Origin of the sequence: Micromonospora sp. C97 (assembly GCF_018070385.1) — a bacterium.
GTDB classification, from domain to species: domain Bacteria; phylum Actinomycetota; class Actinomycetes; order Mycobacteriales; family Micromonosporaceae; genus Micromonospora; species Micromonospora parva.
This window is the reverse complement of sequence record NZ_JAGPXU010000002.1, coordinates 114,695-170,871: the sequence shown is the minus strand read 5'-3', so window position 1 is coordinate 170,871 and position 56,177 is coordinate 114,695. Positions and strand designations below refer to the sequence as shown.

Here is a 56,177-nt window from a genome sequence, read left to right as displayed (position 1 = left end):
GCGGTCACCGAGTGGGCCGGTTCGCCGGACGCGGTGGTGGAGTACGGCGTGCGGTTCACCCGGCCGGTGGTGGTCCCGGACGACGACCAGGGGACCGAGATCGAGGTCACCGCGCGGGTCCGTGAGGTGACCGAGGATGGTCTCACCCGCCTGGAGGTGACCGCCACCTGCCTGGGGGAGAAGGTGCTGTCACAGGCGCGGGCAACCATCCGGTCGGCGCGCTGAACAGAGCCCGCCACGCGTGGCGGAGAGACCGGTTGGGAAAGTCGGGCGGCTACCCGTACACTGGTCCGCCGTGGGGCAAGTGACCCCTGCTCGGTCGTCTGTGGCCGCGTGGGGCGAGTGTTGCCGCATAGGGGTGTAGCTCAATTGGCAGAGCAGCGGTCTCCAAAACCGCAGGCTGCAGGTTCAAGTCCTGTCACCCCTGCGCCTCAGGCCTGACCGTTCCCGTGGGTCGCGCCGCCAGCTCGGCGGCGTCCGGCCCGTGGTGGTGGCATCGGCGGGGTGGTTCCGAGGCAATCGGGCCCTCCGGCTGATCCACCGGCCGCGGCCCGTCGCGGGACGGTTGGGTCCGGCCGGCGTGACCAGCGCCGCGTACGCCACTCGGCGTGCGACCCAAGATTCCGCGACGGAGGGCGAAGTGGCCGACAACAAGCGGCGCGACGACGACGGCGACGATCGTCTGGACGACGAGATCGTCGACGACGTGGCCGACGACGACGCCTCCGGCGCGGACGAGCCGGTTTCCCGGGGTGGCACCGCCACGCGGTCCCGCGCCCGGGCGGAGTCGGCGGACAGCCGGCCGACCACCCGGTCGGAAACGGGTCGGGTGGGCGTCTTCGGGCGCATCGCCCGGTTTTTCCGCGAGGTTGTAGCCGAACTGCGTAAGGTCATCTGGCCGACCCGCAAGGAGTTGCTGACCTACACCGCCGTGGTGGTGGCGTTCGTCGCGGTGATGCTGACGATCGTGGGTGTGCTGGACTTCGGCTTCGCCAAGGTCGTGTTGTTTGTCTTTGGCAACTCGGACTGACCGGCTGCCTCCAGCCATAGTGACGGAAGTGAGCGAGCGTGCCTGAGTACGACGAGACCGCCGGAGAAGTGGACGAGCAGTCCACGGTCGCGACGGCGGCTGGTGACGAGTCGGTTGAGGCCGCCAGCGAGCCGGAGTTCCCAACGACCGAGCCCGCACCGGACGAGGACTACGACCCGGTCGCGGAGCTGAGGCAGAAGCTGCGTTACGCGCCGGGTGACTGGTACGTGGTGCACTCTTACGCCGGCTACGAGAACAAGGTCAAGACCAACCTCGAGACCCGGATCACGAGCCTCGACATGGAGGACTTCATCTACCAGGTCGAGGTGCCGACCCGGGAAGAGGTCGAGGTCAAGAACGGTAAGCGTTCGCAGATCCAGGCGAAGGTCTTCCCGGGTTACATCCTGGTCCGGATGGAGCTGACCGCCGAGTCCTACTCGTGTGTCCGCAACACCCCGGGGGTGACCGGCTTCGTCGGCGCTACCGACCGGGCTGACCGGCCCGCTCCGCTCTCGCTCGACGAGGTGCTGAAGTGGCTGGCGCCGGCCGTCGAGACCGAGCAGAAGAAGGCGAAGCCGGAGATCAAGGTCCTCGACTTCGAGGTGGGCGACTCCGTCACCGTCACCGACGGCGCGTTCGCGTCGCTGCCGGCCACGATCAGCGAGATCAACGCCGACCAGCAGAAGCTCAAGGTGCTGGTGTCGATCTTCGGTCGGGAGACTCCGGTGGAGCTCAACTTCAACCAGGTCGCCAAGATCTGACTGGTCGTCGGCGGCGGGTCCGGCCCGCCGCCGACGTCGGCGTACGCGCTCTCGCTCGACCTCGGCGGACGAGTGGGCTGCGGCCTGCGCTACTCTTGAATGTCGCCGCTGTCGCACCGCGCTGACCGTGCGCGCCCGAGGGCGGCGACAGCCGCTTTTTCCCAGCTCCAAGCCCCAGGAAGTGACATGCCTCCGAAGAAGAAGCTCGTCAAGACGTTCACGCTTCAGTTGCCGGCGGGCCAGGCCACGCCGGCGCCGCCGGTCGGCCCCGCGCTCGGCCAGCACGGCGTGAACATCATGGAGTTCTGCAAGTCCTACAACGCGCAGACCGAGTCCCAGCGGGGCGACATCGTCCCCGCCGAGATCAGCGTGTTCGAGGACCGGTCCTTCACGTTCGTGCTGAAGACCCCGCCCGCCGCCCGGCTGCTGCTCAAGGCCGCCGGTGTGCAGAAGGGGTCTGGCGTTCCGCAGTCCGACAAGGTCGGCGCGGTCAGCCGCGGCCAGCTCCGTGAGATCGCCGAGAAGAAGATGGCCGACCTCAACGCCAACAGCATCGAGCAGGCCGAGAAGATCATCGCCGGCACCGCCCGGTCGATGGGCATCACCGTCAACGACTGACGTCGGCCCAGGCCGTCGACCCAACCGTGGGAGGGCTCGCGCCGAGCGGCCCGCCAGAGACCACAGGAGTAATCAGCAATGCAGCGCAGCAAGAGCTACCGCAAGGCCGCCGATGTCATCGACCGGTCGAAGCTCTACACCCCCACCGAGGCCGTGAAGCTGGCCAAGGAGACCACCAACGTCAAGTTCGACGCCACGGTCGAGGTCGCCATGCGCCTCGGCGTCGACCCCCGCAAGGCGGACCAGATGGTCCGCGGCACGGTCAACCTGCCGCACGGCACCGGTAAGACCGCCCGCGTGATCGTGTTCGCCAGCGGCGCGAAGGCCGAAGAGGCCGCCGCCGCGGGTGCGGACGAGGTGGGCACCGACGAGTTGGTCGCCCGGATCCAGGGTGGTTGGCTCGACTTCGACGCGGCGATCGCCACGCCGGACCAGATGGCCAAGATCGGCCGGATCGCGCGGATCCTGGGCCCGCGCGGTCTCATGCCGAACCCGAAGACCGGCACGGTGACCATGGACGTCACCAAGGCGGTGCAGGACATCAAGGGCGGCAAGATCACCTTCCGGGTGGACAAGCACTCCAACCTGCACCTGATCATCGGCAAGGCCTCCTTCACCGAGGGCCAGCTGGTGGACAACTACGCGGCGGTGCTCGACGAGGTGCTGCGCGCCAAGCCGTCCGCGGCCAAGGGCAAGTACCTCCGCAAGGTCATCCTGACCACCACGATGGGCCCGGGTGTCCCGGTCGACCCGAACCTGGTGAAGAACCTTCGGGAGGACCAGGCCGAGGCCTGAGTCGACAGTTCGCTCCACCGGGGCGCCGCCACGACCGTGGCGGCGCCCCGGCGCGTTCGAGGTGTGGCAGGCTCGGGCCCATGCGGCTGGAGAACGTCTGGTTGCGGTACCACCGGCGGGGGCCGTGGGTGCTGCAGGGCATCGATGTGCGGATCGGCCCCGGCGAGGTGGCGATCGTCCTGGGCCGCAACGGGGTGGGCAAGTCGACACTGCTCCAGGTGGCCGCGGGGGTCCTCCGTCCGGGCCGGGGCCGGGTCTCCGGCCGGCCGGCGCGGGTGGGCTGGGTGCCGGAGCGGTTTCCCGCCGACCAACCGTTCACGGTGGCCCGCTATCTGACCGGGATGGCCCGGGTGGCGGGGCTGGGCAGGGCCGCGGCCGACGAGGCGGTGACCTCCTGGATCGACCGGCTCGGGCTGTCCGCCTTCCGCTCGGTCCGACTGCCGGAGCTGTCCAAGGGCACCGCGCAGAAGGTCGGCCTCGCCCAGGCGATGCTGCGCCCACCGGGCCTGCTGGTCCTCGACGAGCCGTGGGAGGGGCTGGATGCCACCACCCGTGAGCTGGTCCCCGAGCTGATCGCCGAGGTGCTCGCCGCCGACGGGTCCGTCCTGGTGAGCGACCACCGCGGCGAGACGGTCCGGCTGCCGGCCGCGCGTCGCTGGTTGGTGGCCGACGGCTCGCTGGCCGAGGAGACGTCGTCGACGGACGAGACGATCGCCGTGGTCGAGGTCGCGGTGCCGGCCGCGCGGGTCGCCGGCACCGTCGCCCGGTTGCGCGCCGAGGGCCATCAGGTGCTGCGGGTACGCTCCGACGCCGCCACCGCCGTGCCCCAGGGCGGACCCGCCGAGCCGCTCCCGGCAGCGGGCGCCGCCCCACCCGCCGAGCCGCCGATCAGCGTGACCGGGCAGCCGGAGGCCGCCGACGCGGCGGTCGAGCCGGCGGCGGGGGAGGCCCGGTGAGCGCCCTGATCCGGATGCGGTTGACCGGTTTCCTGCGTACCGGCCGGGCGGTGGCACCGCTGCTCGCCGGCCTGATCACGCTCGGCATCCTGTACGGCGGTGGCCGTGCCCAGCCGGCGGAGGCGTACGGCGTCTCCGCTGTCGTGCTCTTCCCGGTGCTCGCCTGGCAGACCAAGATCCTGTTGGACGTCGAGCCGGACGTGCAGCGTCGGCTGGCGCAGGTGACGGTCGGGGTGGCGCGGGAGCGGCTGGCCGGGCTGCTCGCCGCAGCGGCGGCGGCGCTGGTGACGGTGGCCGTCGCGTTGCTCTTCCCGTGGCTGGTGGGCGGGGTGTCCGGCCCGGTTGATCCGGGGGACCGGTCGATTCCGGTCGGGCTCGCGCTGGGGCTGTGGGCGCACCTGCTGGTCGTACCCGCTGCTGTTGCTCTTGGTGCGCTGGCCAGCCGGGCATCGGTGGGCGGCGCCGGGTACGGCGTCGCGGTGTTGGCCCTCGGCGGGGTCGGCGCCGTGGTGCTCGGCCTGACCGGTTCGGTGGCCCCCTGGCTGGCTCCGCCGATCATGGCGGCGGCGCGCACCACCGGCGGCGAGGCCGCCGCGCTGACACTGCTGGGGCTGAGCGGGTGGGCGTTGGCCTGGAGTGGTGCTGTCGTCGGCGGCTACCTGTGGCGGCGGCGGGCCCAGGGCTGACCGCCACCGGCGTCGGTGGCGCGGCTCACAGGGGGCGATTTGGTGCTGCTGGCCCGGGCGCGTAGTCTTCAACAGTCATCCGTGTTCTCATGGATGAGGAACCACCCAGAGACCGCTGGTCACCGTGCTCCGGCACGGTCGAAGGTCCCGCGACAACGGGCGACCCGCGTAGGGCGGCAAGCGTAACTCGGCAGTGCACATGGTCCGCCGACCATGATGATCTGCCGGCCCTCGCCCCGTGCGCCCTGCGCCGGGGCTTTTTCGTTGTCGTGCTGCCTCCGCCCCCGTTCCGGCTTCGGCCGAGACGGGGACCAGCCTCGAGTAACGAGAGAGGAGGGACATGGCGGACAAGCCGATCCGGGCCGACAAGGCCACGGCCGTCGCTGAGCTGACCGAGAGCTTCCGCAGCTCGGGCGCCACCGTGCTGACCGAGTACCGCGGTCTGACGGTTTCCCAGCTCACCCAGCTTCGGCGCTCGCTCGGCGCCGACACCAGCTACACGGTCGCGAAGAACACGCTGGCCAAGCGTGCTGCGACGGACGCGGGCATCACCGGCCTCGACGAGCTGTTCACCGGTCCTACCGCGCTGACTTTCGTTTCGGGCGACGTCGTCGAGGCGGCGAAGGGGCTTCGCGACTTCGCGAAGGCCAACCCGAAGCTCGTCATCAAGGGCGGTGTCTTCGAGGGCAAGGCCATTTCCGCGGCCGAGGTCACGAAGCTTGCCGACCTGGAGTCCCGCGAGGTGCTGCTGGCCAAGCTGGCCGGCGCGATGAAGGGCAACCTGAGCAAGGCCGCGGCCCTGTTCCAGGCCCCGCTGTCGAAGACCGCCCGTCTGGCGGCTGCACTGCAGGACAAGCGCGAGAAGGAGGGCGCCGAGGCGGCCTGAGGCCCCCACGGCGCACCAGTTCTTACTTAACAGAAACAGGAAAGGACGCCAGACATGGCGAAGCTCAGCACCGACGAGCTGCTCGACGCGTTCAAGGAGATGACGCTGATCGAGCTCTCTGAGTTCGTGAAGCAGTTCGAGGAGACCTTCGAGGTCACCGCCGCTGCTCCGGTCGCGGTTGCCGCTGCCGGCGGTGGCGCCGGTGGCGCTGCTGCCCCGGCCGAGGAGGAGAAGGACGAGTTCGACGTCATCCTCGAGGCTGACGGTGGCAAGAAGATCCAGGTCATCAAGGTCGTGCGTGAGCTGACCGGCCTGGGCCTCAAGGAGGCCAAGGACGCGGTCGAGTCCGCGCCGAAGGCCATCCTGGAGAAGGTCAACAAGGAGACCGCCGACAAGGCGAAGGCCAAGCTCGAGGGCGAGGGCGCCAAGGTCACCCTCAAGTGACCTGACGTTCCACCTACGCGTACCCGGCTCGTGAGCTGGGACACGATTCGCGTGGCGGCGGGCGGTGATCCGACACGGATCACCGCCCGCCGTATTGGTGGTGTTGGCTCCGATCGGCCCTGAGCTGGGCTCCGACCTGCGGATCCGGCGACCGGAACGAGGGCGGCCGGTCGCTCTCCAGGGGGAAACACGGGGCGAGGGCAATACCGGCCCTTGACGCGGCCCGGGGCTGCCAGGCACGCTGACACCAGCAAGACACCGCGCTTGCGACGGCCACGACGTGGGTATGACAGCGGCGGCACCATCGGCCGCGGTAACCCGAGCGGCCCAGTGGGGAGTTGCGTTCTGAGCGGCCCGGCTGACCCCGGTAACGGGGGCCGAGGAGCGCTCCGCAAACAACCTGCGGGGTGGGCTGGACAGCGGTTAGCCTCTCGGCTACACTGCTAGTTTGCGCTGCCTTCCGACTTGACCCCTGCTCGGAAATGTCCGTTTACGGATATTTCTGGTGGGGTCATTGGAGTGCACGCGTACCAGCCGTTCTGCAGCACCGGTCCTCGGAAGGACGCATCTTGGCAGCTTCCCGCCCTGCGAAGACCAGTCGTACGTCGAGCGCATTCGCTCCCCGCCGAGTTTCATTCGGCAGGATCACCGAACACCTCGAGGTCCCCAACCTCCTTGCCATTCAGAACGAGTCCTTCGACTGGCTCGTCGGCAACGAGGCTTGGCAGGGCCGGTCGGCGGACGACCCGCACGCACGCTCGGGTCTCGCGGAGATCCTTGAAGAGATCAGTCCCATTGAGGACTTTTCCGGCACCATGTCGCTCTCCTTCTCAGCGCCGCGCTTCGACGAGGTCAAGGCCTCGATCGAGGAGTGCAAGGAGAAGGACCTGACCTACTGCGCTCCGCTCTTCGTGACCGCGGAGTTCACCAACAACACCACTGGCGAGATCAAGAGCCAGACGGTGTTCATGGGTGACTTCCCGATGATGACGCCCAAGGGCACCTTCGTCATCAACGGCACCGAGCGCGTCGTGGTCAGCCAGCTCGTCCGGTCTCCGGGCGTCTACTTCGACAAGCAGCCGGACAAGACCTCCGACCGCGACCTCTCCAGCGTCAAGGTCATCCCGAGTCGGGGTGCCTGGCTGGAGTTCGACATCGATAAGCGCGACACGGTCGGCGTACGTATCGACCGTAAGCGTCGCCAGGCCGTCACCGTCCTGCTCAAGGCCATCGGATGGTCGGCCGAGCGGATCCGTGAGCGGTTCGGGTGGTCCGAGCTGATGATGACGACGCTCGAGAAGGACCACATCGCCGGCGCCGATGAGGCGCTGCTCGACATCTACCGCAAGCTGCGCCCTGGCGAGCCGCCGACGCGCGAGAACGCCCAGACCCTGCTCGACAACCTCTTCTTCAACCCGAAGAGGTACGACGTCGCCAAGGTCGGGCGCTACAAGTTCAACAAGAAGCTCGAAGTCGACGTGCCGATCACCACCGGCACGCTGACCGAGGACGACATCGTCGCCACCGTGGAGTACCTGTGCCGGCTGCACGCCGGTGAGGAGGGCTACGAGGCCGACGACATCGACCACTTCGGCAACCGGCGGCTCCGTACCGTGGGCGAGCTGATCCAGAACCAGGTTCGGGTCGGCCTGTCCCGGATGGAGCGGGTCGTCCGTGAGCGGATGACCACGCAGGACGTCGAGGCGATCACCCCGCAGACCCTGATCAACATCCGCCCGGTGGTGGCGGCGATCAAGGAGTTCTTCGGGACGTCCCAGCTGTCCCAGTTCATGGACCAGACCAACCCGCTGGCGGGCCTGACCCACCGGCGCCGGCTGAGCGCGCTCGGCCCGGGTGGTCTGTCCCGGGAGCGGGCCGGCTTCGAGGTCCGCGACGTGCACCCGTCCCACTACGGCCGGATGTGCCCGATCGAGACGCCGGAAGGCCCGAACATCGGCCTGATCGGCGCGCTGTCCACCTTCGCCCGGGTCAACCCGTTCGGCTTCATCGAGACGCCGTACCGGAAGGTCGTCGACGGTCGGGTCACCGACCAGATCGACTACCTGACCGCGGACGAGGAGGACCGGTTCGTCAAGGCCCAGGCCAACGCGCGCCTGAAGGCTGACGGCACGTTCGCCGAGGACCGGGTGCTCTGCCGTCGTAAGGGCGGCGAGACCGAGGACGTGGTCCCCGCCGCCGTCGACTACATGGACGTCTCGCCTCGGCAGATGACCTCGGTCGCGACCGCCATGATCCCGTTCCTCGAGCACGACGACGCCAACCGGGCACTGATGGGCGCGAACATGCAGCGCCAGGCGGTGCCGCTGGTCAAGGCCGAGGCGCCGCTCGTGGGTACGGGCATGGAGTACCGGGCCGCTGTCGACGCTGGCGACGTGGTGGTCGCCGAGGTCGGCGGTGTGATCGAGGATCTCTGCGCCGACTACGTCACCATCCACCAGGATGACGGCCACCGCCGGACGTACCTGCTGCACAAGTTCCGCCGCTCCAACGCCGGCTCCTGCGTCAACCAGAAGCCGGTGGTCTTCGAGGGCGACCGCGTCGAGGCCGGTCAGGTCATCGCCGACGGTCCCTGCACCGACGAGGGCGAGATGGCGCTCGGACGCAACCTGCTGGTGGCGTTCATGTGCTGGGAGGGCCACAACTACGAGGACGCGATCATCCTGTCGCAGCGCCTCGTGCAGCAGGACGTGCTCACCTCGATCCACATCGAGGAGCACGAGGTCGACGCCCGGGACACCAAGCTCGGTCCGGAGGAGATCACCCGCGACATCCCGAACGTCAGCGAGGAAATGCTCGCTGACCTCGACGAGCGCGGCATCATCCGGATCGGTGCCGAGGTCGTCCCCGGCGACATCCTGGTCGGCAAGGTCACGCCCAAGGGTGAGACCGAGCTGACCCCGGAGGAGCGGCTGCTCCGCGCGATCTTCGGTGAGAAGGCGCGTGAGGTTCGGGACACCTCGCTGAAGGTGCCGCACGGCGAGACCGGCACGGTCATCGGTGTGCGTACGTTCTCCCGCGAGGACGGCGACGAGTTGCCGCCGGGTGTCAACGAGCTGGTCCGGGTCTACGTCGCCCAGAAGCGCAAGATCCAGGACGGCGACAAGCTCGCCGGCCGGCACGGCAACAAGGGTGTCATCTCGAAGATCCTGCCGATCGAGGACATGCCGTTCCTGGAGGACGGCACCCCGGTCGACATCGTGCTCAACCCGCTCGGTGTGCCGAGCCGGATGAACATCGGCCAGGTGCTGGAGACCCACCTCGGTTGGGTCGCCAAGACCGGTTGGAAGGTCGAGGGTGACGACGCCGACTGGAAGCGCCAGCTGCGCTCGATCGACGCGCACGAGTCCGAGGGGGACACCAACGTGGCCACCCCGGTCTTCGACGGTGCCCGCGAGGAGGAGATCTCCGGCCTGCTCGAGTCGACCCTGCCCAACCGGGACGGCAAGCAGCTGATCGGGCGTACCGGCAAGGCGCAGCTGTTCGACGGTCGTTCCGGTGAGCCACTGCCGGACCCGATCGCCGTCGGCTACGTCTACATCCTGAAGCTCAACCACCTGGTCGACGACAAGATCCACGCTCGGTCGACCGGACCGTACTCGATGATCACGCAGCAGCCGCTGGGTGGTAAGGCGCAGTTCGGTGGTCAGCGTTTCGGTGAGATGGAGTGCTGGGCGATGCAGGCGTACGGCGCTGCCTACGCCCTGCAGGAGCTGCTCACGATCAAGTCCGACGACGTGCTCGGCCGCGTGAAGGTCTACGAGGCCATCGTCAAGGGCGAGAACATCCCGGAGCCGGGCATCCCGGAGTCGTTCAAGGTGCTGCTCAAGGAGCTGCAGTCGCTGTGCCTCAACGTTGAGGTGCTCTCCAGCGACGGTGTGGCCCTGGAAATGCGCGAGACCGACGACGAGGTGTTCCGGGCCGCTGAGGAGCTGGGCATCGACCTGTCCCGGCGCGAGCCGAGCTCGGTCGAAGAGGTCTGAGGTGTGCGGTCGGGGGCCGGCTCGCCGGCTCCCGACCCCGCCCGAGAATTAGCAGTACAGACGACGACATAGGGGACATAGTGCTCGACGTCAACTTCTTCGACGAGCTGCGCATTGGTCTCGCCACCGCTGACGACATCCGTCAGTGGTCGCACGGCGAGGTCAAGAAGCCTGAGACGATCAACTACCGCACCCTGAAGCCGGAAAAGGACGGACTCTTCTGCGAGAAGATCTTCGGTCCGCAGCGGGACTGGGAGTGCTACTGCGGTAAGTACAAGCGGGTCCGGTTCAAGGGCATCATCTGTGAGCGCTGCGGCGTCGAGGTGACTCGCTCCAAGGTCCGTCGTGAGCGGATGGGGCACATCGAGCTCGCCGCTCCGGTGACCCACATCTGGTACTTCAAGGGCGTTCCGAGCCGGCTGGGCTACCTGCTGGACCTCGCCCCCAAGGACCTCGAGAAGATCATCTACTTCGCCTCGTACGTCGTGACGAGCGTGGACGCGGAGTCGCGTCACCGCGACCTCTCGACGATCGAGAACGAGATCCTGGCCGAGAAGCGGCAGTCCGAGAACAGCCGCGACTCGGAGATCGAGAAGCGGGCCGCCAAGCTCGAGGCCGACCTGGCCGAGCTGGAGGCCGAGGGTGCCAAGGCGGACGTCCGGCGCAAGGTCAAGGAGGGCGGAGAGCGCGAGATGCGCCAGATCCGCGACCGGGCCCAGCGCGAGATCGACCGCCTGGACGAGGTGCTGGACACCTTCCGCAAGCTGGAGCCGAAGCAGCTGGTCACCGACGAGCTGCTCTACCGCGAGCTGCGCGACCGGTTCGGTGAGTACTTCACCGGTTCCATGGGCGCCGAGGCGATCAAGGCGCTGGTCCAGAACATGGACCTCGACGCCGAGGCCGAGAGCCTGCGGGAGACCATCCGGTCCGGCAAGGGCCAGCGGAAGATCCGGGCGCTCAAGCGACTCAAGGTCGTCGCGGCGTTCCTGAACACCCGCAACTCGCCGCTCGGCATGGTGCTGGACTGCGTCCCGGTCATCCCGCCGGACCTGCGCCCGATGGTGCAGCTCGACGGTGGCCGCTTCGCGACCTCGGACCTGAACGACCTGTACCGCCGCGTGATCAACCGGAACAACCGCCTCAAGCGGCTGATCGACCTCGGCGCGCCCGAGATCATCGTCAACAACGAGAAGCGGATGCTCCAGGAGGCCGTCGACGCGCTGTTCGACAACGGCCGTCGCGGCCGGCCGGTCACCGGCCCGGGTAACCGCCCGCTCAAGTCGCTGTCCGACATGCTCAAGGGCAAGCAGGGCCGGTTCCGCCAGAACCTGCTGGGCAAGCGCGTCGACTACTCCGGCCGTTCGGTCATCGTGGTCGGCCCGAAGCTCAAGCTGCACCAGTGCGGTCTGCCCAAGCAGATGGCACTGGAGCTGTTCAAGCCGTTCGTGATGAAGCGGCTGGTCGACCTCAACCACGCCCAGAACATCAAGTCCGCCAAGCGGATGGTCGAGCGTCAGCGCCCGGTCGTGTGGGACGTGCTGGAAGAGGTCATCGGCGAGCACCCGGTGCTGCTCAACCGGGCGCCGACCCTGCACCGCCTGGGCATCCAGGCCTTCGAGCCGCAGCTGGTCGAGGGCAAGGCCATCCAGATCCACCCGCTGGTCTGCACCGCGTTCAACGCCGACTTCGACGGTGACCAGATGGCGGTGCACGTGCCGCTGTCCGCCGAGGCTCAGGCCGAGGCGCGGATCCTGATGCTGTCGTCGAACAACATCCTCAAGCCGGCCGACGGTAAGCCGGTCACCATGCCCACCCAGGACATGGTCATCGGTCTGTACCACCTCACCCACCGCACCGCTGGTGAGAAGGGCGAGGGCCGGGCGTTCAGCTCGGACGCCGAGGCGCGGATGGCCTTCGACAACGGCGAGCTGCACCTGCAGGCGCCGGTGAAGATCCGCCTGCGTGACGTGGTCGGGGTCGACAACGGTGCTGGCGCCGAGGCGTGGACCGCCCCGGAGGGCTGGGTCGAGGGTGACCCGCTGACCGTGGAGACCACCCTGGGCCGGGTGCTGTTCAACGAGACGTTGCCGCAGGGCTACCGCTTCGTGAACTACGAGATCCGCAAGGGTCAGCTCTCCGCGATCGTCAACGACCTCGCCGAGCGCTTCCCCAAGGTGGCGCTGGCCGCCACCCTGGACGGGCTCAAGGAGGCCGGTTTCCACTGGGCCACCTGGTCCGGCGTGACGATCGGTATGGAGGACGTCATCGCGCCGCCGCGTAAGGCGGAGATCCTGGCCCGGTACGAGAAGGACGCCGACCAGATCGACAAGCAGTACCAGCGTGGTCTGATGACCGCCGAGGAGCGTCGCGGCGAGCTCATCGAGATCTGGACCAAGGCGACCAACGAGGTCGCCAAGGAGATGGACACCGCGCTGCCGCAGGAGAACCCGCTGTGGAAGATGATCAACTCGGGTGCTCGCGGTAACCTGCTCCAGCTCCGGCAGATCGCGGCGATCCGTGGTCTGGTGGCCAACCCCAAGGGCGAGATCATCCCGCGGCCGATCAAGGCCAGCTACCGGGAGGGTCTGTCCGTGCTGGAGTACTTCATCTCCACGCACGGTGCCCGCAAGGGTCTGGCCGACACCGCGCTGCGTACCGCCGACTCGGGTTACCTGACCCGTCGTCTGGTGGACGTCTCGCAGGACGTCATCATCCGTGAAGAGGACTGCGGCACCGACCGGGCGATCCCGATGCAGATCGGCGAGAAGCTGGACGGCAAGCTCGTCGTCCACACCCACGCCGAGACCAGCGTGCACGCCCGGACCCTCGCCGACGACATCAAGGGGCCGGACGGCACCGTGGTCGCCGAGCGCGGGCAGGACATCAACTCCATCGGGGTCGACAAGATCGTCGCCGCTGGTGTGGAGACCGTCCGGGTGCGCAGCGTGCTCACCTGCGAGTCGAAGCTCGGCGTCTGCGCGGCCTGCTACGGCCGGTCGTTGCCGACCGGTAAGTCGGTCGACATCGGCGAGGCGGTCGGCATCATCGCCGCCCAGTCCATCGGTGAGCCCGGTACGCAGCTGACAATGCGTACCTTCCACACCGGTGGTGTCGCGGGTGAGGACATCACCCAGGGTCTGCCGCGTGTTCAGGAAATCTTCGAGGCTCGGGTCCCGAAGGGTAAGGCGCCCATCGCCGACACCCCGGGCCGGATCCGGATCGAGGACGGCGAGCGCTCGCGCAAGATCATCGTGGTGCCGGACGACGGCAGCGACGAGATCGTCTACGACAAGATCTCGAAGCGCGTCAAGCTCCGGACCCACGACGGCGGTCACGTCGCGGTCGGCGAGAAGCTGACCGAGGGCACCATCGACCCGCACGAGCTGCTGCGGATCATGGGTCCGCGGGCGGTCCAGGTCCACCTGACCAGTGAGGTCCAGGAGGTCTACCGCTCGCAGGGTGTGCTCATCCACGACAAGCACATCGAGATCATCATCCGCCAGATGCTCAAGCGGGTGACGGTCATCGACTCCGGCTCGACCGAGTTCCTGCCGGGTGTGCTCGTCGACCGGGCGCTGTTCGAGTCGGAGAACCGCCGACTCGTCTCGGAGGGCGGCGAGCCCGCCGCCGGTCGTCCGGTGCTGATGGGTATCACCAAGGCCTCGCTGGCCACCGACTCCTGGCTCTCGGCGGCCTCCTTCCAGGAGACCACCCGGGTGCTGACCGACGCCGCGATCAACTCGCGCAGCGACTCGCTGGTCGGCCTCAAGGAGAACGTGATCATCGGAAAGCTCATCCCGGCCGGTACCGGCATCAGCAAGTACCGCAACGTCCGGGTCGAGCCGACCGAGGAGGCGAAGGCCAAGGTCTACTCGATGACCGGTTACCCGGAGACCGACTACGGGTTCGGGCCGGCCAGCGGGCAGGCCGTGCCGCTGGACGACTTCGACTTCGGGTCGTACCGCTAAGCACCAGTAACACGACGAGGCCCCCGGTGAAAGCCGGGGGCCTCGTCGTGTCCGTGCCCACCCACCCCGCGACCGGGTTCGGCATGATGGGGGTATGACGACAGCACCCGGGCAGGTGTCCGTCGCCCAGCCGGACCTGCGTCACCCGCTGGACCCGGACCCGGCCCGCGCCACGAAGGCACGGGCGGTCTTCGCGCTCGGCCTGCTCGGCATGCTGACCGGGTTGTTCATCGGAGGCGTGGTGCCGGCCACCGTGGCCCTGCAACTGGCCCGGCAGGCGCGCCGCGAGGCGTACGCGTCGGGGGGTTTCCTGACCGGCAGCGTGTGGCTGCGGCGGGGGGAGCGGATGGCCTGGACCGGTCTGGTGCTGGTCGCGGTCAGCGTGGTGGCCGCTGTGGTCATCGGGGTGGTCCGGCTGGCCGGTGCCCCGTTCGGCCACGACTACCCGGCGAACATGGACTGAGGCCGCCGGTGGCCGCGCCCGGCGCGGGTGGCGGCGCTCGCGGCGGTAGCCTGGCCGGTGTCCGCCGCGTGGCGGTGGCGGCCTTTCGACAGGAGGACCTCGTGACGGAACCGGCGCGGCCCCCTGCGGACGAACCGGACGGCCCCCCTGCGGACACGCCGGCTCCTGCGTCCGAGCCGAGTGACTGGGCGCGGCCGGGCCCGGGCGGTGCGGAGCACCCTCCGGTGCCCACCCCGGATGCGCCGCCCGCTGCGGAGCCGTACCCCGGCTGGGGCACGACCTCGACGCCCGGCTCCGGCCAGCCGCACCCGGTCTCCAGCACGCCGACCTCGACGCCGCAGGGCTGGGGTCCGCCGTCATCCGGGCCGGGAACGCCGTACGGGTGGGGTCCGCCGTCGTCGGGGCCGGGGGCACCGCAGGGTTGGGGTCCGCCGGCAGGTGGGCCCGGAGCACCGCATGGCTGGGGTCCGCCGTCGTCGGGGCCGGGAGCACCGCAGGGTTGGGGTCCGCCGCCGGGTGGGCCGGGAGCGCCGTACGGGTGGGGTCCGCCGTCGTCGGGGCCGGGAGCACCGCACGGGTGGGGTCCGCCGTCGTCCGGGTCCGGCGGCCCGCCCGGATGGGGTCCGCCGCCGGGGCACGGTCCCGGGTGGGGTGGCTCGCCGGGGCGCTCGGTTGCGCCACCCACCGACGACCAACGCCGGCCGCCGAAGCGGGTGGAGTCGGTGTCGGGCACGCCGTTCGGTGTCGTGCACCTGGACGTGGCGCCGGTCACCTCCGGGCTGGCCATCGGAGCGCTGGTGGCGGGGATCGCGTCGGTCCTGGTGTCGTTACTGGTGATCTGCTTCGGGGTGGCCTTCATGAACGACGGCGGTGCCTGGGCCTCCGGAGCGTTCGCCGCGCTGGGTGTGCTGGCCGGCGGTGCGGCGGTCGTCGTCGGGCTGCTCGGCCGGCGGCAGATCGGTCGGCCGGCCGCGCCCTCCGCGGTCCAGTTCACCGGGCGTGGGCTGGCGATGGCGGGGATCAGCTGCGGCGCGGTGGGGGCGGTGCTCAGTGCGCTGGGCCTGGGCCTGGCCCTGCTGCTCGCACTGACCTGAAAGTGATCATCGACAGATCCGACACCTGACGGGGGTTCCCCGCGGAAGGCTTCCGGTCCGCCCGGGGGCGATGGGTGCTTCTGCGGGAGAGCCGGTACACTTGTATTCGTAGGTGCCCATCGCGGGCGACCGGGCAGGACGAGATACGGCTGGCGGGTGTGAGACTGCCGCCGGGCCATTCCGTTTTGACCTGGGCGGTTGTGGTAGGTACTCTTTCCCCTTGTGCCCGGGCATGCCCGGGCAACTCGTGCGTGCGCTGTTACCGGCTTACGGACGGCGGCACGACAAGCCAAGGATCCGGGGCGGGGCGACCCGCGTGCCGGTGACAAAACCCGGTACGCACGCGAGAGCGTCGCAACGGGACCGTGACGAGGGCGACACGCCCGACCGCGGGTGCCGGGGTCTCCGCAAGGTGGCCCTGGTCGGAATGTAGGAGAGCCGGTCATCAGGCCGGCTAACGAGCAGACGGCGCGGCCGCGGATGCGGCCGAAGGGAGCGGAGAAACCCGGTGCCCACGATCCAGCAGCTGGTCCGAAAGGGCCGCCAGGCGAAGACGACCAAGACCAAGACCCCGGCGCTGAAGGGTTCCCCTCAGCGGCGCGGCGTGTGCACCCGCGTGTACACCACCACCCCGAAGAAGCCGAACTCGGCGCTGCGCAAGGTCGCTCGCGTGAAGCTCAGCAGCCAGATCGAGGTGACCGCCTACATCCCCGGCGTCGGTCACAACCTGCAGGAGCACTCGATCGTGCTCGTCCGCGGTGGCCGGGTGAAGGACCTCCCCGGCGTGCGTTACAAGATCGTTCGCGGCTCGCTGGACACCCAGGGTGTCCGCAACCGCAAGCAGGCGCGCAGCCGTTACGGCGCGAAGAAGGAGAAGAGCTGACATGCCGCGTAAGGGACCCGCTCCGCGGCGGCCGCTGGTCGCTGACCCGGTGTACAACTCGCCGCTGGTCACCCAGCTGGTGAACAAGATCCTGCTCCGCGGCAAGCGTCAGCTCGCCGAGTCCATCGTGTACGCGGCCCTCGAGGGCTGCCGCGAGAAGTCCGGCACCGACCCGGTCGTCACCCTCAAGCGGGCGATGGACAACGTCAAGCCGACCCTCGAGGTGCGTAGCCGCCGGGTCGGTGGCGCCACCTACCAGGTTCCGGTCGAGGTCCGCCCGACCCGGGCGACCACCCTGGGCCTGCGCTGGCTGGTCACCTACTCCCGCGCCCGGCGCGAGAAGACCATGGTCGAGCGGCTGATGAACGAGCTGCTGGACGCGAGCAACGGCCTCGGTGCCGCCGTCAAGCGGCGCGAGGACACGCACAAGATGGCCGAGTCGAACAAGGCCTTCGCGCACTACCGCTGGTAACACCCTGGTTCCGGCGCCTACGGGCGCCGGAACCGCCACCAGTTGAGTCGAGACGACGATAAGTAGGGATTGAAGTGGCCGCCGCAGACGCGCTCGCCAACGTACGCAACATCGGCATCATGGCGCACATCGATGCCGGTAAGACCACGACCACCGAGCGAATCCTGTTCTACACCGGTATCACGTACAAGATCGGTGAGGTCCACGAGGGCGCTGCCGTCATGGACTGGATGGAGCAGGAGCAGGAGCGTGGCATCACCATCACCTCCGCTGCCACCAAGTGTGAGTGGAAGGGCCACACGATCCAGATCATCGACACGCCGGGTCACGTCGACTTCACGGTCGAGGTCGAGCGGTCGCTGCGGGTCCTGGATGGTGCGGTCGCGGTCTACGACGGTGTCGCCGGCGTGGAGCCGCAGACGGAGAACGTCTGGCGGCAGGCCGACAAGTACAACGTCCCGCGGATGTGCTTCGTCAACAAGCTCGACCGGACCGGTGCCGACTTCTTCCGCTGCGTGCAGATGATGATCGACCGGCTGAACGCCACCCCGCTGGTGCTCCAGATCCCGATCGGGCTCGAGGGTGACCACATCGGTGTCGTCGACCTGATCGGCATGCGCGCCCTCACCTGGCGTGGGGAGACCCAGAAGGGTGAGGACTACGCGGTTGAGGAGATCCCGGCCGACCTGGCCGACTCCGCTGCCGAGTGGCGCGAGAAGCTGATGGAGACCCTCGCCGACGTCGACGACGCGGTGATGGAGAAGTACCTGGAGGGCGAAGAGGTCTCCGTCGAGGAGATCAAGGCCGCCATCCGGCGTGCCACCATCGCCGGCAAGGCCAACCCGGTGCTCTGCGGCTCGGCGTTCAAGAACAAGGGCGTCCAGCCCATGCTCGACGCCGTGGTCGACTTCCTGCCGTCGCCGCTGGACGTTCCGGCGATCGAGGGTACGGCCACCGACGGTGAGACCCCGCTGGTGCGTAAGCCCTCGAAGTCGGAGCCGTTCTCCGGTCTGGCCTTCAAGATCCAGACCGACAAGCACCTTGGCAAGCTCACCTACGTCCGGGTCTACTCCGGCGTGGTCGAGACCGGCACCCAGGTGGTCAACTCCACCAAGGACCGCAAGGAGCGCATCGGCAAGATCTACCAGATGCACGCCAACAAGCGGGAAGAGCGCAGCTCGGCCCAGGCTGGCGACATCATCGCGGTGCAGGGTCTCAAGCAGACCACCACCGGTGACACGCTGTCCGACCCGGCGAACCCGGTCATCCTGGAGTCGATGACCTTCCCGGAGCCGGTCATCGAGGTCGCCATCGAGCCGAAGACCAAGGCCGACCAGGAGAAGCTCAGCACCGCCATCCAGCGGCTGGCGGAGGAGGACCCGACCTTCCGCGTCAAGCTGGACGAGGAGACCGGTCAGACGGTCATCTCCGGCATGGGCGAGCTGCACCTGGACATCCTGGTCGACCGGATGCGCCGCGAGTTCAACGTCGAAGCTAACATCGGCAAGCCGCAGGTGGCGTACCGCGAGACCATCCGCCGCAAGGTGGAGAAGGTCGAGTACACCCACAAGAAGCAGACCGGTGGTTCCGGCCAGTACGCCCGCGTGATCGTGAGCGTCGAGCCGCTGCCGCTGGACAACGACTCGCCGACCTACGAGTTCGCCAACGCCGTCAGCGGTGGCCGCATCCCCCGGGAGTTCATCCCCTCGGTGGACGCGGGTGCGCAGGACGCGATGCAGTACGGCATCCTCGCCGGCTTCCCGCTGGTCGGCGTGAAGCTGACCCTGCTGGACGGCCAGTACCACGAGGTCGACTCGTCGGAAATGGCATTCAAGATCGCCGGCTCCATGGTGATGAAGGACGCGGCCCGCAAGGCCGATCCCGCACTCCTTGAGCCGATGATGGCCGTTGAGGTCACCACTCCTGAGGAGAACATGGGTGACGTCATCGGCGACCTCAACTCCCGCCGCGGCCTGATCCAGGCGATGGAGGAGCGCAGTGGCGCCCGCATCGTCCGGGCTCTGGTGCCGTTGTCGGAGATGTTCGGCTACGTCGGCGACCTGCGGTCGAAGACCCAGGGCCGGGCGAGCTACAGCATGCAGTTCGACTCCTACGCCGAGGTTCCGGCCTCGGTGGCCAAGGAGATCATCGCCAAGGCGACGGGCGAGTAGCACCCTGAGCAGGTGATTCGTGGTTGGTCGCGGGAGGTTTCACCCGCCCGCGGCCACCACGATCGGATCGCGTGAGACCGGGCCTGTAGGCTTCATCGCCGCAGAACCCACAAAGGCTCTCCGGCCGTCAGGCCGGAAAGGCTGTCGACAGAGTCCTAAGCGCCGACCGGCGCGCCGGGCGTACGAACCAAGAAGTCCACAGGAGGACACCAGTGGCGAAGGCTAAGTTCGAGCGGACTAAGCCGCACGTCAACATCGGCACCATTGGTCACATCGACCACGGTAAGACGACGCTGACGGCGGCCATCACCAAGGTCCTGCACGACCAGTACCCGGACCTGAACCCCTACACGCCGTTCGACGAGATCGACAAGGCGCCGGAGGAGAAGGCCCGCGGCATCACGATCTCGATCGCGCACGTCGAGTACCAGACCGAGTCGCGGCACTACGCGCACGTCGACTGCCCTGGGCACGCCGACTACATCAAGAACATGATCACCGGTGCCGCGCAGATGGACGGCGCGATCCTGGTGGTGGCGGCGACTGACGGCCCGATGCCGCAGACCCGTGAGCACGTGCTGCTGGCCCGTCAGGTCGGTGTGCCGTACATCGTCGTGGCGCTCAACAAGAGCGACATGGTCGATGACGAGGAGCTCCTGGAGCTCGTCGAGCTCGAGGTCCGTGAGCTGCTCTCCTCGCAGGAGTACCCGGGTGACGACCTGCCGGTCGTTCGGGTTTCGGCGCTGAAGGCCCTCGAGGGTGACCCCGAGTGGACCGGCAAGCTGCTGGAGCTGATGACCGCTGTCGACACCTCGATCCCGCAGCCGGAGCGCGAGGTTGACAAGCCGTTCCTGATGCCGGTTGAGGACGTCTTCACGATCACTGGTCGTGGCACCGTCGTCACCGGTCGCGTGGAGCGCGGCGTTCTCCTGCCGAACGAGGATGTTGAGCTCGTCGGTATCAAGGAGAAGAGCTTCAAGACCAAGGTCACCGCGATCGAGATGTTCCGGAAGACCCTGGACGACGCCCGCGCAGGTGAGAACGTCGGCCTGCTGCTGCGTGGTACCAAGCGCGACGAGGTCGAGCGCGGCATGGTCGTCGTGAAGCCGGGCTCGAACACCCCGCACACGGAGTTCGAGGCGACGGTCTACATCCTCTCCAAGGAGGAGGGCGGCCGGCACACCCCGTTCTTCCAGAACTACCGTCCGCAGTTCTACTTCCGGACCACTGACGTCACCGGTGTCGTCACCCTCCCCGAGGGCACCGAGATGGTCATGCCGGGTGACAACACCTCCATGTCGGTGAAGCTGATCCAGCCCATCGCCATGGAGGAGAACCTCAAGTTCGCGATCCGCGAGGGTGGCCGCACCGTCGGCGCCGGGTTCGTCACCAAGATCAACAAGTGAGCTAGGTAACCCCGATTAGACCCGCCGCCGGTCGTGCGGCATACTAGTCAGGTTGCGTAACGACAGTTCGTCGCCTGTGTTCGGCTTTCGCTGAACCTCCGGGTGGCGAGGCAGTCGAGCGTAGGGTGGTTGGCGGCCCAGTCGCCAACCACCCTCGCACGGCGTTCAGGTCGCGGTAATGCGATCGGCGCCTTGACCCACCGCGCGGTCAGCACCACTCCGGAACCACGGGGCGGAGCTCGGCCCGAGGGCGCGACACGCCCGACCGCGGGGGTCGGCGAAGTGGGCCTGTGCCAGCCGGTACAGGCGCCCGCAACACAGCGGCATCGAGAGAAGGAACAGAAGCCACCATGGCGGGACAGAAGATCCGCATCCGGCTCAAGGCCTATGACCACGAGGTCGTCGACTCCTCGGCTCGGAAGATCGTCGAGACGGTGACGCGCACCGGGGCGCAGGTCGCGGGCCCGGTGCCGCTGCCCACGGAGATCAACCGTTTCTGCGTTATCCGCTCGCCGCACAAGTACAAGGACTCGCGCGAGCACTTCGAGATGCGCACGCACAAGCGGCTGATCGACATCATCGACCCGACCCCGAAGACGGTCGACTCGCTCATGCGCCTCGACCTGCCGGCTGGCGTCGACATCGAGATCAAGCTGTAGGGACCGGACAAATGGACAGGCAAGTCAAGGGGATCCTGGGCGCCAAGCTCGGCATGACCCAGGTCTGGGACAACAACCGTGTTGTTCCCGTGACCGTGGTCGAGGCCGGCCCGTGCGTCATCAGCCAGGTTCGTAGCGCCGAGAAGGACGGTTACTCCGCGGTCCAGCTGGCGTACGGCACCATCGACCCGCGCAAGGTCAAGAAGCCGATCAGCGGTCACTACGCCAAGGCGGACGTGGCGCCGCGCCGGCACATCGTCGAGCTGCGCACCACCGACGCTGGGGAATACTCGCTCGGCCAGGAAGTCACTGTCGAGGAGTTCCCGGCCGGCGTCACCATCGACGTCACCGGCAAGACCAAGGGCAAGGGCTACGCCGGCCCGATGAAGCGGCACGGCTTCCACGGTCTGCGCGCCAGCCACGGTGTCGAGCGCAAGCACCGCTCGCCCGGCTCCATCGGCGCCTGCGCCACTCCGGGTCGTGTCTTCAAGGGCACCCGGATGGCCGGCCGGATGGGTGGCGTGCGGTACACCGTGCAGAACCTCACCGTCCAGGCGGTCGACACCGAGAACAACCTGCTGCTCGTCCGGGGTGCCATTCCTGGTCCGAAGGGCGCGCTCGTTCTGGTCCGTACCGCGGCCAAGAGCAAGGTGAAGAAGGGCGGTGCGGCCAAGTGACCACCGTTGACGTGCGCACCGTCGAAGGCACCACCAGTGGCTCGGTCGAGCTGCCGGCGGACATCTTCGACGTGCAGGCCAACGTCGCGCTGATGCACCAGGTCGTGGTGGCCCAGCTCGCGGCGGCCCGACAGGGCACGCACAAGGCCAAGACCCGCGGCGAGGTCGCCGGTGGCGGCAAGAAGCCGTACAAGCAGAAGGGCACCGGTCGCGCCCGGCAGGGCTCGATCCGCGCGCCGCAGTTCGCCGGCGGTGGCGTCGTGCACGGTCCCGTGCCGCGCGACTACAGCCAGCGGACCCCGAAGAAGATGAAGGCCGCCGCTCTGCGCGGTGCCCTCTCCGACCGGGCCCGCGCCGGGCAGGTGCACGTCGTCGAGGCGTTCGTCTCGGGCGAGAAGCCGTCGACCAAGGCGGCCCTGGCCACGCTGACCAAGCTCACCGAGGCCCGTCGGGTCCTGGTGGTGCTGAGCAGCACCGACGAACTGAACTGGGTGTCGCTGCGCAACGAGCCGCGGGTGCACCTGATCGAGTCCGGCCAGCTGAACACGTACGACGTGCTGGTGGCCGACGACGTGGTCTTCACCAAGGACGCCCTGGACGAGTTCCTGGGCGTGCCCGCCGAGACCACCGAGGAGGGTGGCAAGTGAGCACCATCGCCGATCCGCGCGACATCATCGTTGCGCCGGTCGTCTCGGAGAAGAGCTACAGCGAGCTGAACCGGAACTGGTACACCTTCCTGGTGCACCCGGACGCGAACAAGACCGAGATCAAGATCGCTATCCAGCAGATCTTCAACGTCCGCGTCCTGACGGTCAACACGCTCAACCGCCAGGGTAAGCGCAAGCGCACCAAGACCGGCTTCGGTCAGCGCAAGGCGACCAAGCGGGCGATCGTGAAGCTGGCTGACGGTGACCGCATCGAGGCCTTCGGCGGCCCGGTCAGCTGAGGGGTGTAGACAATGGCTATCCGTAAGTACAAGCCGACGACGCCGGGCCGACGTGGCTCGAGTGTCGCTGACTTCGCCGAGATCACCCGGTCCACGCCGGAGAAGTCGCTGCTGGCTCCGTTGCCGAAGAAGGGCGGGCGTAACGCCCACGGCCGGATCACCACGCGGCACCACGGCGGCGGTCACAAGCGCCAGTACCGTCTGATCGACTTCAAGCGGGTCGACAAGGACGGCGTGCCGGCGAAGGTCGCTCACATCGAGTACGACCCGAACCGCACCGCGCGTATCGCACTGCTGCACTACGCCGACGGCGAGAAGCGGTACATCATCGCGCCGAAGGACATGAAGCAGGGCGACCGCGTCGAGTCCGGCCCGGGCGCCGACATCAAGCCGGGTAACAACCTGCCGCTGCGCAACATCCCGGTCGGTACCACCATCCACAACGTGGAGCTGCGTCCGGGTGGCGGGGCCAAGCTGGCCCGTTCCGCCGGCGTCGGCATCCAGCTGCTCGGCCGTGAGGGCGCGTACGCGACCCTGCGTATGCCGTCCGGTGAGATCCGGCGGGTCGACGTGCGCTGCCGCGCCAGCATCGGCGAGATCGGCAACGCCGACCAGTCGAACATCAACTGGGGTAAGGCCGGCCGGATGCGGTGGAAGGGCAAGCGCCCGACCGTCCGTGGTGTCGCCATGAACCCGGTCGACCACCCGCACGGTGGTGGTGAGGGTAAGACCTCCGGTGGTCGCCACCCGGTCAACCCGCAGGGTAAGCCCGAGGGCCGCACCCGCCGTAAGGGCCAGCCGAGTGACCGGCTGATCGTCCGCCGTCGCTACGCCACGCGTAAGCGCGGCTGAGGGAGATAAGACATGCCTCGCAGCCTGAAGAAGGGCCCGTTCGTCGACGACCACCTGCTCAAGAAGGTGGAAGTTCAGAACGACAAGGGCTCCAAGAACGTGATCAAGACCTGGTCGCGGCGCTCGACGATCATCCCCGAGATGCTGGGGCACACGATCGCCGTGCACGACGGACGCAAGCACGTCCCGGTGTTCGTGACCGAGGCGATGGTCGGGCACAAGCTCGGCGAGTTCGCGCTGACCCGCACGTTCAAGGGTCACGAGAAGGACGACCGGAAGAGCCGTCGGCGCTGACGCCGCGGGCATACGGATAGAGGGAACAAGGGGTTACAGCGATGCCAGGAAAGGGCGACGCTCCGGTGCTTCCGGGCGCGCGGGCGGTTGCGCGGCACGTGCGCATCTCGCCGATGAAGGCGCGCCGGGTGGTCAACCTCGTCCGCGGCCTGCCCGCGAAGGAGGCGCTCACGGTGCTGCAGTTCGCGCCGCAGGCTGCGAGCGAGCAGGTGTACAAGGTGCTCGCTAGCGCGATCGCCAACGCGGAGAACAACGAGCGGCTGGACCCCGACGCGCTGCTCGTCAGCGAGGCCTTCGTGGACGAGGGCCCGACGATGAAGCGGTTCCAGCCGCGGGCCCAGGGTCGGGCCTACCGCATCCGCAAGCGCACGTGCCACATCACCGTGGCGGTCGAAGCGGTCGCGCCGGCAGCACCGAGGAAGGCCGCGGCTAAGAAGGCCGCCCCGGCCACGGAGGCCGCACCGGCCGAAGCGCAGAGCAAGACGGAGGACGCCGAGTAATGGGTCAGAAGGTTCACCCCACTGGGTTCCGGCTCGGCATCTCGACCGACTGGAAGTCCCGCTGGTTCGCGGACAAGCTCTACAAGGACTACATCGGCGAGGATGTCAAGATCCGCCGCATGATGTCCAAGGGCCTCGAGCGTGCCGGGATTTCCAAGGTCGACATCGAGCGCACCCGCGACCGGGTCCGGGTCGACATCCACACCGCCCGGCCGGGCATCGTCATCGGCCGTAAGGGTGCGGAGGCCGACCGGATCCGCGGCGAGCTTGAGAAGCTCACCGGCAAGCAGGTTCAGCTGAACATCATCGAGGTGAAGAACCCCGAGTCGGACGCTCAGCTGGTCGCGCAGGGCGTGGCCGAGCAGCTGTCCAGCCGGGTCAGCTTCCGTCGGGCGATGCGCAAGGCCATGCAGTCGGCGATGAAGAACCCGGTCTGCAAGGGCATCCGGGTTCAGGTTTCGGGTCGCCTCGGCGGCGCCGAGATGAGCCGGACCGAGTTCTACCGTGAGGGCCGGGTTCCGCTGCACACGCTGCGGGCCAACATCGAGTACGGCTTCTTCGAGGCCCGTACCACGTTCGGTCGGATCGGTGTGAAGGTCTGGATCTACAAGGGCGACGCCGTCCCGGGCCGGGAGGCTCCGGCCGAGGCCGGTCCGTCCCGCCCGCGTCGTGGTGAGCGCGGCGACCGTCCCGAGCGTCCGCGCCGTGGCCGGTCGGGTTCGTCCGGCACCACGGCTGGTGGCACCGAGGCCGGTCGGGCTGCTGCGACCACCATCGCGCAGCAGGCCGAGACGCCGAGCGGTGAGCCGGTCGACAGCGCAGCTGTCGCCGCCGCTGCTGCTCCGGCAGAAACGCAGCAGGAGGGCTGACAGATGCTGATGCCGCGCAAGCCCCCGAAGGGCTTCCGCAAGCCGCACCACCCGGACCGCAGTGGCGCGTCCAAGGGTGGTAACCGGGTGGTGTTCGGCGAGTTCGGGATCCAGGCTCTCGAGCCGGCGTACGTGACGAACCGGCAGATCGAGTCGGCACGTATCGCGATGACTCGCCACATCAAGCGTGGTGGCAAGGTCTGGATCACGATCTTCCCGGACCAGGCCCTCACCAAGAAGCCTGCCGAGACCCGGATGGGTTCCGGTAAGGGTTCGCCCGAGTGGTGGGTCGCCAACGTCAAGCCGGGGCGGGTTCTCTTCGAGATGTCCTTCCCCAACGAGCAGATCGCGCGAGAGGCCATGCGTCGCGCGATCCACAAGCTCCCGATGAAGTGCCGCATTGTTACGCGCGAAGTGGGTGAATCCTGATGGCAGCGGGCGTTAAGGCGACCGAGCTGCGTGAGCTCTCCGAGGAGGAGCTGGTCACGAAGCTGCGGGAGGCCAAGGCGGAGCTGTTCAACCTCCGCGTGCAGGCCGCAACCGGGCAGCTGGACAACAACCGGCGGTTGCAGGTCATCCGTCGGGAGATCGCCCGGATCTACACGATCATGCGCGAGCGCGAGCTGGGGCTCTCGGCCGCGCCGACTGAGGTGACTGCATCATGACCGAAGAGACCGCCACCGCCGCCGCGCGGTCCCGCCGCAAGGTCCGTGAGGGCCTGGTGGTCAGCGACAAGATGGACAAGACCGTCGTGGTCGAGGTCGAGGACCGGGTTCGGCACGCGCTGTACGGCAAGATCATGCGCCGTACCAGCAAGCTGAAGGTGCACGACGAGCAGAACGCCGCTGGCACCGGTGACCGGGTTCTCATCATGGAGACCCGGCCGCTGAGCGCCACCAAGCGTTGGCGGATCGTGGAGATCCTGGAAAAGGCCAAGTAGCGAAGGCTCGAGCTCGCCCGGCGTTGCGTCGGGCGTTGGTTCCGCCAGGCTCCGGCCGCTACGGCGGCCGGAGAACCGGCAGACATAGGAGATAGACGTGATTCAGCAGGAGTCGCGACTGCGCGTCGCCGACAACACGGGTGCTCGGGAGATCCTGTGCATCCGGGTTCTCGGTGGCTCGGGTCGGCGCTACGCGAGCATCGGCGACGTCATCGTGGCCACGGTCAAGGACGCCATCCCGGGTGCCGGTGTGAAGAAGGGCGACGTCGTCAAGGCTGTCGTCGTTCGCACCGCGAAGGAGAAGCGGCGTCCGGACGGCTCGTACATCCGCTTCGACGAGAACGCCGCCGTCATCATCAAGGACGGCGGGGACCCGCGTGGAACCCGTATCTTCGGCCCGGTGGGCCGGGAGCTGCGGGACAAGCGGTTCATGAAGATTATTTCCCTCGCGCCGGAGGTGTTGTGACCGTGAAGGTCAAGAAGGGCGACACGGTCGTCGTCATCGCCGGCAAGGACAAGGGTGCCAAGGGCAAGGTCATCGCGGCCTACCCGCGGCAGGACAAGGTCCTGGTCGAGGGCGTGAACCGGGTCAAGAAGCACACCCGCATCAGCACCACCCAGCGTGGCGCCAAGACCGGCGGCATCGTCACTCAGGAGGCCCCGATCCACGTCTCGAACGTGCAGGTCCTGGACTCCGACGGCAAGCCGACCCGCGTCGGTTACCGGATCGACGACAACGGCCAGAAGGTCCGCATCGCGCGTAGCACCGGTAAGGACCTGTGATGACCACGGCTACCGAAAAGACCCTGCCGCGCCTCAAGGAGCGGTACCGCAACGAGATCGTGGCCCAGCTGCGTGAGCAGCACAGCTACGGCAACCCCATGCAGGTGCCGCGGCTGGTCAAGATCGTCGTCAACATGGGTGTCGGCGAGGCTGCTCGCGACGCCAAGCTGATCGACGGTGCGGTCCGCGACCTCGCCACGATCACCGGCCAGAAGCCGCAGGTGCGGCGGGCGACCAAGTCCATCGCGCAGTTCAAGCTCCGCGAGGGCATGCCGATCGGCGCGAAGGTCACCCTTCGTGGCGACCGGATGTGGGAGTTCCTGGACCGGCTGCTCTCCATCGCGCTGCCGCGTATCCGCGACTTCCGCGGCCTGGACGGGCGCAAGCTGGACGGGCACGGCAACTACACGTTCGGTCTGACCGAGCAGTCGGTGTTCCACGAGATCGACCAGGACAAGATCGATCGCCAGCGGGGCATGGACATCACGGTGGTCACGACCGCCACGACCGACGACGAGGGCCGGGCGCTGCTCAAGCTCCTGGGCTTCCCGTTCAAGGAGAACTGAGATGGCCAAGAAGGCGCTGATCATCAAGGCGGCCGCGAAGCCGAAGTTCTCGGTTCGCGCGTACACCCGCTGCCAGCGGTGCGGGCGTCCGAAGGCGGTCTACCGCAAGTTCGGGCTCTGCCGGGTCTGCATCCGGGAGATGGCTCACCGCGGTGAGCTGCCGGGCGTGTCCAAGGCTTCCTGGTAAGGGCGACCGCGTCCCGGCCGTCGGCCGGGAACTCCTGCACCGATTAGGTATTGCTCTTCGCCGTAGGCCCGGGGCTGGTGCCCCGGGAACCCCGGCGAGAAAGGCTGACGAAATCCATGACGATGACCGACCCGATCGCAGACATGCTCACGCGTCTGCGTAACGCCAACCAGGCGTACCACGATCAGGTGAAGATGCCCTACTCCAAGATCAAGGCGAACATCGCCGAGGTCTTGAAGGCCGAGGGTTACATCGCCACCTGGTCGGTCGAGGAGCCCGAGGAGGGCGCCGTCGGCAAGCGACTGGTCGTCGAGCTGAAGTACGGCCAGAACCGCGAGCGGAGCCTGGCCGGTATCAAGCGCGTGTCCAAGCCCGGTCTCCGGGTGTACGCCAAGTCGGACGGGCTCCCGCGGGTGCTCGGTGGGCTGGGCGTGGCGATCATTTCGACGTCCCAGGGGCTGCTGACCGACCGGCAGGCCCGCAAGCGGAGTGTTGGCGGGGAAGTCCTCGCCTTCGTCTGGTAACGGGAGACAGGTAGAAATGTCGCGAATTGGACGTAAGTCGATCCCGGTACCAGCCGGCGTCGATATCACGATCGACGGGCAGACCGTCAAGGTCAAGGGCCCCAAGGGCCAGCTTGAGCACACCCTCGCCGAGCCGATCACGATCGAGCGTGGCGAGGACGGCGAGCTGAGCGTCAACCGGCCGAACGACGAGCGCAAGGCCAAGGAACTCCACGGCCTGAGCCGTACGCTGGTCGCCAACATGATCGTCGGGGTCACCGAGGGCTACCGCAAGAGCCTGGAGATCGCCGGCACCGGTTACCGGGTCACCGCCAAGGGTTCGGACCTCGAGTTCGCGCTCGGGTTCTCGCACCCGGTGGTCGTCCCCGCCCCGGCGGGCATCACCTTCACGGTGGAGCGGCCGACCCTGTTCCACGTGGCTGGCATCGACAAGCAGCAGGTCGGTGAGGTCGCCGCCAACATCCGGAAGATCCGCCCGCCGGAGCCCTACAAGGGCAAGGGCGTCAAGTACCAGGGCGAGGTCATCCGCCGCAAGGCTGGAAAGGCAGGTAAGAAGTGAGCGCCACGCTGCTCAAGCGCCGCCGCGGTGTCGCCGCCAAGCGCGCCGTTGGGCGTGCGCGTCGACACTTCCGCGTCCGCAAGAACGTCAGCGGTACGGCCGAGCGTCCGCGCCTGGTCGTCACCCGCTCCCTGCGGCACATGGTCGCCCAGATCGTCGACGACACCAAGGGTCACACCCTGGCGTCGGCGTCGACCCTGGACGCCTCGCTGCGCGGTGCGGAGGGCGACAAGAGCGCCCTGGCCGGCAAGGTGGGCGCGCTGCTCGCCGAGCGGGCCAAGGCCGCCGGCGTCTCCAAGGTCGTCTTCGACCGCGGTGGCAACCGGTACGCGGGGCGAGTCGCCGCGCTTGCCGACGCCGCCCGCGAAGCCGGGCTCGAGTTCTAACAACCCCGTCACGAGAGAGAAGGAAGGCTGCTGATGCCAGGTCAACAGCGCCGTGGCGGCGGGTCCGGTGGCAACGAGGGTGGTCGCCGCGACAACCGCCGTGAGGGCGGCCGCGGAAACGCGCCCGTCGAGAAGACCCCGCACCTTGAGCGGGTCGTCGCGATCAACCGCGTCGCCAAGGTCGTGAAGGGTGGTCGTCGCTTCAGCTTCACCGCCCTGGTGATCGTGGGCGACGGCGACGGCACGGTCGGCGTGGGCTACGGAAAGGCCAAGGAGGTGCCCGCGGCCATCGCCAAGGGTGTCGAGGAGGCCAAGAAGCACTTCTTCAAGGTTCCGCGTATCGGCGCCTCGATCCCGCACCCGGTGACGGGTGAGGACGCGGCCGGTGTGGTGCTGCTCAAGCCGGCCTCGGCCGGTACGGGTGTCATCGCCGGTGGTCCGGTGCGTGCCGTGCTGGAGTGCGCCGGTATCCACGACGTGCTCTCCAAGAGCCTCGGCTCGTCGAACCCGATCAACATCGTGCACGCCACCGTGGCGGCCCTGAAGGGGCTTGAGTCCCCCGAGCAGGTCGCGGCGCGTCGTGGTCTGCCGGTGGAGGACGTCGCGCCGGCCGCCATGCTGGCGTCGCGGGCGGGGGTGGCGTCCTGATGGCACGCCTGAAGGTCACCCAGCTCCGGTCCGGTATCGGGACCAAGCAGAACCAGCGTGACTCGCTGCGTTCGCTCGGTCTCAAGCGGATCAACGACGTGGTGGTCAAGGAGGACCGGCCCGAGATCCGCGGCATGATCTTCACGGTCAACCACCTCGTGAAGGTCGAGGAGGTCGAGTAATGACGATCAAGGTTCACCACCTGCGCCCGGCGCCTGGTTCCAAGACCGCGAAGACCCGTGTGGGTCGCGGTGAGGGTTCCAAGGGCAAGACCGCTGGTCGCGGTACCAAGGGCTCCAAGGCCCGCAAGAACATCTCGGCGGCGTTCGAGGGTGGGCAGATGCCCATCCACATGCGCCTGCCGAAGATGAAGGGCTTCAAGAACAAGTTCAAGGTGGTCTTCCAGGTGGTCAACCTGGACCGACTCGCTGAGCTGTTCCCGAACGGTGGTCAGGTCGGCCCGCTGGAGCTCGTCGAGTCCGGCGCGGTCCGCAAGGGTCACCCGGTCAAGGTCCTCGGCACCGGGGATCTCGGCGGTGTGGCGCTCCAGGTGTCCGCGCACGCGTTCAGTGCGTCGGCCAAGGAGAAGATCGCCGCCGCCGGTGGCTCCGTCACCGAGCTGTAAGGCGTACGACCATGGCGCCCGTCCAGTTGTGAGCAACTGGCGGGCGCCATGGTCTGCCTGGGGCCTGAGCGCCCGGTAACATCGGAATCGATTTATGTAGTCGGGCGCATCTGCCCGGACCGGGGTGAGGCTGTTAGAGTCCCATCCCAGCCATGGATTGCGGGCACTCGCCCGTGATCCACCCCGACCCGCCAGGGATCACCGGCGGCCCGCCTCGCGCAGGAGGAAGAAGTTGCTGTCCGCCTTTCTCAGTGCGTTCCGTACGCCTGACCTGCGCAAGAAGCTGCTGTTCACAGTAGGCATCATCGCGGTCTACCGGCTGGGTGCAACGCTCCCCAGCCCGGGCGTCTCGTACGGCAACGTGCAGAAGTGCCTCGACACCATCCAGGGTGACACCACCGGGGTGGTGAACCTGCTCAACCTCTTCTCCGGCGGAGCGCTGCTGCAGCTCTCGGTCTTCGCGCTGGGCATCATGCCCTACATCACCGCGTCGATCATCCTGCAGCTGCTGACCGTCGTGATCCCGCGTCTGGAGCAGCTCCGCAAGGAGGGCCAGGCCGGTCAGGCGAAGATCACCCAGTACACCCGCTACCTGACCCTGGGCCTCGGTGTGCTGCAGGCCTCGGCGTTCGTGGCCCTGGCCCGCTCCGGCCAGCTGTTCCAGAACCGGTGCGACCAGTTCCCGATCATCCCGACCGGCACCGGCATCCCGGACTGGCTGACGCTGTCCATCCTGGTGATGACGATGACCGCCGGCACCGGCATGGTCATGTGGCTCGGCGAGCTGATCACCGACCGCGGCGTCGGCAACGGCATGTCCGTCCTGATCTTCACCTCGATCGCGGCGCGGCTGCCCAGCGAGGGCTGGCAGATCAAGACCAGCAAGGGCTGGGACATGTTCGCCCTGGTCATCGCCCTGGTCCTGGTGGTCATCACCGCTGTCACCTTCATCGAGCAGGCGCAGCGCCGGATCCCGGTGCAGTACGCCAAGCGGATGATCGGCCGGCGGATGTACGGCGGCACGTCGACCTACATCCCGCTGAAGGTCAACCAGGCTGGTGTGATCCCGGTCATCTTCGGCTCGTCGCTGCTCTACCTGCCGCAGTTGGCGCTGCAGTTCTTCGACCAGACCGACCCGGGCAAGACCCAGTCGTGGATCCAGAACAACCTGGTCAACCCGAGCAGCCCGATCTACATCTCGGTCTACTTCCTGCTGATCATCTTCTTCACGTACTTCTACGTGTCGATCACGTTCAACCCGACCGAGGTCGCTGACAACATGAAGAAGTACGGCGGCTTCGTGCCGGGCATCCGCCCCGGCAAGCCGACCGCCGACTACCTCGACTTCATCCTCAGCCGGATCACCCTGCCGGGCGCGCTCTACCTCGGCGTGATCTCGATCCTGCCGAACTTCTTCTTCATCTGGCTGGACAACCAGCAGTACCAGAACTTCCCGTTCGGCGGCACCGCTGTGCTCATCATGGTCGGCGTCGGTCTGGAGACCGTGAAGCAGATCGAGAGCCAACTCATGCAGCGGAACTACGAAGGGTTCCTGCGGTAGATGAGACTCGTTCTGGTTGGCCCGCCGGGCGCGGGCAAGGGCACACAGGCCGAGTTCATCGCCGCACACCTCTCGGTGCCGAAGATCTCGACCGGAGACATCTTCCGGTCGAACGTCACCCAGGGCACGCCCCTCGGTATCGAGGCGAAGCGGTACATGGACGCGGGCGAGCTGGTCCCGGACGAGGTCACCATCAACATGGTCCGGGACCGGCTGGCCGAGCCCGATGCCAGCGAGGGTTTCCTGCTCGACGGCTTCCCGCGGACGACTCCGCAGGCGGCCGCTCTGGACAAGCTCCTCGCTGATCTGGGCACCGCCCTGGATCTGGTCCTGGAGCTGGTCGTCGACGACGACGAGGTGATCCGGCGGCTCTCCGGTCGGCGTACCTGCCGGGGCTGCGGCAAGATCTGGCACGTCGAGTTCGACGCCACCACCCGGCCGGGCATCTGTGACCGGTGCGGCGCCGAGCTGTTCCAGCGCGACGACGACAAGCCGGAGACGATCGCCACGCGGCTTCGTGAGTACAGCGAGAAGACCGCACCCCTGGTCGACTACTACGGCGCTCAGGGCAAGCTGGTCGGGATCGACGCCACCGGCCCGGTGGAGGACGTCACCACCCGGGCCATCGACGCCCTGCGGTCATACGGCGGCTGAGGTCCGACCGGTTCACGGCGGATAGAGTGCGAACAGCGGGGTACGCGTGACGTGCCCCGCTGAACGGCCACGAAAGGTAATCGCTCCATGCGTCGTCCCCAGCTGGACATCCAGCTGAAGACCCCTGACCAGATCGAGAAGATGCGGGCCGCCGGGCTGGTGGTGGCCGAGGCGCTGCGCCGGATGCGGGAGGCTGTTGCCCCCGGTGTGAGCACCGCCGATCTGGACGCTATCGCCGAGGCGACCATCCGCGAGGCGGGTGGCGTTCCGTCGTTCAAGGGCTATCACGGGTTCCCGGCGTCGATCTGTTCCTCGGTCAACGAGCAGATCGTGCACGCCATCCCGTCGCCGAAGCAGGTGCTCCAGCCCGGTGACCTGATCTCCATCGACTGCGGCGCAGTGTTGGACGGGTGGCACGGCGATTCCGCCATCACGGTCGGGGTCGGCGACGTCGACCCGGCGCTGCTGAAGATGGCCGAGGTCGCCGAGGACGCGATGTGGGCCGGCATCGCCGCCGCCGCCCGGGGCGCGGCGAGCGGCAAGGGCCGCCTCACCGACATCTCGCACGCGGTGGAGACCGCTGTGCGCAAGGGCGGTCGGTACGGCATCGTCGACGGTTACGGCGGGCACGGCATCGGGACCGAGATGCATCAGGACCCGCACGTGCTCAACCACGGCCGGCCGGGCAAGGGCCCGCGTCTGGTTCCCGGGATGGCGCTGGCGATCGAGCCGATGATCACCATGGCGTCGCCGCGTACCGTCGAGTTGGCCGACGGGTGGACGGTCGTCACCCGGGACGGCTCGGTGGCCGCGCACGTCGAGCACTCGATGGCGTTGCTGCCGGACGGGGTCTGGGTGCTCACCGCCTTCGACGGAGGCCGCGCCCGCCTGGGCGACCTGGTGACCGCCCGCCAACCTGCCGCCTCAACAACCCCCTAACCCTCCCAGGGTCCTCGTTCCGCCCGTTGAGCATGAAGTTGTTGCCCCGACACGCCGGTGAGACTGGCAACAACTTCATGATCGACCAGGGTCGGGGGTCGGGCGGACTGGCGCGACGGTGGCATGCTTGCCGGCATGGACGGGCGCGACGGGATGCGAGCCGCTGACTCGGACCGTGCGGCGGTGGCCGACCGGTTGCGGGTCGCCCTCGAGGAGGGCCGGCTGGACCTGCACGAGTACGACGAGCGGTTGCAGCGGGCCTACGCCGCACGCACGTACGCCGACCTGAAGGTCCTGCTCGCCGACCTGCCGCCGGTGACGCCGGCGCAGCGGTCGGGTCTGGCGCCGGCGACCGCGCCGACCGTGGGCCTGCTGGGTGACCAGCCCGGTCAGACGGCCACCCGGGGTGCCACCGCCCGCTGGTTGGCCGAGGTGTGGTTCCCCTACCTGCGGGTGATTGCCATCGTGGTGACCATCTGGGCGGTGGCGTCACTGCTCAGCCAGGACCTGCAGCACTTCTGGCCGGCCTGGGTGGCCGGGCCGTGGGGCGCGGTGCTGGTGATCCGCACCGTCACGGGACTGGCCGGGGGAGAGCCCCGGCGCGAGGCCATCAAGCGGCAGCGCCGCCAAGAACGCAAACAGGCAAAGCGCGCCATCAACCCCGACACCCCCCAATAACCCCGGACCCCCGGCTCGGCCCCCACTCTTCCCGCGTTGATCATGAAGTTACTGCCACCGACACCGGCGATTCGTGGCAACAACTTCATGATCAACGGAACTGGGGATGGGGGCCGTGGGGGCGACGCGCGGGGTGGGGGGTGGTCGGTTTGGCGGCGGCCTGCAGGCCGGCGTACACTTTCAGATCGGCGCACAGCGTCCACTCCGGCATGCCCACCCTGCGCTTCGGTGGGAGCTGGAGCCGCGGCTGGCGCGGGCTTCTGATTCTGATCAGATTTCCGTGTAAGACGTTGTGGGCCGCCCGGAGCAATCGACGTCAGGACAGCGGAGGACATGCCGAAAAAAGACGGAGCCATTGAGATCGAGGGTCGGGTCATCGAGCCCCTGCCGAACGCCATGTTCCGGGTGGAGCTCGCGAACGGCCACAAGGTGTTGGCTCACATCAGCGGCAAGATGCGGCAGCACTACATCCGCATCCTTCCGGAGGACCGGGTCGTCGTCGAACTTTCGCCGTACGACCTGACCCGCGGGCGCATCGTCTACCGCTACAAGTAGTCCTGACGACGGCCGGGAAGTCCCGTGTCCGTCTTCGACGTCCGGTGTCGCGCAACGCGCGTCCCCGGGCCAGATGGGAAGTAAGGCAACCGTGAAGGTCAAGCCGAGCGTCAAGAGGATCTGCAACAAGTGCCGGGTTATCCGCCGGCACGGCCGGGTCATGGTCATCTGCAGCGACCCGCGCCACAAGCAGCGCCAGGGCTGACTCAGCCCGTCCGGCCGGAGCACGGCCGGGTGGCGTTGGTCCCGGCAGATCCCCAGCGACACACACATCACACATGCTCGTCCCAGCCGCGAGCGGTACGCGATGCGTACTCCCTCGTGGCTGACCCCCGGTCGGAGGCCGGGGCCCGCTTGGGCAGCGACCGATCCCGGTCGCCGGCGCTGATCGCGTCGGAAGGACGGGACGGCCGGTAGCGGGGTGGGACGGGTCCACACCTCCGCCACACATCACGAGGAGTACGCCCGCACATGGCACGTCTAGTCGGCGTGGATCTCCCCCGCGAAAAGCGGTTGGAGATCGCGCTCACCTACATCTTCGGGGTCGGTCGCACCCGCGCCCTGGAGACGCTCGCCGCCACCGGCATCTCGCCGGACAAGCGCGCTCGGGACCTCACGGACGAGGAGCTCGTGCAGCTCCGCGACCACATCGAGGGCAACTACAAGGTTGAAGGCGACCTGCGCCGCGAGGTCGCCGCTGACATCCGCCGCAAGGTCGAGATCGGCTGCTACGCCGGCATCCGGCACCGCCGGGGCCTGCCCGTGCGTGGCCAGCGGACCAAGACCAATGCCCGGACCCGCAAGGGCCCGAAGCGGACCGTCGCCGGCAAGAAGAAGCCCGGCAAGAAGTAGTTCTTAACCGGATGACGGGGTCGGTCGCCGCCGAGGCGGGCCAGACCGCAACCCAGTCCGGAAAGTCAACTAGGAGCGCACAGACTTATGCCACCGAAGGCTCGTGCCGGAGCCGCTGTAAAGAAGGTCCGGCGCAAGGAACGCAAGAACGTCGCCCACGGGCAGGCGCACATCAAGAGCACGTTCAACAACACCATCGTGTCCATCACGGACCCGACCGGTGCGGTCATCTCCTGGGCCTCCGCCGGCCAGGTCGGCTTCAAGGGCTCCCGCAAGTCGACTCCGTTCGCTGCGCAGCTGGCCGCCGAGGCTGCCGCGCGTCGCGCCATGGAGCACGGCATGCGCAAGGTCGACGTGTTCGTCAAGGGCCCCGGCTCCGGCCGGGAAACCGCCATCCGTTCGCTGCAGGCAGTGGGCCTTGAGGTCGGGCAGATCGCCGACGTCACCCCGCAGCCGCACAACGGGTGCCGTCCGCCGAAGCGTCGCCGGGTCTGAGAGGTAGAGAGAGATGGCTCGTTACACCGGTGCAGACTGCCGCCGTTGCCGGCGGGAGAAGATGAAGCTGTTCCTCAAGGGCAGCAAGTGCGATGGTCCGAAGTGCCCGTTCGAGTCCCGGCCGTTCCCGCCCGGGCAGCACGGCCGCGGCCGCACGAAGGAGACGGAGTACCTGCTCCAGCTCCGCGAGAAGCAGAAGGCCCGCCGCGTCTACGGCGTGCTGGAGAAGCAGTTCCGCGGTTACTACGAGGAAGCCGTCGGCAAGCAGGCCAAGACCGGTGAGGTCCTCCTGCAGATCCTCGAGTCGCGGCTGGACAACGTCGTTTACCGGGCCGGCTTCGCCCACTCGCGGGACATGGCCCGCCAGCTGGTCAAGCACGGTCACTTCACGGTGAACGGCAAGAAGGTCGACATCCCGTCGTACCGCGTCAAGGAGCACGACATCATCGAGGTTCGGGGCAAGAGCAAGGAGCTCACCCCGTTCATCGTCGCGCAGGCTCAGGCCGGCTCGAAGACGGTTCCGGCGTGGCTTGAGGCCATCCCGAGCCAGATGAAGGTGCTCGTGCACTCCCTCCCGGCCCGGCAGGTCATCGACACGCAGGTCCAGGAGCAGTTGATCGTCGAGCTCTACTCCAAGTAGTCGGGCTCGTTGCGGTGGCCCGCCCGCTTGGGCGGGCCACCGGAACAGTTTGTGTCGTGGGCGTCAAATAGCGGGCGTCCCGGAAGAGAAGAGAAAAGATGCTCATCAGCCAGCGACCCTCCCTCTCCGAGGAGTCGATCAACGAGACCCGGTCGCGGTTCGCCATCGAGCCGCTGGAGCCGGGCTTCGGCTACACCCTGGGCAACTCGCTGCGGCGTACGCTGCTGTCGTCGATCCCGGGCGCGGCCGTCACCTCGATCAAGATCGACGGTGTGCTGCACGAGTTCACCACGATCCCCGGTGTCAAGGAGGACGTGGTCGAGCTCGTCATGAACATCAAGGAGCTGTGCGTCAGCTCCGAGCACGACGAGCCGGTCAGCATGTACCTGCGTAAGCAGGGCCCGGGCGACGTGACGGCGGGCGACATCCAGCCGCCGGCCGGCGTCTCGGTGCACAACCCGGATCTGAAGCTCGCCACCCTGAACGGCAAGGGCCGGCTCGACATGGAGCTGACCGTCGAGCGGGGCCGGGGCTACGTGACGGCGGCGCAGAACAAGCAGTCCGGCGCCGAGATCGGCCGCATCCCGGTCGACTCGATCTACTCGCCGGTGCTGAAGGTGACCTACCGCGTCGAGGCGACCCGTGTCGAGCAGCGCACCGACTTCGACCGGCTGATCATCGACGTCGAGACCAAGCCGTCGATGGGCCCGCGTACCGCGCTGGCCTCCGCCGGTTCGACGCTGGTGGAGCTGTTCGGGCTCGCCCGGGAGCTGGACGAGACCGCCGAGGGCATCGACATCGGGCCGTCCCCGCAGGACGCCCAGCTGGCGGCGGACCTCGCTCTGCCGATCGAGGAGCTGGACCTCACCGTCCGCTCCTACAACTGCCTCAAGCGCGAGGGCATCAACTCCGTTGGTGAGCTCATCGGGCGTACCGAGGCCGACCTCCTCGACATTCGCAACTTCGGTCAGAAGTCGATCGACGAGGTCAAGATGAAGCTCGCCGGGATGGGTCTCGGGCTGAAGGACTCGGCTCCGAACTTCGACCCGGCGCACGTCGTGGACACCTTCGGCGAGGCCGACTACGACACCGACGACTACCGCGAGACCGAGCAGCTCTAGTCCGCGCTGCCGCCACAACTGAGGAGCACCAAAAATGCCCACGCCCACCAAGGGCCCCCGCCTCGGCGGCAGCCCCTCGCACGAGCGGCTGATGCTCGCCAACCTGGCGACCGCGCTGTTCCAGCACGGCAAGATCCAGACCACCGAGACGAAGGCCCGGCGGCTGCGCCCGCTGGCCGAGCAGCTCATCACCAAGGCCAAGCGCGGTGACCTCGCCTCGCGGCGTCGGGTGCTGGGTGTCGTCAAGGACAAGGACGTCGTCTACGCCCTGTTCGACCAGATCGCGCCCCGGTACGCCAACCGCCCCGGCGGTTACACCCGGATCGTGAAGACCGGTCCGCGCAAGGGTGACGCCGCTCCGATGGCGATCATCGAGCTGGTGGAGGAGCTTCAGGTCGCCGAGCCGAAGGCGAACAAGAAGACCGCCGCCCGCAAGGCCGCGCAGCAGGACAAGGTCGAGGCGCTCGCCCCGGCCGACGAGGCCCCGAAGTCGGCTCCGGCCGACCAGGACTCCGAGGCGCCGGTGTCGGCGTCCGGTGACACCGCCGCCGCCCGCGAGGACAGCGACGAGGCCACCGAGAACAAGGCCTGATCAAGGGCATTGTCGGGCCCGGCACCCCATCGGGGTGTCGGGCCCGACCCGTAACAGGAGGTACGAGGTGGACGAGCGGATCCGGCTGCGGCTGGACGTCTCGTACGACGGCGCCGACTTCTCCGGCTGGGCCGCCCAGCCGGCCCGGCGCACCGTCGCGGGGGTGCTCGTCGACACCCTGGACCTGGTTCTCGGCGTCGGCACTGCCACCGGGCTGACGGTGGCCGGGCGGACCGACGCGGGGGTGCACGCCACCGGGCAGGTGTGCCACCTGGACCTGCCGGTGGAGGTGTGGCGACAGCACGAGGGGCGACTGCTGCGCCGCCTGGCCCGGCTGCTCCCCACCGACGTGCGGGTACGGGCGATGACGGAGGTGCCGGCCGACTTCGACGCCCGGTTCTCGGCAACCTTCCGGCGCTACGAGTACCGGGTCACCGATGCGCCCTTCGGCGCGGAGCCGCTGCGCCGGCACGAGGTGCTGGCCTGGCCGAGACCATTGGACCTGACGGCGCTGAACGCCGCCGCGGCCGGGCTGGTGGGGGAGCACGACTTCGCCGCGTACTGCCGGCGCAAGGAGCACGCGACCACGCTGCGCGAGGTGACCAGGCTGGACTGGCGTCGCGACCCGGACGGCATTCTGGTCGCCACCGTGCAGGCCGACGCGTTCTGCCAGGCGATGGTGCGCAGCCTCGTGGGGGCGATGCTGGTGGCCGGGGACGGCCGTCGCCCGGTCGAGTGGCCGGGGAGCCTGCTCACCCGTCAGGAGCGTTCCAGCGAGGTGACAGTGGCGCCCGCCCACGGGCTGACCCTGGTCGCGGTCGGCTACCCGTCCGATCCGACCGAGTACGCACGCCGCGCCGACCTGACCCGCCGGTTGCGGGTTCCGGTCGAAGGCTGACCGCCCGGACCGCCAGTGACGACGGGTGTGCCACCTGTCGGCAGCACACCCGTCATCGGGGAACCGGTCAGTCGCCTGGCAGCTCGCCGTTGCCGCCCTGGCTTCCACTGTTGTCGGTCGGCCCGGCCGTCGGTTGCGCGGCCGTGCCACCGTCGGCGCGCTGTTGCAGCACGCCCCGGCTGAGGTGCAGCTCGATCATGTCGAACAGGATCTCGCGGACCTTGGCGTCACCCGCCTTGACCGCCGCGCCGTCCTTGCGAACCACCAGGGCGTACGCCAGGTAGTGGCCGCGGACCTGCCAGCCGACGCGTGCCGGAGCGCTGGTCAGGACGTCGGTGCCGTCGCCGTCGTCGCCGGTGAGGCCACGGAAACGGCCCTGCCGTTCGTCGAGCAGCTGCCGGAGCCGGTCCCGGGCTCGTTCCGCGCTGACCTTGTCGGTGAGGTTGAACAGGCCGGCGGTGACCAGGTGCCCGTCGTCGGGCGTGCTCAGCGTCGCCCGGACGATCTGGTTGCAGCCGAGCCGGACCAGCAGGTCGGCGACCTCGTCGGTGGCGGCGACGGCACAACTGCCGCTGGACTGGGTCTTGAGCACCCGGTAGCTGGGCTGGCCGTCGGTGAGCTTCAGTTCCTTGCCGGGGAAGAGTTCCTTGGCGGTGAGCGGGGCCTGGTCGGTGTCCCGGGAGTCGAGGGCCACCCGTTCCGGCGTGGCCGACGGCGCGGCGGCGTTCGGCTGGTACGTCGGGTTGCTCTGCGGCTGCTGCTCGTTGCGGTCGATGAGCAGCGCGGCGGCGCCGAGGCCGCAGAGGGCGAGCAGTACCAGGACGGCGGCACCGCCGATCAGTACCTGCCACAGCCGGCCGCCGCCGCGCCGGGCGTTCGGTTCCACCGGGGTCGCCGACGTGTAGATCTGGCTGCGCGGCGGCGCGGGCGGGATGTCGGCACGAGTCGGCGTGGACTGCGGCAGGTCGGCCCGTACCGGCGCGGACTGCGGCGGGTCGGCACGGTTCGGCGCGGGCGACGACGAGGGCAGCGAGAGCTGGTTCGGCCGGGGCAGTGACGGCGTCGGGAAGCGCGACGGGGACGGCCCGGCCGGCGGGGGCGGGCCGGTGCCGAGCACCGACAGGTCGGACCCGGGCTCCGGGTAATCCTCGAAAGCGTCCTCATCGGACTCGTACCGATACACCATGTCGCCCAGAGTAGGAGCGATTGTCCCTTTAGGGGGTAATTTCAGGGAAATGCGCGCGTGGGCCGGGCCAGGTCCGTGGAGAAGGCCGATCGCCCCGGCGGTCCTTCCCGGGCCGGTGCGAGAATTGCCCGGTGACCGGCGACCACTACTTCACCGCTCAGCCCACCAGCGACGCCCCGGTGCGCGAGGTCGAGTTCTCCGTCGCCGACCGCGACTACCGGCTCGCCTCGGCCGGCGGAGTCTTCTCCGCCAGCCGACTCGACCCGGGCACCGCCGTGCTGCTGCGCAAGGCCGAGCTGCCCGCCGCCGACACCGTGGGCGACCTGCTCGACCTCGGTTGCGGGTTCGGGCCGATCAGCTGCGTCCTGGCCGACCTCGCGCCGGCCAGCACCATCTGGGCCGTCGACGTCAATGCCCGGGCCCGCGAGCTGACCGCCGCCAACGCGGCTCGGATCGGCGCCGCCGACCGGGTCCGGGTCAGCGCACCGGACGACGTCCCGGAAGACCTCCGCTTCGCCCAGCTCTGGTCGAACCCGCCCATCCGGATCGGCAAGGACGAGCTGCACGAGCTGTTGCTGCGCTGGCTGCCCCGACTCGCCCCGGACGGTGTCGGCTGGTTGGTCGTCGCCCGACACCTCGGCGGCGACTCGCTGCAACGCTGGCTCACCGAGCAGAGTTGGCAGGTCGAGCGGTACGCCAGCCAGAAGGGCTTCCGGGTGCTGCGCGTCACCCGGTAATTGGATGTACCCCCCGACCCTCACTGGGGCAGGATCCCGGCGTGGGATACGTGGACGTGGCAGCGGTCGGGCACATCCTGCCCGACGGTCGGGAACTCTTCGCCGACGTGTCGTTCCGGGTCGGTGAGGGCAGCAAGGTCGCCCTGGTCGGGCCGAACGGCGCGGGAAAGACGACGCTGCTGAGGATGGTCGCCGGCGACCTGCCGGTGCGCACCGGCGTCGTCGCACGGGCCGGCGGGCTGGGCGTGATGCGCCAGTTCATCGGCATGATCGGCGACGAGTCGAGCCTCGCCGACCTGGCGTTGTCGCTCGCCCCGCCGGCCCTGCGCGACGCCGGCCGGCGACTCGGCGAGACCGAGGCGGCAATGCGGGCGGCCGAGGCCCACGGCACGTTCAGCAACGCCGCGGGCAAGGCCCAACTGGCGTACGCCGATGCGCTCGGCGCCTGGGGCGAGGCCGGCGGGTACGACGCCGAGGTGCTCTTCGACACCGTCGCGACGATCGTGCTCGGCCAGCCGTGGGACGCCGTCCGGGACCGGCCGGTGCGTACCCTCTCCGGCGGCCAGCAGAAGCGCTTCGCGCTGGAGTTGCTGCTGCGCGGCCCGGACGAGGTGCTGCTGCTCGACGAGCCGGACAACTTCCTCGACGTGCCCGGCAAACGCTGGCTGGAGGCGCGACTGCGCGAGTCGACCAAGTCGGTGCTCTACGTGTCGCACGACCGCGAGCTGCTGGCCCAGAGCGCCGACCGGGTGGTCGCCGTCGAGGGTGGCAGTGCCTGGGTGCACCCGGGCGGCTTCGCCAGCTGGCACGAGGCACGGGTGGCCCGGCACGCCCGCCTCGACGAGCTGCGCCGACGGTGGGACGAGGAACACCAGAAGCTGCGTGAGCTGATGCTGATGTACAAGCAGAAGGCCGCGTACAACGACGGGTTGGCCTCGCGCTACCAGGCCGCGCAGACCCGGTTGCGGAAGTTCGAGGAGGCCGGGCCGCCGCCCGTACCCCCGAAGGACCAGGACATCCGGATGCGGCTGGCCGGCGGGCGGACCGGCAAGCGCGCGGTCGTCTGCGAGCAGCTTGAACTCGACGGCCTGACCTACCCCTTCGACCTGGAGATCTGGTACGGCGACCGGGTGGCGGTGCTCGGTGCCAACGGCACCGGCAAGTCGCACTTCCTGCGGCTGCTGGCGCGCGGCGGCACCGACCCCGACCCGGCGAACGGACCGGTCGACGGAGCGGGGGCGCTCGCACCGGTGGCGCACGACGGCGTGGCCCGCTTCGGTGCCCGGGTACGCCCCGGGCACTTCTCCCAGACCCACGACCGGCCGGAGCTGATGTCGAAGACGCTCGTCGAGATTCTCTGGCGCGGCGACGAACACCGCACCGGGATGGACCGACACGCGGCGATGGGCGTGCTCAGCCGCTACGAGCTGGCCGCGCAGGGCGACCAGCGGTTCGGCACGCTCTCCGGCGGGCAGCAGGCCCGGTTCCTGGTGTTGCTGCTGGAGTTGTCCGGGGCGACCCTGTTGCTGCTCGACGAGCCCACCGACAACCTCGACCTGGCCAGCGCGGAAGCGCTCGAAGCGGGCCTGAACGCGTTCGAGGGGACGGTGATCGCGGTCACCCACGACCGCTGGTTCACCCGCTCCTTCGACCGGTTCGTGCTGTTCCGGGGCGACAGCGAGGTGGTGGAGACCCCGGAACCGGTCTGGGACGTCGGGTGATCCCGGCCGACCTGCCCGACCGGCTGTGCGCCGTGCCGGGCGTGGTCGCCGTGGCGCTCGGCGGCAGCCGGGCACGCGGCGAGCACCGCCCCGACTCCGACTGGGACCTCGGCCTGTACTACCAGGGTGAGCCGGACGTACCGGCGCTGCGGGCGATAGCCGCGACCGTCGCCGACGACCCGGCGGTGGTACTCACCGCACCGGGTGGTTGGGGGCAGTGGGTCGACGGCGGTGGTTGGCTGCGGATCGGCGGGGTCGCCGTGGACTGGATCTACCGGGACCTCGACCGGGTGCGCCGCGTCTGGACGGACTGCCGCGCCGGCCGGTACGAGGTCGGTGTGCAGGCCGGGCACCCCCTCGGGTTCTACTCGTCGGCCTATGTCGGCGAGGTGGCGCTGTGTCAGGTGCTCGCGGACCCGACCGGCCAGCTGACCCGCCTGAAGGAGCAGACCCGGGATTACCCGCCCGCGCTGGCCGACGCGCTGGTGGCGGGCGGCTGGGAGGCCGGCTTCCTGCTGGCCGGCGCGGCCAAGGCCAGCGCTCGCGGGGACAGCGGGTACGTCGCGGGCTGCCTGTTCCGGACGATCGGGGTGCTCGCCCAGGTGCTGCACGCCCGGGCGGGCCGGTGGCTGGTCAACGAGAAAGGGATGATCGACGCCGCGGGGCGGCTGCCGGGTGCGCCGCCGGACTTCGCGCGGCGGGCGCACGCGCTGTTGGGAGCCGTCGGTCACGGCCCCGCCGAACTGGCCGCGACCATCGACGCTGCCCGTGAGCTGGTCAGTGAGGTCGTCGGTTGAGCCGCCGCCGAGGTGGCCCGCACCGCGCCGGCATAGGGTGGATCTCGTGACTGACATGACCTATCGCCGGCTGGGCGACTCCGGGCTCGTGGTGTCCGTGGTCGGCATCGGCTGCAACAACTTCGGCCGCAAGCTCGACCTCGACGGCACCCGGGCGGTGGTCGACGCCGCACTGGACGCCGGCATCACCCTCTTCGACACCGCCGACATCTACGGCGAGCCGCAGGGCGGCTCCGAGGAGCTGCTCGGGCAGGCGCTCAAGGGCCGCCGGGACGACGTGGTGCTGGCCACCAAGTTCGGCATGGACATGAACGGCCTCAACGGGCCGGACTACGGCGCGCGGGGTGCGCGGCGCTACATCGCCCGTGCGGTGGAGGCGTCGCTGCGCCGACTCGGCACCGACCACATCGACCTGTACCAGATGCACGAGCCCGACCCGGGCACCCCGATCGACGAGACCCTGGCCGCCCTGGACGACCTGGTCCGCGACGGCAAGGTGCGTTACCTGGGCAACTCCAACTTCGCCGGCTGGCAGATCGCCGACGCGGACTGGGTCGCCTCGTCCAACGGCCGGTCGCGCTTCATCAGCGCGCAGAACCACTACAGCCTGGTGGAACGCTCGGTGGAGGCCGAGGTGATCCCGGCGTGCGAGCGGTTCGGCCTCGGCATGCTGCCGTTCTTCCCGCTCGCCAACGGCCTGCTCACCGGCAAGTACAAGCGCAGCGAGCAGCCCCCGGCCGGCAGCCGGCTCTCCGGCGGTGGCCGGTACGCCGAGCGGCTCGCCGCCGCCGACTGGGACACCATCGAGGCGATCGAGGCGTACGCGGCCGAGCGGGGTCTGAGCATGCTCCAGGTGGCGATCGGTGGGCTGGCCGCCCAGCCGGCGGTGACCTCGGTGATCGCCGGTGCCACCACGCCCGAGCAGGTACGCGCCAACGCCGCCGCCGGCACCTGGGAGCCCAGCGACGAGGACCTGGCGGCGCTGCGCGCCGTCCTCTGAGCGGCGCGGCCGGGCTCTCGGTGCGGCCTGGCTCTCGGTGCGGCGCGGCGCCTTGATCCACTCGTGTTCCTGGAAGTCGCGGTGACCTGGGGCCGGGGAAGGCGCGGTTTCATGAAAGTCGAGTCGATCATGACCGCGGCCCGGTGACGCCAGCGCGGGCTGGCGGTGACCGACCAACCCGGCTCGGTGGGTGAGATGACGATGGGCCGGGCCGCTGGTTGCGGCCCGGCCCGTTTCGTCGTCAGTGTCGGTCAGTCGGCAGCCCCGGCGAGATCGTCGCGGTCTGTCGGTGCGGCGGCGAGATCGTCGTGGTCTGTCGGTGCGGCGGCGAGATCGTGGTGATCCGTCGGCGCGGCGGCGAGATCGTGGTGATCCGTCGGCGCGGCGGCGAGGTCGTCTTCGTCAGTCGGTGCGGCGGCGGCCGAACAGCATGGCCACCCCCATCGCCGCGGCGACGAGGACCAGGCCGGCCGCCGCGAACGGCCACCAGCCGGCGCCCGCCTCGCCTGCCCCGTCCGTTGGCTTGGTCACCGCGACCGGCTCGGGCGCCGGCGGTGACTGCGCCGCCCGGGCCTGCACCGTGGCGGTGGCCTTGCCCGGCAACGGGGCGGGGGAGTTCACCGTCACCTTCCAGGTGCCGGTGGAGAGGACCGGGCCGCTGCTGTAGAAGCCGTGCCCCTCGGGCTGCGGTTCCAACTGCACCGGCCCGACCTTCTGCCCGTCCGGGCCGGTGGCGGTGAGGACCAGCCGCACCACCTGTTCCAGCCGGCGGCCATCGGTGTAGCTGGCCTGGATGGTGACGCCCTGAGCGCCGTCGCCGGCCACCGTGAGCTTGAGCTTGTCGGCCTGCACCACCCGGGCCGCCGGAGCGGCTTGCGCCGCTGGGGCGCCCTGCACCACCCGGGCCGCCTGCGCCGCTGGAGCGACCTTCACGACCTGAGCGGCCTGCGCCGCCTGGGCCGCCTGGGCCGCCTGGGCGGCGTGCGCCGCCGGGGCGGCGGCGAACAGGGTCAGGGCCAGTCCGACGGACCCGGCGGCCAACACCTTGCGGATACCCGTCACGGACATCCCCTCCCTACCGATGAGGGAGGCCCCTCCCCGACGCCGCAGCGCCGGGGAGGGGCCTCGTCGGATCAGAGCTGGCGACCGGGTGCCAGCCGGGTGGCGTCGCCACCGAGCCGTCCGGTGCCCTTGACCGAGTCGCCGTCGTTCGCCTTGACCCCGGCCTTGCTGGCCGCGCCGCCGAGCCGAACGATCATGGCGTCGGCGTCCCGGATCAGGACGTCCCGGACCTCCGCCTCGGGCACCAGCGTGGTGTCAGAGGCGAGCGTCCGGAACGCGGTCAGCTGCCGTACGGCCGCCTTGTCGTCGCCGGCCGCCTCGGACGCCCGCACAGCGTCGAGCTTGTTCGACAGCTGCTTGTGCGCCTTGGTCGAGAGCCGCCCCGTCGCCTTGAACCGGTCCAGCAGACTCTGCATGTCCCGGAACGAGGTGGTGACGAAGAACCGGACCGTCGAGGTGGTCTTGTTGCCCGCCTTGTCGGTCGCGGTCACGGTCAGCTCGTGCAGGCCGAGCGACAGGTCGTACATGGCCTGCAGCGTGCCGCTGGCGTACGCCCGGCCGTCGAGCTGGCCGACCACGGTCGCGATGCCCGAGGTCGGGTCGACGGCCTGCCAGGACACCCGAACGTCCTGGCTGTCACCGTAGAGCTGGCCGTCGGCGAGACCGGAGACCAGCAGCGTCGGCTTGGTGCCGTCGATCTTCAAGACCGCCGACTTGAGCGTCTCGGCGTTGCCCGCCTTGTCGGTCGAGCGGTACAGCAGCTCGTGCTGCCCGTCACCGGTCACCTCGACCGGCGTCGTGTACGGCGTCCACGCGCCACCGTCCAACGACCACTCCACCGTCTTGACGCCGGAACCGGCGTCGGTGGAGGCCAGCACGACCGGGATGGTCCCGTTGTGCCAGCCGGCGTCGTTCGCCGGAGCGAACGTCGCCGTGGTCACCGGCGCGGTGGCGTCGATCTTGACCGAGACGGTCTTGGTCGCCTCCACGTTGCCGGCCTTGTCCGTCGAGCGGAACCGGAGCTCGTGCTCGCCGTCCCCGCTGACCGCCACCGGAGCGGTGTACGCCGTCCAGGTGGTGGCCCCGTCCAGCTGGTACTCGGTGCTGGCGAGCCCGCTACCGCCGGCCTCGTCGGCGCCGGTGAGCGTGATCGTCACCGGTCCGGTGTACCACCCGTCGGTCGGGGTGCCGGAAACCGCCGCGGTGGTCACCGGTGCGGTCTCGTCGGCCACCTCCGTGCTGAGCCGGAAGTAGTCGAACGAGGCGGTCTTCGACGCCGTCTGGTTGGCGCCGAGGGTGAACAGCCCCACCTTCGGGGTGGCACCCACCGCGGTGTTGGTCAACGCCTCCAACGCGGTCCAGGACGTCCCGTCCGCCGAGTACGACGCGGTGAACGTGTTGCCGACGCGCGCCAACCGCAGGTGCCAGACGGCGCTGGTCAGGTTGGTCACCTCCGGCTGCGGGTTCTGCACCGTACCGGCGATCTCGCTGCGGAACTCGATCCGCCGCGTCACCGCCGAGCCGGCCTGGTTGTCCGCGATGAAGTCGAACTTCAGGTAGTTGTCGTCGTCGGCCTGCACGAGCAGACCGGCCTGCTGGTACTGCTCGTTCAGCAGACTGCCGTCGACCTTCGTCTCCAGGGTCCAGTCGCCCGAAGGCGCGGTCTGGAGGATGAAGTTCTTCGGCCCGGTGTTGTCGGTGCCGTAGATGTCACCGTTGGGCACGTCGATCCGCAACGCGCCACCGGTGACCCGGTAACCGGTCGGGTCCTCCCGCAGGATCGCGTCCCACCGGCACTTGTCCAGCGTGCTGCCGTTGAACTCGTCCGACGGGTCGACCGGCCCGGCCGGGGCGTCCGGCGTCACCTGGAACGAGTCGAAGGCCGCGTCGACAACCGGTGCCTCGGTGCCACCGTTGAGCGCGAAGACCCCGATCCGCGGGTTGGTGATGCCGGCGAGCGCGGCCGAACGGCCGACCGGGGTGAACGTCTGGCCGTCGCCCGAAACGGACGCGGTCAGGTTCGTCCCGTCGCTGGTGACCCGCAGGTACACGGTGTCACCCGCCGGTGCGTTGGTGGCGTCGGCAGACTCGTTGCGCGGCGTGCCCGCCGTCTCCCGGATGAACTCCACCCGCCGGCTGCCGTTGTACAGCAGGTCCAGCTTGGCGTAGTTGTCGTCGTCGCCGTACACCAGCAGGCCGGCCTGCTGGTAGTTGGCCGTCACCGGCAGGGTGACCTTGGTGGTCATCTCCCACGCGCCGGTCGGAGCCGCCTGGAGCACCAGGTTGGTGGCGTCGTTGCGTGCGCCGTAGAGGTCACCCACGCCGGTGGGCAGCCGCAGTGCGCCGCCACTGAGCGAGTAGAGCTGGTTCTCCCGGATCACGCTCGTCCAGCGGTCCTTGTCGAGCGTGTTGCCGTTGAAGTCGTCCGAACGCGCCCCGAAGCAGGACGTGTCCGGCGCGTCGACCCGCACCGGCACCGTGGCGTACGACTTGGCGCCCTTGCTGTCGGTCACCGTGAGGGTGGCCGTGAAGGTGCCCGCGCTGGTGTAGGTGTGGCTGGCGTCCAGTGTGGTCGCCGTACCGCCGTCACCGAAGTCCCAGGCGTACGTCAGTGGGGTGTCGCCCTCGGCGTCGGTGGCCGTGCCGTCGAAGGCGACGGTGACCGGTGCGGTGCCGGTGGCCGGGGTGGCAGTGGCACTGACCACCGGCGGCCCGTTCTCGGTGACACCGCGGCCGACGAAGTCCATCCAGTTGACGTTGAACAGCGAACCCGATCCGCCGTTCGGGTCGCGGGCCAGGAAGTACAGCGAGCCGCTCGCGGCGCCGGTGACCGGTGCGCTCACGTCCGTGTACGTCTGCCACGCGCCGGTCGCCGGCACGGTGGCCGTGGCGACCACCGGTCCGTCAACCGCACCGGCGCGAACCTCGATCCGACCGCCAGCGGCGGCGGAGGCGGCCCGGAACCGGATCTCGGTGATGTTGGTCAGGTCCGCCGGGGCGAGCGACCACCAGTCGCCGTCCTCGATGAACCCGATGTTCTGACCGCCGCCGGCGGTGTCGGCGCCGGTTTCCCGCTGCACGCCGGCGTCGCCGCCGCCGGTGCTCACCGGTGCCCGCCCGGTGGCGGTGAAGAACTCGGCCTGCTTGCGCTTGGGCTGCAGCACCTCGATGACCCGACCGGTGAGCGGGCTGGCGCCGCCGGCGCCACCGTCGTCGGTGTAGGTGGCCTCGAAGACCGCGAAGACGTTCGCCTCGGCGCCGTGCCCGGAGGCGAGCGACGTCTGGACGGTGCCGGTGCAGCCGGTGTGCTGCTCCAACGGGTGGGCGTGCTCGTCGTGACCCAGGAGCACCTGGAGGTTCACCCGGTCACAGTCGATCTCCCCGTCCTCCGGGTCGGTCACCTTGATCGAGTAGCGGACCTGGTCACCCCACTCGAAGAACCCGCCGTCCGGCGGGAACTCGATGGTCACCGTCGGGGACGTGTTGCCCACGGTGACCGGAACGTTGGCCACCGCGGTACGGCCCTTGGGGTTGGTGACGGTGAGCTGGGCGGTGTAGTTGCCCGCCGTGGCGTACGTGTGGGTCGGGTTCGCCTCGGTGGAGGTCTGCCCGTCGCCGAAGGCCCAGGCGTAGGTGAGCGTGCCACCGTCCGGGTCCCGGGATCCGGCGCTGGAGAAGGTCACCGTCAACGGCGCCGCACCCGAGGTCGGGGTGGCGGACGCCGCAGCGATCGGTGCGCGGTCCCCGGCGGTGTAGTCGATCCGGTAGACGCCCGAGTTGTCGTTGTTGCCGCCGAAGCCGCTGCCCCACTCGATCAGGTACAGCGCGCCGTCGGGGCCGAACTCGAAGTCCATCGGCCGGACCATGGTCATCCCGGTGAGCAGCTGGTTGATGTCCACCAACGACTTGCCGTCGGGGGTCAGCTGCATCGTGTACATCTTGTTCTGGTTCCACTCGCCGAGCAGCGCCTTGCCGTCGTAGTACGCCGGCCACTTGCGCGTCGAGTTGAGGTCGGCGTCGTAGCGGTAGACCGGGCCGCCCATCGGGGCGCCACCGCCGCCGATCTCCGGGTAACGCGCGTCACCGGCGTACCCGTAGTCGACGGTCGCGGGGACGACCGGCGGGAGGTTGGTCAGGCCGGTGTTGTTGGGCGAGTTGTTCACCGGCGCGGCGCAGTCGAACTTCGCGCCGCTCGGGCCGGACGGGAACGTGTAGTCGTTGTAGGCCTCGTTCGTCCCGGTGCAGTACGGCCAGCCGTAGTTGCCGGGGGTCACGATGTTCCACTCGACCAGGCCCCGAGGGCCGCGGTTCGGGTTGTCGGAGTTGGCGTCCGGCCCGTAGTCCGCGACGTACAGCGTGTTGGTCTTCGGGTCGGTGCCGATCCGGAACGGGTTGCGGAAGCCCATCGCGTAGATCTCGGGACGGGTCTTCTCGGTGCCCGGCGCGAACAGGTTGCCGGCCGGAACGGTGTACGTCCCGTCGTCCTCCGGGTGGATCCGGATCACCTTGCCGCGCAGGTCGTTCGTGTTGGCCGAGGTGCGCTGCGCGTCGTAGTCCTGGCGGCCGGCCCGCTCGTCGATCGGCGAGTACGAGTTCGACTCGAACGGGTTGGTGTTGTCGCCGGTGGCCAGGTACAGGTTGCCCTCGCCGTCGAAGGTCATGCTGCCACCGGCGTGGCAGCAGGTGTTGCGCTGGGTGTCGACCCGCAGCACCTGCTTCTCGCTGGCCGGGTCGATGGTGTCACCGGTCACCGTGAAGCGGGACAGCAGGTTGCGGGTGACCCCGTCGTTCGGGGCGTAGTACAGGTACACCCACTTGTTGGTGGCGAAGTCCGGGTCGAGCCGGATGCCGATCAGGCCGTCCTCGTTGCCGGTGAAGACGTCCAGGTCGACGGCGGTGACGGTGTTGCCGGTGTCCGGCTTGATGATCTGCACCCGACCGTCGCGCTCGATGTAGAAGACCCGCCCGTCGGGGGCGATGTCCAGCTCCATCGGGTTGCTGGTGTTGCTGTCCAGGGAGACCTTCTCGAAGTTGGAGGTCTTCGAGGCGCCACAGTCGGCGTCCACCACACCGGCGGCGCTCTGGATGCCGCCGAGCAGGTGGGAGAGGAAGCCGGGCTCGGCGTACGACTCCCGGGTGTGCCCCAGACCGGTGTACCAGGAGCGGCCACCGTCGTAGTCCTGACACCAGGCGACCGGGTGGTCGGCACCCATCGCGCCGGCGCCGGGGGTGTAGCTCTTCTCGTCCAGGCTGGCCAGCACGTGCACGTCCGGCCGGGGGTTGCTCTGGTAGTTGTACCACTCGTCGAAGCGGGACCAGCGGTCCGGCAACTCCGCAGTGGACGGGTGGGCGTGGTCCTCCACCTTGACGGTGGCCGTCTGGTTCTGCGGGTGGTTGGCGAAGTACGCGCCGACCAGGTCGCCGTACCAGGCCCAGCTGTACTCGGTGTCCGACGCGGCGTGGATGCCGACGTAACCACCGCCGGCCTTCACGTAGCGCTCGAACGCCGCCTGCTGCTCGGCGTTGAGCACGTCACCGGTGGTGGAGAGCCAGATCACCGCCTTGTACTTCGCCAGGTTGGCGTCGTTGAATGCGGCGCCGTCCTCGGAGTTGTCAACGGTGAATCCGTTGGCGGCGCCGAGTTGTTGGATGGCGGCGATGCCGGTGGGGATGGAGTCGTGCCGGAAGCCGGCGGTCTTGGAGAAGACGAGGACGGAGTAGGGATCGGCTGCGGCCTTTGGCGCCTTCGGCGCCACCTGGCTGACCGGGGCTGCGGCTTTCGCATCCCGTGGGGGGACCTGGGCGGCCGCCTGGGCGGGCGTGCCGAACAGGGTGGTCGAGGCCATGGCCAGGGAGATCAGGGTTGCGGTGATGGGTACGCGGGCACGACGAGAACGGGACACGCCGCCTCCTGTGTCGTAGTGACAGAGCTCGCGGGAGTCGGCTCGCCGAAGGCCGTCCCTGATGGAGCCGGTGGTGACGCCGTGCCAGGGTGCCCCCACCGACATTTTGTCGAATCGCTGAACAAATTAATTCGGCTGGCTCGATGTCGGGCAAGATGCGGACGGGTAACGGTTCTGCAACGGCGGGCGACATTCCGAACAGGACCGCATGAAGTGCCCCATGGATCTTGATCGTTCTGATGTGGTCCGGCCCGCCGGCCGCCGCCGACCCGGCACCTTGGCAGGCCGGCGGATCTGTCGTACGGTGACACGCAAGTAACCCACGGGAGCCCGGTGTACCGGGCTGAGAGGGGGGCTGACAGCCCCCGACCGTCGAACCTGATCCGGGTAATGCCGGCGCAGGGAGGAGTGTTGCCGTGCCGTCCCTGGGGCGATTGCATCTCATCACCGACACCCGACCCGGGCGTGACCCACTCGCCGTGGTCCGGGCCGCCCTCAGCGCGGCCCGTGCCGAGCTGGTGGTGCAGGTCCGGGTGGAGGATTCCGCCACCGACCGTGAGGCGTACGACCTGGCCCGACGGGTGCTGGCGCTGTGCACCTCGTACGGGGCGTCCTGCCTGGTCAACGACCGGTTGCACGTGGCGCTGGCGGTGGGCGCCGCCGGTGGCCACGTCGGCGCCGACGACCTGCCGGTCGCCGCCGCCCGCCGGGTGCTCGGCCCCACCGGCGTGCTGGGCGCCACCGCCCGCGCGCCGGGCACCGCGGGCGAGGCCGTCGCGGCGGGAGCCAGCTACCTCGGCGTCGGACCGTGCCACACCACCAGCACCAAGACCGGTCTGCCGGATCCCATCGGGCCCTCCGGGGTACGTGCCGTCGTCGACGCCGTCGACGTGCCGGTCATCGCGATCGGTGGAGTGACCGCCGCCCGGGTGCCGGCGCTGCGGGCCGCCGGGGCGTACGGGGTGGCGGTGGTCGGTGCCGTCTCCGCCGCCGCCGACCCGGCACTGGCGACCGCCGCGCTGATCGAGGCCCTGACGTGCTGACCGGCCGGTTCCCGTCAGCGCCGTCGAGCGACCGGGTCCGGCCGGACGTGGCAGTGGTGGGGGCGGGGCCGATCGGGCTCGCGATCGCCTGGCGCTGCGCCGCGCGAGGGCTGCGGGTGGCGGTGCACGATCCCGCACCCGGCTCGGGGGCGTCGTCGGTGGCCGCCGGGATGCTCTCCCCGGTCGCCGAGGCGTACTTCGGCGAACGGCAGCTGACCGCGTTGCTGGTGGCGTCCGCCGAGCGCTGGCCGGCGTTCGCCGCCGAGCTGACCGAGGCGACCGGAGTCGGGATCGGCTACCGGACCGAGGGCACACTGATGGTCGGCCTCACCGGCGACGACCTGGCCGAGGCGCGCCGGCTCTGGGCGTACCAGCAGGGGTTGGGCCTGCCGGTGACGCCGCTGCGCCCCAGCGAGCTGCGCGACCGCGAACCGGCGCTCGCCCCCCGGGTGCGCGGCGGCGCGCTCGCGCCCACCGACCACCAGGTCGACCCCCGGCTGCTGGTGCCGGCGCTGCGCACGGCCGCGCAGCGGGCCGGCGTGGTGCTCGTGCCGCAACCGGTCCGGCAGCTGTCCGATCTGGACGCCGGTGTCACGGTGGTCGCCGCCGGCTGCGGGGCCGCCGCGCTCACCGGCCTGCCGGTGCGGCCGGTGAAGGGTCAGATCCTCCGGCTCCGCGCGCCCGACGGCCTCGCGCCGGGCTTCCGGCACGTGATCCGGGGGTACGCCGACGGCGAGCACGTCTACCTGGTGCCCCGCGACGACGGCGAGGTGGTGCTCGGCGCGACTGTCGAGGAGCGGTCGGACACCACGGTCACCGCGGGCGCGGTGCAGCGGCTGCTGCGCGCCGGGGTCGACCTGCTGCCCGAACTGGCCGAGTACGACCTGGTCGAGGCCGTCGCCGGGCTGCGCCCGGGCACCCCGGACAACGCGCCGATCCTCGGCCCGCTGCCCGACCGGCCGGACGTGCTGGCCGCCACCGGGCATCACCGGCACGGCATCGTGCTCACCCCGATCACCGCCGACCTGATCGCCGACCTGGTGCTCGGCGGCGGACCCGACCCACTGCTCACGCCCTTGCGGGCGGACCGCTTCGGCCCGACCGGTGCCGTCGTGGGCGGACCTGAACCGACGATGGAGGGGGACCCGTGGAGTTGACGGTGAACGGGGCCGGGCGCAGCGTTCCCGCCGGCGCGTCAGTGGCGGACCTGGTCGGCGACATCGTGCCGCACCCACGGGGGGTGGCGGTCGCGGTCAACGGCGAGGTGGTGCCGCGCACCGGCTGGCCTACCCGGGCGCTGCGAGACGGTGACCGGGTCGAGGTGCTCACCGCGGCGCAGGGCGGGTGAGCGGCGTGCCGTTCGAGCTGGGTGGGGAGACCTTCACCTCACGGTTGATCCTCGGCACCGGCGGCGCCGCGAACCTGCACGTGTTGGAGCAGGCGATCCGGGCGTCCGGCACCGAGCTGGTCACAGTGGCGCTGCGCCGGGTGGGCACCGCGCCGGGCTCCACCGGTGGACTGCTGGAACTGCTGGACCGGTGCGGCGTACGCCTGCTGCCGAACACCGCCGGCTGCCACACCGCGACCGAGGCGGTGAAGGTGGCCCGGCTGGCCCGGGACGCGTTCGACACCGACTGGGTCAAGCTGGAGGTGATCGGCGACGAGCGGACCCTCCTGCCCGACGGGGTGGAGTTGCTCCGCGCCGCCGAGGAGTTGGTCGCCGACGGCTTCACCGTGCTGCCGTACACCAGTGACGACCCGGTGCTCGCCCGCCGCCTCGCCGACGTGGGCTGCGCCGCGGTCATGCCGGCCGGCTCGCCGATCGGTTCCGGGCTCGGCGTCGGCAACCCGCACCACATTCGGCTCATCCGGCAGGGTGTGGACGTGCCGGTGATCCTCGACGCCGGCATCGGCACCGCGTCCGACGCGGCCCTGGCGATGGAGCTGGGCTGTGACGGGGTGCTGCTGGCCAGTGCGGTCACCCGGGCGGCCGATCCGGTGGCGATGGCCACCGCCATGCGGTACGCGGTCGAGGCGGGCCGGCTGGCCGCCGGGGCCGGCCGGATCGAGCGCCGTTTCCACGCGCTCGCCTCCACCCCCGACGAGGGAAGACCCGAGCTGTGACAGCGCCGTCCGGGGTTGTCGTGTTGACCGATCGGCTCGTCGCGCGGGGCGGGCTCGACCGGGTCGTGGCCGCGGCGGTGGCCGGGGGAGTGCGCTGGGTGGTGCTGCGGGAGAAGGACCTGCCCCGTGCCGAACGCGCCGCCCTCGCCGCCGACCTGCGCGCGATCCTCGCCGACGTCGGCGGAACCCTCGTCGTGGCCGGCCCGGACCCGCTCGGCGGCGACGCCGTGCACCTGCCCGCCGCCGGCCCGTACCCACCGCCATCCCACCAGCTGGTCGGCCGCTCCTGCCACAACCAGACCGAGCTGACCCGCCTCACCACCGAGCACTACGCCACCATCTCCCCGGTCCACCTCACAAAGACAAAACCGGGCTACGGCCCACCCCTGGACGTCGCGGGACTGCGCAATCTGGTCGAGGTCAGCAACGTGCCAGTGCTGGCACTGGGCGGCATCGAGACACCAGAACAGGTAACCGCCTGCGTCGAGGCGGGAGCCGTCGGAGTAGCAGTCCTGGGCGCACTGATGCGAGCCAAAGACCCCGCCGAAACAGCCGCCACCCTGACCAGCGCCTATGCCAAGGCGGTCACCCCCAAGCTGACCCAAACCCGGCACGGGGTCACCCAGGTCCCCACGTCAGGGCTGCGGCCGACCGTGCCCACGCAGGGATCAAGCCTGACCGCCCGGAGTGGGCACGGTCGGCCGCAGCCCCAAACCGCAACCAACCACGGCCCGCCGCAGCCCCAAACCGCAACCAGAGACTCAGGAAAATGACCCCGAGCACGATCCTCACCATCGCCGGCTCGGACTCCGGCGGCGGCGCCGGCATCCAGGCCGACCTCAAGGTCTTCGCCGCGCTGGGCGCGTACGGCACCAGCGTCCTCACGGCGGTCACCGCGCAGAACACCCGGGGCGTCGACGCGGTACTGCCGCTGCCCCCGCGCACTGTCACCGAGCAGTTGGACAGCGTG

At 69.4% G+C, this 56,177-nt stretch carries 63 protein-coding genes, 1 tRNA gene and 1 riboswitch (2 of these 65 running past the window's edge); of the genes, 61 read left to right on the top strand and 3 right to left on the bottom strand.

Annotated elements, in window-relative coordinates; all coding sequences use genetic code 11:
• The 51 genes from KBX26_RS03965 to truA form a co-directional block, all read left to right on the top strand.
• Window positions 1–225 carry the 3' portion of a MaoC family dehydratase gene (locus KBX26_RS03965; RefSeq protein WP_030329858.1) on the top strand. 168 nt of this gene lie to the left of the window's left edge, so only the last 225 of its 393 coding nucleotides appear in the window; its start codon lies beyond the left edge, outside the window; it ends in the stop codon at window positions 223–225.
• A 129-nt stretch (window positions 226–354) separates the two neighbouring features.
• Window positions 355–427: transfer RNA gene (locus tag KBX26_RS03960), tRNA-Trp, on the top strand.
• A gap of 213 nt (window positions 428–640) precedes the next feature.
• Window positions 641–1,030 carry a preprotein translocase subunit SecE gene (secE, locus tag KBX26_RS03955; RefSeq protein WP_030329860.1) on the top strand — a complete coding sequence of 130 codons (390 nt, stop codon included), beginning with the start codon at window positions 641–643 and terminating at the stop codon, window positions 1,028–1,030.
• Between the two features lie 38 nt (window positions 1,031–1,068).
• Window positions 1,069–1,791, top strand: a complete 723-nt coding sequence (nusG, locus tag KBX26_RS03950) for a transcription termination/antitermination protein NusG (RefSeq protein ID WP_030329862.1) — start codon at window positions 1,069–1,071, stop codon at window positions 1,789–1,791.
• A gap of 186 nt (window positions 1,792–1,977) precedes the next feature.
• A complete protein-coding gene (rplK, locus tag KBX26_RS03945) occupies window positions 1,978–2,409 on the top strand; it encodes a 50S ribosomal protein L11 (protein WP_030329864.1) in 432 nt (143 codons plus the stop codon).
• Between the two features lie 78 nt (window positions 2,410–2,487).
• A complete protein-coding gene (gene rplA / locus KBX26_RS03940; protein WP_030329866.1) occupies window positions 2,488–3,204 on the top strand; it encodes a 50S ribosomal protein L1 in 717 nt (238 codons plus the stop codon).
• A gap of 80 nt (window positions 3,205–3,284) precedes the next feature.
• Window positions 3,285–4,160 (top strand): ABC transporter ATP-binding protein, encoded by an 876-nt coding sequence (locus KBX26_RS03935; RefSeq protein ID WP_036411012.1) that lies wholly within the window; start codon window positions 3,285–3,287, stop codon window positions 4,158–4,160.
• A complete protein-coding gene (locus tag KBX26_RS03930; RefSeq protein WP_210864749.1) occupies window positions 4,157–4,846 on the top strand; it encodes a hypothetical protein in 690 nt (229 codons plus the stop codon). The genes KBX26_RS03935 and KBX26_RS03930 overlap by 4 nt, the downstream gene beginning before the upstream one ends.
• Before the next feature lie 340 nt (window positions 4,847–5,186).
• The gene (gene rplJ / locus KBX26_RS03925; protein ID WP_030329872.1) at window positions 5,187–5,732 is read left to right on the top strand and encodes a 50S ribosomal protein L10; all 546 of its coding nucleotides are present in this window, start codon (window positions 5,187–5,189) and stop codon (window positions 5,730–5,732) included.
• Window positions 5,733–5,786: 54 nt separating this feature from the next.
• Entirely contained in the window at window positions 5,787–6,176 is a 390-nt protein-coding gene (rplL, locus tag KBX26_RS03920; RefSeq protein ID WP_030329874.1) for a 50S ribosomal protein L7/L12, read from the top strand.
• A 569-nt stretch (window positions 6,177–6,745) separates the two neighbouring features.
• A complete protein-coding gene (locus tag KBX26_RS03915; RefSeq protein WP_030329876.1) occupies window positions 6,746–10,177 on the top strand; it encodes a DNA-directed RNA polymerase subunit beta in 3,432 nt (1,143 codons plus the stop codon).
• Between the two features lie 80 nt (window positions 10,178–10,257).
• Window positions 10,258–14,145, top strand: coding sequence for a DNA-directed RNA polymerase subunit beta' (locus tag KBX26_RS03910; protein ID WP_030329878.1), 3,888 nt, complete (start codon window positions 10,258–10,260; stop codon window positions 14,143–14,145).
• A gap of 94 nt (window positions 14,146–14,239) precedes the next feature.
• Window positions 14,240–14,608, top strand: coding sequence for a hypothetical protein (locus tag KBX26_RS03905; RefSeq protein ID WP_210859764.1), 369 nt, complete (start codon window positions 14,240–14,242; stop codon window positions 14,606–14,608).
• Between the two features lie 713 nt (window positions 14,609–15,321).
• A complete protein-coding gene (locus tag KBX26_RS03900) occupies window positions 15,322–15,702 on the top strand; it encodes a hypothetical protein (protein ID WP_030329882.1) in 381 nt (126 codons plus the stop codon).
• Window positions 15,703–16,210: 508 nt separating this feature from the next.
• Window positions 16,211–16,585 (top strand): 30S ribosomal protein S12, encoded by a 375-nt coding sequence (gene rpsL, locus KBX26_RS03895; RefSeq protein ID WP_007465318.1) that lies wholly within the window; start codon window positions 16,211–16,213, stop codon window positions 16,583–16,585.
• A gap of 1 nt (window position 16,586) precedes the next feature.
• On the top strand, window positions 16,587–17,057 hold the full coding sequence (gene rpsG, locus KBX26_RS03890; RefSeq protein ID WP_007465317.1) for a 30S ribosomal protein S7: 471 nt from the start codon (window positions 16,587–16,589) through the stop codon (window positions 17,055–17,057).
• Window positions 17,058–17,131: 74 nt separating this feature from the next.
• A complete protein-coding gene (gene fusA / locus KBX26_RS03885) occupies window positions 17,132–19,228 on the top strand; it encodes an elongation factor G (protein WP_030329884.1) in 2,097 nt (698 codons plus the stop codon).
• A gap of 212 nt (window positions 19,229–19,440) precedes the next feature.
• Entirely contained in the window at window positions 19,441–20,634 is a 1,194-nt protein-coding gene (tuf, locus tag KBX26_RS03880) for an elongation factor Tu (protein ID WP_030329885.1), read from the top strand.
• A gap of 350 nt (window positions 20,635–20,984) precedes the next feature.
• Complete coding sequence (gene rpsJ / locus KBX26_RS03875; protein ID WP_007073037.1) at window positions 20,985–21,293, top strand: 30S ribosomal protein S10; 309 nt, start codon at window positions 20,985–20,987, stop codon at window positions 21,291–21,293.
• An 11-nt stretch (window positions 21,294–21,304) separates the two neighbouring features.
• Complete coding sequence (rplC, locus tag KBX26_RS03870; RefSeq protein ID WP_030329888.1) at window positions 21,305–21,970, top strand: 50S ribosomal protein L3; 666 nt, start codon at window positions 21,305–21,307, stop codon at window positions 21,968–21,970.
• Window positions 21,967–22,617, top strand: coding sequence for a 50S ribosomal protein L4 (rplD, locus tag KBX26_RS03865; RefSeq protein WP_030329890.1), 651 nt, complete (start codon window positions 21,967–21,969; stop codon window positions 22,615–22,617). Before rplC ends, rplD begins: the two co-directional genes overlap by 4 nt.
• Entirely contained in the window at window positions 22,614–22,916 is a 303-nt protein-coding gene (gene rplW, locus KBX26_RS03860; RefSeq protein WP_007465304.1) for a 50S ribosomal protein L23, read from the top strand. Before rplD ends, rplW begins: the two co-directional genes overlap by 4 nt.
• A 12-nt stretch (window positions 22,917–22,928) precedes the next feature.
• Window positions 22,929–23,768: a 50S ribosomal protein L2 gene (gene rplB / locus KBX26_RS03855; RefSeq protein WP_030329891.1), complete on the top strand. Its 840-nt coding sequence runs from the start codon at window positions 22,929–22,931 to the stop codon at window positions 23,766–23,768.
• Window positions 23,769–23,780: 12 nt separating this feature from the next.
• Window positions 23,781–24,062, top strand: coding sequence for a 30S ribosomal protein S19 (gene rpsS / locus KBX26_RS03850; RefSeq protein WP_007465299.1), 282 nt, complete (start codon window positions 23,781–23,783; stop codon window positions 24,060–24,062).
• Between the two features lie 41 nt (window positions 24,063–24,103).
• Entirely contained in the window at window positions 24,104–24,562 is a 459-nt protein-coding gene (gene rplV, locus KBX26_RS03845) for a 50S ribosomal protein L22 (protein ID WP_007465297.1), read from the top strand.
• A complete protein-coding gene (gene rpsC, locus KBX26_RS03840; RefSeq protein ID WP_007465294.1) occupies window positions 24,562–25,431 on the top strand; it encodes a 30S ribosomal protein S3 in 870 nt (289 codons plus the stop codon). Before rplV ends, rpsC begins: the two co-directional genes overlap by 1 nt.
• 3 nt (window positions 25,432–25,434) lie before the next feature.
• Window positions 25,435–25,860, top strand: a complete 426-nt coding sequence (gene rplP / locus KBX26_RS03835; RefSeq protein WP_007465292.1) for a 50S ribosomal protein L16 — start codon at window positions 25,435–25,437, stop codon at window positions 25,858–25,860.
• On the top strand, window positions 25,860–26,096 hold the full coding sequence (gene rpmC / locus KBX26_RS03830) for a 50S ribosomal protein L29 (RefSeq protein ID WP_007465283.1): 237 nt from the start codon (window positions 25,860–25,862) through the stop codon (window positions 26,094–26,096). The genes rplP and rpmC overlap by 1 nt, the downstream gene beginning before the upstream one ends.
• Window positions 26,093–26,371 carry a 30S ribosomal protein S17 gene (rpsQ, locus tag KBX26_RS03825; RefSeq protein WP_030329894.1) on the top strand — a complete coding sequence of 93 codons (279 nt, stop codon included), beginning with the start codon at window positions 26,093–26,095 and terminating at the stop codon, window positions 26,369–26,371. Before rpmC ends, rpsQ begins: the two co-directional genes overlap by 4 nt.
• Before the next feature lie 97 nt (window positions 26,372–26,468).
• Complete coding sequence (gene rplN, locus KBX26_RS03820; RefSeq protein ID WP_007073026.1) at window positions 26,469–26,837, top strand: 50S ribosomal protein L14; 369 nt, start codon at window positions 26,469–26,471, stop codon at window positions 26,835–26,837.
• Entirely contained in the window at window positions 26,834–27,154 is a 321-nt protein-coding gene (gene rplX / locus KBX26_RS03815) for a 50S ribosomal protein L24 (RefSeq protein WP_007465276.1), read from the top strand. Before rplN ends, rplX begins: the two co-directional genes overlap by 4 nt.
• The gene (gene rplE, locus KBX26_RS03810; protein WP_030329896.1) at window positions 27,154–27,720 is read left to right on the top strand and encodes a 50S ribosomal protein L5; all 567 of its coding nucleotides are present in this window, start codon (window positions 27,154–27,156) and stop codon (window positions 27,718–27,720) included. The genes rplX and rplE overlap by 1 nt, the downstream gene beginning before the upstream one ends.
• A gap of 1 nt (window position 27,721) precedes the next feature.
• Window positions 27,722–27,907, top strand: a complete 186-nt coding sequence (locus tag KBX26_RS03805) for a type Z 30S ribosomal protein S14 (RefSeq protein ID WP_007465272.1) — start codon at window positions 27,722–27,724, stop codon at window positions 27,905–27,907.
• 116 nt (window positions 27,908–28,023) lie between these two features.
• Window positions 28,024–28,431: a 30S ribosomal protein S8 gene (rpsH, locus tag KBX26_RS03800; RefSeq protein WP_007465270.1), complete on the top strand. Its 408-nt coding sequence runs from the start codon at window positions 28,024–28,026 to the stop codon at window positions 28,429–28,431.
• Between the two features lie 16 nt (window positions 28,432–28,447).
• Window positions 28,448–28,990 (top strand): 50S ribosomal protein L6, encoded by a 543-nt coding sequence (gene rplF, locus KBX26_RS03795; protein ID WP_030329899.1) that lies wholly within the window; start codon window positions 28,448–28,450, stop codon window positions 28,988–28,990.
• Complete coding sequence (gene rplR, locus KBX26_RS03790; protein ID WP_030329901.1) at window positions 28,987–29,376, top strand: 50S ribosomal protein L18; 390 nt, start codon at window positions 28,987–28,989, stop codon at window positions 29,374–29,376. The genes rplF and rplR overlap by 4 nt, the downstream gene beginning before the upstream one ends.
• Before the next feature lie 33 nt (window positions 29,377–29,409).
• Window positions 29,410–30,024, top strand: coding sequence for a 30S ribosomal protein S5 (rpsE, locus tag KBX26_RS03785; RefSeq protein WP_018784559.1), 615 nt, complete (start codon window positions 29,410–29,412; stop codon window positions 30,022–30,024).
• Window positions 30,024–30,206 (top strand): 50S ribosomal protein L30, encoded by a 183-nt coding sequence (rpmD, locus tag KBX26_RS03780; protein WP_030329904.1) that lies wholly within the window; start codon window positions 30,024–30,026, stop codon window positions 30,204–30,206. Before rpsE ends, rpmD begins: the two co-directional genes overlap by 1 nt.
• Complete coding sequence (gene rplO / locus KBX26_RS03775; RefSeq protein ID WP_030329906.1) at window positions 30,206–30,649, top strand: 50S ribosomal protein L15; 444 nt, start codon at window positions 30,206–30,208, stop codon at window positions 30,647–30,649. The genes rpmD and rplO overlap by 1 nt, the downstream gene beginning before the upstream one ends.
• A 232-nt stretch (window positions 30,650–30,881) precedes the next feature.
• A complete protein-coding gene (secY, locus tag KBX26_RS03770; protein ID WP_030329909.1) occupies window positions 30,882–32,210 on the top strand; it encodes a preprotein translocase subunit SecY in 1,329 nt (442 codons plus the stop codon).
• Window positions 32,211–32,864 carry an adenylate kinase gene (locus KBX26_RS03765; protein WP_030329911.1) on the top strand — a complete coding sequence of 218 codons (654 nt, stop codon included), beginning with the start codon at window positions 32,211–32,213 and terminating at the stop codon, window positions 32,862–32,864. It abuts the gene before it with no gap.
• Window positions 32,865–32,951: 87 nt separating this feature from the next.
• Window positions 32,952–33,803: a type I methionyl aminopeptidase gene (gene map / locus KBX26_RS03760; RefSeq protein WP_210864748.1), complete on the top strand. Its 852-nt coding sequence runs from the start codon at window positions 32,952–32,954 to the stop codon at window positions 33,801–33,803.
• A gap of 135 nt (window positions 33,804–33,938) precedes the next feature.
• Window positions 33,939–34,481 carry a DUF1707 domain-containing protein gene (locus tag KBX26_RS03755; RefSeq protein ID WP_209444510.1) on the top strand — a complete coding sequence of 181 codons (543 nt, stop codon included), beginning with the start codon at window positions 33,939–33,941 and terminating at the stop codon, window positions 34,479–34,481.
• 333 nt (window positions 34,482–34,814) lie between these two features.
• A complete protein-coding gene (gene infA, locus KBX26_RS03750; protein WP_007073013.1) occupies window positions 34,815–35,036 on the top strand; it encodes a translation initiation factor IF-1 in 222 nt (73 codons plus the stop codon).
• Window positions 35,037–35,127: 91 nt separating this feature from the next.
• Window positions 35,128–35,241, top strand: a complete 114-nt coding sequence (gene rpmJ, locus KBX26_RS03745) for a 50S ribosomal protein L36 (protein ID WP_043965539.1) — start codon at window positions 35,128–35,130, stop codon at window positions 35,239–35,241.
• A 266-nt stretch (window positions 35,242–35,507) separates the two neighbouring features.
• Window positions 35,508–35,888, top strand: coding sequence for a 30S ribosomal protein S13 (rpsM, locus tag KBX26_RS03740; RefSeq protein ID WP_030329917.1), 381 nt, complete (start codon window positions 35,508–35,510; stop codon window positions 35,886–35,888).
• Window positions 35,889–35,975: 87 nt separating this feature from the next.
• Window positions 35,976–36,383 (top strand): 30S ribosomal protein S11, encoded by a 408-nt coding sequence (rpsK, locus tag KBX26_RS03735; RefSeq protein ID WP_030329919.1) that lies wholly within the window; start codon window positions 35,976–35,978, stop codon window positions 36,381–36,383.
• 13 nt (window positions 36,384–36,396) lie between these two features.
• Window positions 36,397–37,023, top strand: a complete 627-nt coding sequence (rpsD, locus tag KBX26_RS03730; protein ID WP_030329921.1) for a 30S ribosomal protein S4 — start codon at window positions 36,397–36,399, stop codon at window positions 37,021–37,023.
• Window positions 37,024–37,121: 98 nt separating this feature from the next.
• Window positions 37,122–38,144, top strand: a complete 1,023-nt coding sequence (locus KBX26_RS03725) for a DNA-directed RNA polymerase subunit alpha (protein ID WP_007465227.1) — start codon at window positions 37,122–37,124, stop codon at window positions 38,142–38,144.
• A 34-nt stretch (window positions 38,145–38,178) separates the two neighbouring features.
• Window positions 38,179–38,736, top strand: a complete 558-nt coding sequence (gene rplQ, locus KBX26_RS03720) for a 50S ribosomal protein L17 (protein WP_030329923.1) — start codon at window positions 38,179–38,181, stop codon at window positions 38,734–38,736.
• Between the two features lie 67 nt (window positions 38,737–38,803).
• Window positions 38,804–39,634, top strand: a complete 831-nt coding sequence (gene truA / locus KBX26_RS03715) for a tRNA pseudouridine(38-40) synthase TruA (RefSeq protein WP_210864747.1) — start codon at window positions 38,804–38,806, stop codon at window positions 39,632–39,634.
• A 67-nt stretch (window positions 39,635–39,701) separates the two neighbouring features.
• Here the strand turns inward: truA and KBX26_RS03710 are convergent, their stop codons facing one another.
• The gene (locus KBX26_RS03710; protein ID WP_210864746.1) at window positions 39,702–40,820 is read right to left on the bottom strand and encodes a hypothetical protein; all 1,119 of its coding nucleotides are present in this window, start codon (window positions 40,818–40,820) and stop codon (window positions 39,702–39,704) included.
• 131 nt (window positions 40,821–40,951) lie between these two features.
• On the opposite strand from KBX26_RS03710, the gene KBX26_RS03705 reads away from it, so the two are divergent.
• Genes KBX26_RS03705 through KBX26_RS03690 form a run of 4 tightly spaced genes read left to right on the top strand, consistent with a single transcriptional unit; the run spans window position 40,952 to window position 45,075 of the window.
• Window positions 40,952–41,557, top strand: a complete 606-nt coding sequence (locus tag KBX26_RS03705; RefSeq protein WP_210864745.1) for a class I SAM-dependent methyltransferase — start codon at window positions 40,952–40,954, stop codon at window positions 41,555–41,557.
• A gap of 41 nt (window positions 41,558–41,598) precedes the next feature.
• Window positions 41,599–43,278: an ABC-F family ATP-binding cassette domain-containing protein gene (locus KBX26_RS03700; protein WP_210864744.1), complete on the top strand. Its 1,680-nt coding sequence runs from the start codon at window positions 41,599–41,601 to the stop codon at window positions 43,276–43,278.
• Window positions 43,275–44,075 (top strand): nucleotidyltransferase domain-containing protein, encoded by an 801-nt coding sequence (locus KBX26_RS03695; protein ID WP_030329933.1) that lies wholly within the window; start codon window positions 43,275–43,277, stop codon window positions 44,073–44,075. The genes KBX26_RS03700 and KBX26_RS03695 overlap by 4 nt, the downstream gene beginning before the upstream one ends.
• A 37-nt stretch (window positions 44,076–44,112) precedes the next feature.
• On the top strand, window positions 44,113–45,075 hold the full coding sequence (locus KBX26_RS03690) for an aldo/keto reductase (RefSeq protein ID WP_210864743.1): 963 nt from the start codon (window positions 44,113–44,115) through the stop codon (window positions 45,073–45,075).
• Window positions 45,076–45,477: 402 nt separating this feature from the next.
• Here KBX26_RS03690 and KBX26_RS03685 read toward each other — a convergent pair whose 3' ends face one another.
• Together KBX26_RS03685 and KBX26_RS03680 are read right to left on the bottom strand one after the other, a co-directional pair.
• Window positions 45,478–46,137 (bottom strand): hypothetical protein, encoded by a 660-nt coding sequence (locus KBX26_RS03685; protein WP_210864742.1) that lies wholly within the window; start codon window positions 46,135–46,137, stop codon window positions 45,478–45,480.
• 71 nt (window positions 46,138–46,208) lie between these two features.
• On the bottom strand, window positions 46,209–52,040 hold the full coding sequence (locus tag KBX26_RS03680; RefSeq protein ID WP_210864741.1) for a ThuA domain-containing protein: 5,832 nt from the start codon (window positions 52,038–52,040) through the stop codon (window positions 46,209–46,211).
• Window positions 52,041–52,352: 312 nt separating this feature from the next.
• A riboswitch (TPP riboswitch) is annotated at window positions 52,353–52,462 on the top strand.
• Here KBX26_RS03680 and thiE point away from each other — a divergent pair.
• From thiE to thiD, 6 genes are all read left to right on the top strand, one after another.
• Entirely contained in the window at window positions 52,457–53,083 is a 627-nt protein-coding gene (gene thiE, locus KBX26_RS03675) for a thiamine phosphate synthase (RefSeq protein ID WP_030329941.1), read from the top strand. (Overlaps the previous riboswitch by 6 nt.)
• Entirely contained in the window at window positions 53,077–54,240 is a 1,164-nt protein-coding gene (gene thiO, locus KBX26_RS03670) for a glycine oxidase ThiO (RefSeq protein ID WP_374224201.1), read from the top strand. The genes thiE and thiO overlap by 7 nt, the downstream gene beginning before the upstream one ends.
• On the top strand, window positions 54,231–54,431 hold the full coding sequence (thiS, locus tag KBX26_RS03665) for a sulfur carrier protein ThiS (RefSeq protein WP_030329946.1): 201 nt from the start codon (window positions 54,231–54,233) through the stop codon (window positions 54,429–54,431). The genes thiO and thiS overlap by 10 nt, the downstream gene beginning before the upstream one ends.
• Complete coding sequence (locus KBX26_RS03660) at window positions 54,428–55,207, top strand: thiazole synthase (protein WP_030329948.1); 780 nt, start codon at window positions 54,428–54,430, stop codon at window positions 55,205–55,207. The genes thiS and KBX26_RS03660 overlap by 4 nt, the downstream gene beginning before the upstream one ends.
• Entirely contained in the window at window positions 55,204–55,980 is a 777-nt protein-coding gene (locus KBX26_RS03655) for a thiamine phosphate synthase (RefSeq protein ID WP_210864740.1), read from the top strand. The genes KBX26_RS03660 and KBX26_RS03655 overlap by 4 nt, the downstream gene beginning before the upstream one ends.
• Window positions 55,977–56,177, top strand: the 5' end (the start) of a protein-coding gene (thiD, locus tag KBX26_RS03650; RefSeq protein WP_210864739.1) for a bifunctional hydroxymethylpyrimidine kinase/phosphomethylpyrimidine kinase. It continues 585 nt past the right edge of the window; the window shows 201 of its 786 coding nt (coding positions 1–201); the start codon lies at window positions 55,977–55,979; the stop codon falls past the right edge of the window. Before KBX26_RS03655 ends, thiD begins: the two co-directional genes overlap by 4 nt.

Bases quoted from the DNA above. Each gene is read 5' to 3' on its own strand.
- rplC (WP_030329888.1), top strand. From the start codon at position 21,305: ATGGACAGGCAAGTCAAGGGGATCCTGGGCGCCAAGCTCGGCATGACC.
- rpsD (WP_030329921.1), top strand. From the start codon at position 36,397: ATGGCTCGTTACACCGGTGCAGACTGCCGCCGTTGCCGGCGGGAGAAG.
- rplB (WP_030329891.1), top strand. From the start codon at position 22,929: ATGGCTATCCGTAAGTACAAGCCGACGACGCCGGGCCGACGTGGCTCG.
- rplQ (WP_030329923.1), top strand. From the start codon at position 38,179: ATGCCCACGCCCACCAAGGGCCCCCGCCTCGGCGGCAGCCCCTCGCAC.
- KBX26_RS03755 (WP_209444510.1), top strand. From the start codon at position 33,939: ATGGACGGGCGCGACGGGATGCGAGCCGCTGACTCGGACCGTGCGGCG.
- rplJ (WP_030329872.1), top strand. From the start codon at position 5,187: ATGGCGGACAAGCCGATCCGGGCCGACAAGGCCACGGCCGTCGCTGAG.
- rpsH (WP_007465270.1), top strand. From the start codon at position 28,024: ATGACGATGACCGACCCGATCGCAGACATGCTCACGCGTCTGCGTAAC.
- rplO (WP_030329906.1), top strand. From the start codon at position 30,206: ATGACGATCAAGGTTCACCACCTGCGCCCGGCGCCTGGTTCCAAGACC.
- rplE (WP_030329896.1), top strand. From the start codon at position 27,154: ATGACCACGGCTACCGAAAAGACCCTGCCGCGCCTCAAGGAGCGGTAC.
- rpsE (WP_018784559.1), top strand. From the start codon at position 29,410: ATGCCAGGTCAACAGCGCCGTGGCGGCGGGTCCGGTGGCAACGAGGGT.
- rplP (WP_007465292.1), top strand. From the start codon at position 25,435: ATGCTGATGCCGCGCAAGCCCCCGAAGGGCTTCCGCAAGCCGCACCAC.
- KBX26_RS03905 (WP_210859764.1), top strand. From the start codon at position 14,240: ATGACGACAGCACCCGGGCAGGTGTCCGTCGCCCAGCCGGACCTGCGT.
- rpsG (WP_007465317.1), top strand. From the start codon at position 16,587: ATGCCGCGTAAGGGACCCGCTCCGCGGCGGCCGCTGGTCGCTGACCCG.
- rpsC (WP_007465294.1), top strand. From the start codon at position 24,562: ATGGGTCAGAAGGTTCACCCCACTGGGTTCCGGCTCGGCATCTCGACC.
- rpsJ (WP_007073037.1), top strand. From the start codon at position 20,985: ATGGCGGGACAGAAGATCCGCATCCGGCTCAAGGCCTATGACCACGAG.
- rpsQ (WP_030329894.1), top strand. From the start codon at position 26,093: ATGACCGAAGAGACCGCCACCGCCGCCGCGCGGTCCCGCCGCAAGGTC.
- rplV (WP_007465297.1), top strand. From the start codon at position 24,104: ATGCCAGGAAAGGGCGACGCTCCGGTGCTTCCGGGCGCGCGGGCGGTT.
- rplF (WP_030329899.1), top strand. From the start codon at position 28,448: ATGTCGCGAATTGGACGTAAGTCGATCCCGGTACCAGCCGGCGTCGAT.
- rpsM (WP_030329917.1), top strand. From the start codon at position 35,508: ATGGCACGTCTAGTCGGCGTGGATCTCCCCCGCGAAAAGCGGTTGGAG.
- KBX26_RS03725 (WP_007465227.1), top strand. From the start codon at position 37,122: ATGCTCATCAGCCAGCGACCCTCCCTCTCCGAGGAGTCGATCAACGAG.
- KBX26_RS03710 (WP_210864746.1), bottom strand. From the start codon at position 40,820: ATGGTGTATCGGTACGAGTCCGATGAGGACGCTTTCGAGGATTACCCG.
- rplL (WP_030329874.1), top strand. From the start codon at position 5,787: ATGGCGAAGCTCAGCACCGACGAGCTGCTCGACGCGTTCAAGGAGATG.
- map (WP_210864748.1), top strand. From the start codon at position 32,952: ATGCGTCGTCCCCAGCTGGACATCCAGCTGAAGACCCCTGACCAGATC.
- rplA (WP_030329866.1), top strand. From the start codon at position 2,488: ATGCAGCGCAGCAAGAGCTACCGCAAGGCCGCCGATGTCATCGACCGG.
- rplK (WP_030329864.1), top strand. From the start codon at position 1,978: ATGCCTCCGAAGAAGAAGCTCGTCAAGACGTTCACGCTTCAGTTGCCG.
- KBX26_RS03935 (WP_036411012.1), top strand. From the start codon at position 3,285: ATGCGGCTGGAGAACGTCTGGTTGCGGTACCACCGGCGGGGGCCGTGG.
- rpmC (WP_007465283.1), top strand. From the start codon at position 25,860: ATGGCAGCGGGCGTTAAGGCGACCGAGCTGCGTGAGCTCTCCGAGGAG.
- KBX26_RS03805 (WP_007465272.1), top strand. From the start codon at position 27,722: ATGGCCAAGAAGGCGCTGATCATCAAGGCGGCCGCGAAGCCGAAGTTC.
- rpsS (WP_007465299.1), top strand. From the start codon at position 23,781: ATGCCTCGCAGCCTGAAGAAGGGCCCGTTCGTCGACGACCACCTGCTC.
- rpmD (WP_030329904.1), top strand. From the start codon at position 30,024: ATGGCACGCCTGAAGGTCACCCAGCTCCGGTCCGGTATCGGGACCAAG.
- infA (WP_007073013.1), top strand. From the start codon at position 34,815: ATGCCGAAAAAAGACGGAGCCATTGAGATCGAGGGTCGGGTCATCGAG.
- rpsK (WP_030329919.1), top strand. From the start codon at position 35,976: ATGCCACCGAAGGCTCGTGCCGGAGCCGCTGTAAAGAAGGTCCGGCGC.
- KBX26_RS03765 (WP_030329911.1), top strand. From the start codon at position 32,211: ATGAGACTCGTTCTGGTTGGCCCGCCGGGCGCGGGCAAGGGCACACAG.